General features: G+C 72.0%; 48 protein-coding genes (1 of these 48 running past the window's edge). 33 read left to right on the forward strand and 15 right to left on the reverse strand.

Features of this window, described 5'->3' with window-relative positions; all coding sequences use genetic code 11:
* Nucleotides 1-293 precede the first annotated feature (293 nt).
* The 4 genes from LQ326_RS38285 to LQ326_RS38300 form a co-directional block, all read right to left on the reverse strand.
* Nucleotides 294-1,154, reverse strand: coding sequence for an MBL fold metallo-hydrolase (locus LQ326_RS38285; RefSeq protein ID WP_234543685.1), 861 nt, complete (start codon nt 1,152-1,154; stop codon nt 294-296).
* A gap of 264 nt (nt 1,155-1,418) precedes the next feature.
* Complete coding sequence (locus LQ326_RS38290; RefSeq protein WP_234543686.1) at nt 1,419-2,255, reverse strand: alpha/beta hydrolase; 837 nt, start codon at nt 2,253-2,255, stop codon at nt 1,419-1,421.
* A 691-nt stretch (nt 2,256-2,946) separates the two neighbouring features.
* Nucleotides 2,947-3,204: an MDR/zinc-dependent alcohol dehydrogenase-like family protein gene (locus LQ326_RS38295; protein WP_234543687.1), complete on the reverse strand. Its 258-nt coding sequence runs from the start codon at nt 3,202-3,204 to the stop codon at nt 2,947-2,949.
* Nucleotides 3,205-3,496: 292 nt separating this feature from the next.
* Nucleotides 3,497-4,492 (reverse strand): LysR family transcriptional regulator, encoded by a 996-nt coding sequence (locus LQ326_RS38300; protein ID WP_234543688.1) that lies wholly within the window; start codon nt 4,490-4,492, stop codon nt 3,497-3,499.
* 178 nt (nt 4,493-4,670) lie between these two features.
* On the opposite strand from LQ326_RS38300, the gene LQ326_RS38305 reads away from it, so the two are divergent.
* Both LQ326_RS38305 and LQ326_RS48090 read left to right on the forward strand, forming a co-directional pair.
* Complete coding sequence (locus tag LQ326_RS38305) at nt 4,671-5,171, forward strand: cupin domain-containing protein (protein WP_234543689.1); 501 nt, start codon at nt 4,671-4,673, stop codon at nt 5,169-5,171.
* Between the two features lie 149 nt (nt 5,172-5,320).
* Nucleotides 5,321-5,446, forward strand: a complete 126-nt coding sequence (locus LQ326_RS48090) for a hypothetical protein (protein ID WP_268208107.1) — start codon at nt 5,321-5,323, stop codon at nt 5,444-5,446.
* 358 nt (nt 5,447-5,804) lie between these two features.
* Here LQ326_RS48090 and LQ326_RS38310 read toward each other — a convergent pair whose 3' ends face one another.
* A complete protein-coding gene (locus LQ326_RS38310; RefSeq protein ID WP_234543690.1) occupies nt 5,805-6,473 on the reverse strand; it encodes a TetR/AcrR family transcriptional regulator in 669 nt (222 codons plus the stop codon).
* A gap of 173 nt (nt 6,474-6,646) precedes the next feature.
* Between LQ326_RS38310 and LQ326_RS38315 the strand changes: the two genes are divergently transcribed.
* The 15 genes from LQ326_RS38315 (at nt 6,647) to LQ326_RS38385 (ending at nt 25,207) form a co-directional block, all read left to right on the forward strand.
* On the forward strand, nt 6,647-8,086 hold the full coding sequence (locus LQ326_RS38315) for an aldehyde dehydrogenase (protein ID WP_234543691.1): 1,440 nt from the start codon (nt 6,647-6,649) through the stop codon (nt 8,084-8,086).
* A 587-nt stretch (nt 8,087-8,673) separates the two neighbouring features.
* A complete protein-coding gene (locus tag LQ326_RS38320) occupies nt 8,674-10,899 on the forward strand; it encodes a glycoside hydrolase family 27 protein (protein WP_234543692.1) in 2,226 nt (741 codons plus the stop codon).
* 14 nt (nt 10,900-10,913) lie between these two features.
* The gene (locus LQ326_RS38325; RefSeq protein ID WP_234543693.1) at nt 10,914-12,203 is read left to right on the forward strand and encodes an ABC transporter substrate-binding protein; all 1,290 of its coding nucleotides are present in this window, start codon (nt 10,914-10,916) and stop codon (nt 12,201-12,203) included.
* Nucleotide 12,204: 1 nt separating this feature from the next.
* Nucleotides 12,205-13,140, forward strand: a complete 936-nt coding sequence (locus LQ326_RS38330) for a carbohydrate ABC transporter permease (protein ID WP_234543694.1) — start codon at nt 12,205-12,207, stop codon at nt 13,138-13,140.
* A complete protein-coding gene (locus tag LQ326_RS38335) occupies nt 13,140-14,000 on the forward strand; it encodes a carbohydrate ABC transporter permease (RefSeq protein ID WP_234543695.1) in 861 nt (286 codons plus the stop codon). The genes LQ326_RS38330 and LQ326_RS38335 overlap by 1 nt, the downstream gene beginning before the upstream one ends.
* A complete protein-coding gene (locus LQ326_RS38340; protein ID WP_234543696.1) occupies nt 13,997-16,060 on the forward strand; it encodes an alpha-galactosidase in 2,064 nt (687 codons plus the stop codon). Before LQ326_RS38335 ends, LQ326_RS38340 begins: the two co-directional genes overlap by 4 nt.
* Nucleotides 16,061-16,100: 40 nt before the next feature.
* Nucleotides 16,101-16,874, forward strand: a complete 774-nt coding sequence (locus LQ326_RS38345; RefSeq protein ID WP_234543697.1) for an SDR family NAD(P)-dependent oxidoreductase — start codon at nt 16,101-16,103, stop codon at nt 16,872-16,874.
* 40 nt (nt 16,875-16,914) lie between these two features.
* A complete protein-coding gene (locus LQ326_RS38350) occupies nt 16,915-17,685 on the forward strand; it encodes a FadR/GntR family transcriptional regulator (RefSeq protein ID WP_234543698.1) in 771 nt (256 codons plus the stop codon).
* Nucleotides 17,682-18,827, forward strand: coding sequence for a galactonate dehydratase (gene dgoD, locus LQ326_RS38355; RefSeq protein ID WP_234543699.1), 1,146 nt, complete (start codon nt 17,682-17,684; stop codon nt 18,825-18,827). The genes LQ326_RS38350 and dgoD overlap by 4 nt, the downstream gene beginning before the upstream one ends.
* A gap of 2 nt (nt 18,828-18,829) precedes the next feature.
* Nucleotides 18,830-19,648: an aldose epimerase family protein gene (locus tag LQ326_RS38360; protein WP_268208108.1), complete on the forward strand. Its 819-nt coding sequence runs from the start codon at nt 18,830-18,832 to the stop codon at nt 19,646-19,648.
* 57 nt (nt 19,649-19,705) lie between these two features.
* Nucleotides 19,706-20,341, forward strand: coding sequence for a bifunctional 4-hydroxy-2-oxoglutarate aldolase/2-dehydro-3-deoxy-phosphogluconate aldolase (locus LQ326_RS38365; protein WP_234543701.1), 636 nt, complete (start codon nt 19,706-19,708; stop codon nt 20,339-20,341).
* Nucleotides 20,338-21,345 carry a sugar kinase gene (locus LQ326_RS38370; RefSeq protein WP_234543702.1) on the forward strand — a complete coding sequence of 336 codons (1,008 nt, stop codon included), beginning with the start codon at nt 20,338-20,340 and terminating at the stop codon, nt 21,343-21,345. The genes LQ326_RS38365 and LQ326_RS38370 overlap by 4 nt, the downstream gene beginning before the upstream one ends.
* 136 nt (nt 21,346-21,481) lie before the next feature.
* A complete protein-coding gene (locus tag LQ326_RS38375; RefSeq protein WP_234543703.1) occupies nt 21,482-23,299 on the forward strand; it encodes an ABC transporter ATP-binding protein in 1,818 nt (605 codons plus the stop codon).
* Between the two features lie 177 nt (nt 23,300-23,476).
* Nucleotides 23,477-24,145: an NUDIX domain-containing protein gene (locus LQ326_RS38380; protein ID WP_234543742.1), complete on the forward strand. Its 669-nt coding sequence runs from the start codon at nt 23,477-23,479 to the stop codon at nt 24,143-24,145.
* 75 nt (nt 24,146-24,220) lie between these two features.
* Complete coding sequence (locus tag LQ326_RS38385) at nt 24,221-25,207, forward strand: aldo/keto reductase (RefSeq protein WP_234543704.1); 987 nt, start codon at nt 24,221-24,223, stop codon at nt 25,205-25,207.
* On the opposite strand, the gene LQ326_RS38390 is transcribed toward LQ326_RS38385, so the two are convergent.
* The 7 genes from LQ326_RS38390 to iolD all read right to left on the reverse strand — a co-directional run bounded on the left by LQ326_RS38390 (nt 25,201) and on the right by iolD (nt 34,755).
* Nucleotides 25,201-27,210, reverse strand: coding sequence for a beta-galactosidase (locus LQ326_RS38390; protein WP_234543705.1), 2,010 nt, complete (start codon nt 27,208-27,210; stop codon nt 25,201-25,203). The two genes, LQ326_RS38385 and LQ326_RS38390, sit on opposite strands and share 7 nt — an antisense overlap.
* Entirely contained in the window at nt 27,207-28,529 is a 1,323-nt protein-coding gene (locus tag LQ326_RS38395) for a glycoside hydrolase family 36 protein (protein ID WP_234543706.1), read from the reverse strand. The genes LQ326_RS38390 and LQ326_RS38395 overlap by 4 nt, the downstream gene beginning before the upstream one ends.
* A gap of 27 nt (nt 28,530-28,556) precedes the next feature.
* Nucleotides 28,557-29,444 (reverse strand): carbohydrate ABC transporter permease, encoded by an 888-nt coding sequence (locus LQ326_RS38400; protein WP_181805100.1) that lies wholly within the window; start codon nt 29,442-29,444, stop codon nt 28,557-28,559.
* A complete protein-coding gene (locus tag LQ326_RS38405) occupies nt 29,441-30,421 on the reverse strand; it encodes a carbohydrate ABC transporter permease (RefSeq protein WP_234543707.1) in 981 nt (326 codons plus the stop codon). Before LQ326_RS38405 ends, LQ326_RS38400 begins: the two co-directional genes overlap by 4 nt.
* A gap of 10 nt (nt 30,422-30,431) precedes the next feature.
* A complete protein-coding gene (locus tag LQ326_RS38410) occupies nt 30,432-31,745 on the reverse strand; it encodes an ABC transporter substrate-binding protein (RefSeq protein ID WP_234543708.1) in 1,314 nt (437 codons plus the stop codon).
* Nucleotides 31,746-32,065: 320 nt separating this feature from the next.
* Complete coding sequence (locus LQ326_RS38415; RefSeq protein WP_234543709.1) at nt 32,066-32,851, reverse strand: GntR family transcriptional regulator; 786 nt, start codon at nt 32,849-32,851, stop codon at nt 32,066-32,068.
* A 32-nt stretch (nt 32,852-32,883) separates the two neighbouring features.
* A complete protein-coding gene (iolD, locus tag LQ326_RS38420; protein WP_234543710.1) occupies nt 32,884-34,755 on the reverse strand; it encodes a 3D-(3,5/4)-trihydroxycyclohexane-1,2-dione acylhydrolase (decyclizing) in 1,872 nt (623 codons plus the stop codon).
* A 344-nt stretch (nt 34,756-35,099) separates the two neighbouring features.
* Here iolD and LQ326_RS38425 point away from each other — a divergent pair, with 344 nt between their 5' ends.
* From LQ326_RS38425 to LQ326_RS38445, 5 genes are all read left to right on the forward strand, one after another.
* Nucleotides 35,100-36,119 (forward strand): sugar ABC transporter substrate-binding protein, encoded by a 1,020-nt coding sequence (locus tag LQ326_RS38425; RefSeq protein WP_234543711.1) that lies wholly within the window; start codon nt 35,100-35,102, stop codon nt 36,117-36,119.
* A 5-nt stretch (nt 36,120-36,124) separates the two neighbouring features.
* The gene (locus LQ326_RS38430) at nt 36,125-37,195 is read left to right on the forward strand and encodes an ABC transporter permease (RefSeq protein WP_268208110.1); all 1,071 of its coding nucleotides are present in this window, start codon (nt 36,125-36,127) and stop codon (nt 37,193-37,195) included.
* A gap of 4 nt (nt 37,196-37,199) precedes the next feature.
* Complete coding sequence (locus tag LQ326_RS38435) at nt 37,200-38,111, forward strand: ATP-binding cassette domain-containing protein (RefSeq protein WP_234543712.1); 912 nt, start codon at nt 37,200-37,202, stop codon at nt 38,109-38,111.
* A 5-nt stretch (nt 38,112-38,116) separates the two neighbouring features.
* Nucleotides 38,117-39,019: a sugar phosphate isomerase/epimerase family protein gene (locus tag LQ326_RS38440; RefSeq protein ID WP_234543713.1), complete on the forward strand. Its 903-nt coding sequence runs from the start codon at nt 38,117-38,119 to the stop codon at nt 39,017-39,019.
* Nucleotides 39,020-39,151: 132 nt separating this feature from the next.
* A complete protein-coding gene (locus LQ326_RS38445) occupies nt 39,152-39,322 on the forward strand; it encodes a hypothetical protein (RefSeq protein WP_234543714.1) in 171 nt (56 codons plus the stop codon).
* 240 nt (nt 39,323-39,562) lie between these two features.
* Here the strand turns inward: LQ326_RS38445 and LQ326_RS38450 are convergent, their stop codons facing one another.
* Together LQ326_RS38450 and LQ326_RS38455 are read right to left on the reverse strand one after the other, a co-directional pair.
* Complete coding sequence (locus LQ326_RS38450) at nt 39,563-40,567, reverse strand: Gfo/Idh/MocA family protein (protein ID WP_234543715.1); 1,005 nt, start codon at nt 40,565-40,567, stop codon at nt 39,563-39,565.
* Between the two features lie 90 nt (nt 40,568-40,657).
* The gene (locus LQ326_RS38455; protein WP_234543744.1) at nt 40,658-41,824 is read right to left on the reverse strand and encodes a phytanoyl-CoA dioxygenase family protein; all 1,167 of its coding nucleotides are present in this window, start codon (nt 41,822-41,824) and stop codon (nt 40,658-40,660) included.
* Between the two features lie 122 nt (nt 41,825-41,946).
* On the opposite strand from LQ326_RS38455, the gene LQ326_RS38460 reads away from it, so the two are divergent.
* Entirely contained in the window at nt 41,947-42,978 is a 1,032-nt protein-coding gene (locus LQ326_RS38460) for a LacI family DNA-binding transcriptional regulator (protein ID WP_234543716.1), read from the forward strand.
* Between the two features lie 24 nt (nt 42,979-43,002).
* Here LQ326_RS38460 and LQ326_RS38465 read toward each other — a convergent pair whose 3' ends face one another.
* Nucleotides 43,003-43,350, reverse strand: a complete 348-nt coding sequence (locus LQ326_RS38465; RefSeq protein WP_234543717.1) for a cupin domain-containing protein — start codon at nt 43,348-43,350, stop codon at nt 43,003-43,005.
* Nucleotides 43,351-43,489: 139 nt separating this feature from the next.
* Between LQ326_RS38465 and LQ326_RS38470 the strand changes: the two genes are divergently transcribed.
* The 10 genes from LQ326_RS38470 to LQ326_RS38515 all read left to right on the forward strand — a co-directional run.
* A complete protein-coding gene (locus tag LQ326_RS38470; protein WP_234543745.1) occupies nt 43,490-44,011 on the forward strand; it encodes a hypothetical protein in 522 nt (173 codons plus the stop codon).
* A 132-nt stretch (nt 44,012-44,143) separates the two neighbouring features.
* Nucleotides 44,144-44,587: a dioxygenase gene (locus LQ326_RS38475; protein ID WP_234543718.1), complete on the forward strand. Its 444-nt coding sequence runs from the start codon at nt 44,144-44,146 to the stop codon at nt 44,585-44,587.
* On the forward strand, nt 44,584-45,654 hold the full coding sequence (locus tag LQ326_RS38480) for a maleylacetate reductase (RefSeq protein WP_234543719.1): 1,071 nt from the start codon (nt 44,584-44,586) through the stop codon (nt 45,652-45,654). Before LQ326_RS38475 ends, LQ326_RS38480 begins: the two co-directional genes overlap by 4 nt.
* An 835-nt stretch (nt 45,655-46,489) precedes the next feature.
* Nucleotides 46,490-47,968, forward strand: a complete 1,479-nt coding sequence (locus LQ326_RS38485) for a sugar transferase (RefSeq protein ID WP_234543720.1) — start codon at nt 46,490-46,492, stop codon at nt 47,966-47,968.
* 82 nt (nt 47,969-48,050) lie between these two features.
* The gene (locus LQ326_RS38490) at nt 48,051-49,367 is read left to right on the forward strand and encodes a nucleotide sugar dehydrogenase (RefSeq protein WP_234543721.1); all 1,317 of its coding nucleotides are present in this window, start codon (nt 48,051-48,053) and stop codon (nt 49,365-49,367) included.
* The gene (locus tag LQ326_RS38495; protein WP_234543722.1) at nt 49,357-50,622 is read left to right on the forward strand and encodes a glycosyltransferase family 4 protein; all 1,266 of its coding nucleotides are present in this window, start codon (nt 49,357-49,359) and stop codon (nt 50,620-50,622) included. The genes LQ326_RS38490 and LQ326_RS38495 overlap by 11 nt, the downstream gene beginning before the upstream one ends.
* Nucleotides 50,619-51,989 carry a YveK family protein gene (locus LQ326_RS38500; RefSeq protein WP_234543723.1) on the forward strand — a complete coding sequence of 457 codons (1,371 nt, stop codon included), beginning with the start codon at nt 50,619-50,621 and terminating at the stop codon, nt 51,987-51,989. Before LQ326_RS38495 ends, LQ326_RS38500 begins: the two co-directional genes overlap by 4 nt.
* Entirely contained in the window at nt 51,986-53,548 is a 1,563-nt protein-coding gene (locus LQ326_RS38505) for a Wzz/FepE/Etk N-terminal domain-containing protein (RefSeq protein WP_234543724.1), read from the forward strand. Before LQ326_RS38500 ends, LQ326_RS38505 begins: the two co-directional genes overlap by 4 nt.
* A gap of 3 nt (nt 53,549-53,551) precedes the next feature.
* Nucleotides 53,552-55,486 (forward strand): asparagine synthase (glutamine-hydrolyzing), encoded by a 1,935-nt coding sequence (gene asnB / locus LQ326_RS38510; RefSeq protein WP_234543725.1) that lies wholly within the window; start codon nt 53,552-53,554, stop codon nt 55,484-55,486.
* A gap of 17 nt (nt 55,487-55,503) precedes the next feature.
* A protein-coding gene (locus LQ326_RS38515; RefSeq protein ID WP_234543726.1) for a bi-domain-containing oxidoreductase crosses the window boundary here: on the forward strand, nt 55,504-57,671 show its 5' portion. It continues 34 nt past the right edge of the window; 2,168 of the gene's 2,202 nt are visible here — the first part of the coding sequence; the start codon lies at nt 55,504-55,506; its stop codon lies off the right edge, out of view.

Raw genomic sequence — 57,671 nt, forward strand, 5'->3', positions numbered from 1 at the left:
CTGGTGGGTGTGTGAGGCCATCGCTTCTCCCTGGCGGACAGTGTGCGATGCGCAGTGGGTGTGTGGGCGACGGGTCACAAACGTGTTTCGGGAAAACCGTCCCGGTGCTGTGAACGGCCCGGCCTGGCGGGCTGCTCGGCGCCACGTGACGAGCATGACCGGCGTATGTGGAAACTTTGTGGCCCACTTCTCGCACACGTCGTGTCCTGGCCACCTGCACGGCCGGGCCCAGGAGGGAACGGCCGTATGGTGGACGGACGCATGCTGGCTGCGGTCGGCGTCCAGGTCCGGCGTCAGTCGTCCGCAGCCTCCGCCGCGTACTGGGAGGTGGCCGACACGTACAGCGTGTACGGGTTGCCGCGCTCACCATGTGCCGCCGTCATCGTCCTGATCACGTCGGCGGCGTCTCGGCCGGCCTCCACCGCGGCGTCGAAGTCGGTGAGGTAGCGGCGGGAGGCGGCGATGATCCCGGCGGCGTCCGTCTCGTCGGCACCGGGGTGCTGGTGCCCGGCGACCAGCCGTCGCGGGCGCAGGTCCTCGACGATGTCCAGCGCGTCATGCCAGCGGCTGCGCGCCGCCCGGTCCGTCTGCGCGAGCCACATGTGGATGCCGTTGTAGGCGACGTCCCCGCCCACCACGGCGTCCAGGTCCGGGACGTGCACCACACTCGAGGGGTCGGTGTCGCTCTGGCCCACACGTACCGGCCTCAGCTCGTGCCCGTCGACGCCGATCACGTCGCCGGCCAGGGAGCGAGGAGCCACCCGCCGGTCCGGCAGCCCGCCCGGGAAGAGGGACTCCCAGTAGGCCAGGTAGGGGCCGCTGAGCTGTTCCTCGGCGAGCGGCACCACCTCGGGCAGCGCCACCGCCACCGCGTCGGGGAAGGCGTCGAGGACGACGGACAGTCCCAGGAAGTGGTCCGCGTGGCCATGGGTGACGTAGACCGTGGTCAGGACTTTGCCGGTGGCCCGGATCCAGTCGGTGAGATCGTGTGCCTCCTCGGCCGTGATGAGCGCGTCGACGAGCGCGGCCTCGCGGGGGCCGTGCACGAGTGTCGCCGTGCTGGCGGGCCAGGTGGCCCGCTGCCGCGTGTCCCAGCCCCGCACTGGGCCGGCGATGGGCTTGTAGTCGCTGGTGAAGACGTCGATCGACAGCATCCGTGCTGCTCCGTTCCCGTACTGACAGTGGTGGATTCTGCTACGCCCGGTGCCACCGTGGGCGCGGTCGGTGGAGTGTTTGTGCACTCGTCGGCGGTGTGCGGTCCACCGGCAGCGGCCCGTCGGCGTGATCTCGCCGACGCCTCGCCCGACTCGGGCGTGCGGTGGTCCTGCCACCCCCGGACTGCGACACGCATTTCTTGATGGCCGACCGGGAGGTGCCTTCTCTCCTGCCCGGCACCGGTGGCTCGGCGCCGGTCTCGCTCAGAGGGAGAGGAAGCGGTTGACCTCGTGGGCGAAGTCCTCGGGGTGCTGGAAGAGGAACCCGTGTCCGGCGTCGCTGTACAGGACGACCTTGGCGTCCGGCAGCCGCTGCGACATCGCGTAGGTGGCGTAGGCGTGGATCATCACGTCGTGGGCGCCGTTGGCGACCAGGACGGGCAGGGTGAGCTCCTCCTGCCGCTCCCAGTAGCCCTTGAAGCTGCCGATGGCGGCCAGCTGACCACGGAAGGCCTCGTCGCTCACCGCGGCGTTCGACTGCTTGAGCCGGTGGTCCAGCCGCCGCAGGGACGCCAGGCCGGCGGCCCGCGCCTTCTCGGTCTCCGGGTAGAAGAGGTAGAGGAAGTCCTCGTCGCCGTTGTCCGGCTTGCCGGTGGTCTGGGCGACACGCGCCGGCGGGGCGGGCAGGTCGGGAACACCACCGGGCGAACTGCCGGAGACCACCAGGCGGTGCACCAGTTGCGGCGCGGCCAGGGCGACGCCCTGGGCGACGATGCCGCCCATGGACCAGCCCAGCACGTCGATGTCGGTCAGGCCCAGGGCGCCGATGAAGGCCAGAGAGCCCTGCACGAGGCCGTCCATGGTCACCGGCGGTGTGCCGGTGGAGAAGTTGGTGCCGCGGTTGTCGAAGACGATGACCTCGCGCTGTGCCGCCAGCAGATCGAGGAAAGCCGGGTCCCAGTGATCGATGGTGCCGCGCAGACGCATGTGCATGACGAGCGGGCGGGTCCCCTCGCGTCCGAAACGACGGTAGGCGAAGCGCTCGCCTTCGGGGCCGTCGACGTAACGCGTCTCGGCCGAGTCGGCCAGGTAGCTGGTCATGGGTGACTCCTGTCATCGGATGGTGTGCGGTCGGAGTGGGTGCGCCCGGCGTCCGGGTGACGAGCGGTCGAGGCGTGTGTCCGTGCGGAGGCCGGACCCCGGCGGTTCCCGGCCACGGCCGGTGCCCGGTCGTCCGCGCCGGGCGTCGCGGCGGCGCTGTCCCAGCATCCTCCGGCGGTGTGGACGGTTTGTGGGTGTCGCGCGCACGGCCAAGCTCCTCTGGTGTGTCACCGACCCGGCACACGTGTGCCCTCCTGAGGGGTACGGCGACGAACCCGTCGTCCGGGTGGTGGGGCAGGCCGTGAACTGGTGCGGGTCGGCGGAGGCACGTGACGCAACCGGCGCACACTTTCCGTACCCGTTGCGGCCCGCGAAGCCGTTCGCCGAACGCCGTGTGTGCGGGCCCGCTCGTAGTGGATCGCTTCGGCCTCGGGCACCGAGAGCGCGAGGGCGAAGAGCCTCTCGGCCTCGGCCCCGTCGCTCAGGGTCGCCTGTGACCGGGTGACGGGTGTGCTGTCACTGCCTGAGGATGAGCGACGCCAGGAAGGATCCGGCGCTGCCGCCGCCCACGACGATGTGGTCGAACGTGTTGTCCATGCGAGTCATGCTTGCCCGGGTCTCCCTGCGGAAGGGTGGTTCGGCCGTCCCGCGACGGCGGGAGGCCCGTACCGGTGGATCTCGCGTTCTCCGGTCAGCACGGGGTCAGGACCATGCGGAAGCGGGCCGCGCCGCGGAGCATGCGGTCGTAGGCGTGCGCGGCGTCGGCGAGTTCCTCCTGTTCCGTGAGCGGAGCGATGTCATGCGCCTCGGCGAAGCGCAGATGGTGTCCGTTGCCGGCGGGTGTCCCGGTGAGGATCCGTACGTGGCCCGCGGCCGGCTGGACCAGCTCTCGCCCGGTGAGCCGCAGACCGCCGTCCGGCGCGACCTCGACAGCGCGGTACACAGGCATGCTTGGTCTCCCTCACGTGTGACGACGGCAGCCGGCATGGCCACATGTGACAGCCCGGCCCCGTCCCTGGTGCACGGCGCGGGCCCTCGACGGCGACGGTGACGCCGTCCCACACCCCGTGCCTTCCCCATCCTCGGCCATCGTTGTGGACACAATGTGGGTGTGCCTTCGCCACCGAATGTCACCCGCCGGCGTATTCCGAGGTGGGCGGTTCCGCACGCGACCAGCCGCCGGCGTCACACGCGCGGTAACAGGTGTCTCGTCCATGCCCACGACGGCGGGAAGGACGTGCTCAGGCTGGTGGTGTCGTGGCCGGCGTACGGCTGTCGGGCAGCCGCCACACGTCGGGGTGTGCGGCGGAGAGGCCACGGGCCGTCAACCGGCACATGGCGACGAAGCCGGCCACCGCACCCGAGTCGTCGTCGCCGCGCCACATGACGCTCATGCGGTTGTAGAGCCCGCGTATCGGCACGAAGGCCACTTCCGGACGCTCGGCGAACCGGAAGGAGGCAGGAACCGCCGACACCCCGAGCCCCGCCGCGACCAGGTCCGTCACCGCCGAGGGCGCTGTCGGCACCACGTTCAGACCGACCCGCGCGGCCTGCGCGGCGGCCTGCAACTGCGCCCAGCAGTGGCCGCGTTCACGCAAGGGGAAGAGCAGTGGGTCATCGGCCAGGTCGGAGACCGTGACCTCTTCCGCGCATGCCTTCGGGTGGCCCCGTGCCACGAGAGCACTGGTGTGTTCCTCGATCAGCGCCTCGCTCACACATCCGTCGGCCGGGTACTCGTTCCAGGTGAGCACCGCGTCGACCCGCCCACCGGCGAGCGCGGCCGTCTCGTCGTGGTCGTCCAGGCCGGTCACCGACACCTGCACATGGGGGTGTGCGGTGCGGAAGGACCGCAGCGTCTCGGCGAGGAGGCCGCCGGGTGGCCCTGGCAGTGGTGCCGACACCGTCAACATCACCGAATCGGCGCGGCCCTCGGCGACCGACCGGGCGGCGAGGACCAGCCGCCGGTTCTGTGCCAGTGCCCGCTCGGCGTGTGGCGCGATCAACCGGCCGGCCGCGGTGAGTTCGGCGCCCCGGGACGTCCGGTCGAAGAGCGCCACGCCGAGCAGCCGTTCCAACTGCTGCACCTGTCTGCTGAGCGCCGGCTGGGCGACGCCGATGCTGCTCGCGGCGTGCCGGAAGTGCCCCTCCCGTGCGACGGCGAGGAAGGCTCTCAGCAGCCGGGGCTCCACGTCCGGCTCGGACGGTGTCGTCCCGAAGGGCGGTTCTGACGTGTTCACAGAATAAGTCACCTTCGCGGTCGAGACGCCGGACGCGGCACACCTATGTCCGTGGCGGACAACCCACACGTCCAAGAGGGTATTCCGTCATGGCATCACCTGATGACGAAACGGTCTTGGACGGTCGTGGACGCCCTCCGCTGGGATGGACGCAACCCGCATCGGAAGCGAGGAACACGTGACGTCCCTGTCCGGCAACACAGCCGCCCCTGTCCTGACGGACCCCGGCACCCAGACCGCCGTCCATTTCCTGGGGGGCCTGGTCCGCATGCGGGCCAGGGCCACCGACACCGCGGGGGCGTACGCCCTCCTGGAGCACACCGGGGAACGCGGCTACATGTCCCCGCTGCACCTGCACGAGTCGGACGAGGAGACGTTCCTGGTCCTCGAAGGCACGCTGCGGGTCGAGGTCGGCAACGAGGTGCGCGGCGTGGGGGCGGGCGGCCTGGCCATGCTGCCCAGGGGACTCGCCCACGGCTTCGTCGTCACCTCACCGCAGGCACGGTTCCTGACCCTGTACACCCCCGGCGGCGGCTTCGACGAGTTCGTCGCCGAGATCGGCGTCCCCCTCGCCACCGGCCAGGACCCCTCGGCCGGTGAAGTCCCCGACCCGCAGGAACTGACCCGCATCGCGTCCTTCTACGGCATCCAGATCGTCGGCCCGCCGCTGCTCCCGTGAGCCCGGGGCCCGGTCCTCCGAGCGAGGCGGACCCGCACCCCGGCGGGTCCGTCCCCCTGGCCGCTCACGTGCGAAACCTCAGGGCCGCCGGCCGCCGTCACGCCCGTGGTGAGCCCTGAGAACACCACCGTAGGAGGGTGTGGGGCCGCATGCGGAAGGCTGCCACCGCACGGAAGGCGGCGGCGCTCGGCTACGGACCGTCGTTCCTGGTCGGCCGGCAGGTGGCCGTACAACTCGGCCTGACGCTGCACCGCTCCTCGGAGCACGCGGTCTGACCGCCCCGCACCCGGGCCGACGCCGTGCGCCGACCGCGCCGTGCTGCCCCTTTCGGGCGTGCGGCGTGCAACTGGCCGATCCGCTCAGGTGCGACGGTGAACGACTCGACTTCTTCCGTTGCGGGCACCGGTCACCCGAGAGGAGGGGCGCTGGGCCGACTCGGCCGCCGGGGCGATCCCTCGGCCCGGCCGCTCGCGCGCCCCAGGTTGTCCCACGAGTCCCAGGGGGTGCCCGGCGAAGGCGGCGGCCGGGCGGGGGGCGGCCGAGTCGGCCGGTCTGGGTGTTGTGCTGGTCGAAGCGGCGGCCGTCGGCGGCGTCCGGCTCGCCCTGCCGGTGGCCGTGCGTTTGGTGGACGGCTCATCCGGTGCGGGTGGCCAGACCGGCGGCGACGGTGCGGGCGGTGCTGGTCAGGCGGGGTGGGAAGTCGACGATCGCGTGGGCGAGGCGGGGTTCCTCCGCGTAGAGACGGGCCAGGGCTTCGGGTGGGGTGGAGATCTGCCACAGGGCGCCGGCGACCAGGCTGACCGTGCTGACGAGTTCCCGGGTGGCCGCTTCGTCCAGGGCCGGCTGGAAGCGGGCGCCGGTCCTCGCCATGTCGTCCAGGGCGGCGAGTGCCGCCAACTTGTACGTCAGGACGGCTTCGGCGGAGACGTGGCGCTCGAGGTGAAGCGCCGCGTGCGCGAGCAGGTCGCACAACAGCGGCTGGTCCACGAGGGTCCGGCTCAGTGCCCTGGCCAGTTCGTCGGCCGTGCCGTCCGTCCGCCCCTCCAGCGCCGCCCGCAGATCGTTTGCCCATCGTGTCCAGCACTCGGCGGTGAGCCGCAGGTAGATGTCCTCGCGGGTCTCGACGTAGCGCAGGACCGCCGACTTGTTGATGCCCGTCCGGGCGGCGATGTCGGTCAGGGTCACCGCGCGTACACCCTTCTCCAGGGCCAGGGAGCGCGCCGCGTCCATGATCGCGGCAAGTCGCAGTTCCTTGTGCTCCGGCCTGCGTGCACGTCGTACGTGGGGAGGCAACTCGTTCACTCCGCCAATTTAGCAAAACGCTGTTCACTTGTTTAGTGAACGCTGTTGCGTTAAGTTGGTCGAGCGGCAGGGAGTCCGGCTGTGCCGGGCGCACGCCATCCGTGCGAGCCGGTGCCCTCACTCGCCGTCCTCCTTCGCTTCCCGTGCCCACACCCTCGTGAAAGGGACTCTCAGTGATCACGTACGACAAGCTGTACATCGGCGGACGTTGGACCGAACCGGTCAAGAAGGAACTGCTGGAGGTCCGCTCCCCGCACGACCGATCCCTCGTCGGGCGGGCCGCCGAGGCCACGAAGCCCGATGTGGACCTGGCGGTCGCCATCGCACGCAAGGCCTTCGACGAGGGCCCCTGGCCGCGCATGACCCCGGCCGAGCGGCATGAGGTGGTCGTCCGTTTCAACGACCTCTACGCCAAGCGCGCCGAGGAGATCGCCGACCTCACCACGGCCGAGAACGGCAGCGCCCGCTGGTTCACCGGTTGGACGGCGGCCGCGCTGTCCCAGCAGACCGACGCCTTCCTGCGCGCCGCGGCCGCCCTGCCCTGGGAGGAGGAGATGCCCCGGACCGACGGCGCGGGCGGCCGCATCCTCGTGCGCCGGGAGCCGGTGGGAGTCGTCGCCGCCGTCATCCCCTGGAACGCGCCGCACCAGTCCGCACTCGTCAAGATCGTCCCCGCCCTGCTGGCGGGCTGCACCGTCGTCCTCAAGTCCTCGCCCGAGAACGCCCTCGTCACGCTGCTGCTGGGGGAGATCCTCACCGCCGCGGGTGTGCCGGAGGGGGTGGTCAGCATCCTGCCGGCAGACCGCGAGACCAGTGAACACCTCGTCTCCCACCCCGATGTCGACAAGATCGCCTTCACCGGTTCGACGGGCGCCGGACGCGCCATCGCGGCCATCGCCGGTCGGCAGCTGAAGCGGGTGAGTCTGGAACTCGGCGGCAAGTCCGCCGCCATCGTGCTGGAGGACGCCGACCTCGACGCCATGGTGGAGGGGCTGAAGTTCCTCTCCTTCGCCAACAACGGCGAGGCCTGCGTCGCCCACACCCGGATCCTGGTGCACCGCAGCCGCTACGACGAGGCCGTGCACAGGCTGAAGGACCTCGTCGAGTCGCTGACCGTCGGAGATCCCGGCGACCCCGGTACCTTCGTCGGTCCCATGGTCAGGGCCGATCAGCAGGCGCGCGTGCGCTCCTACATCGAGACGGGCATCCGGGAGGGTGCCCGGCTCGTCACGGGCGGCCCCGAGGTGCCGGCCGGCCTGGAAGGCGGCTACTACGTCACCCCCACCCTCTTCGCCGATGTCGACAACTCGATGACCATCGCGCGGGAGGAGATCTTCGGCCCGGTGCTCGTGGTCATACCGTTCGGGGACGACGACGAGGCGGTGCGCATCGCCAACGACTCCCCCTACGGTCTCGGCGGCGGTGTCTGGACGGCCGACGAGGGCCGCGCGCTGGAGATCGCGCGGCGCATCCGCACCGGCACCTTCTCCGTCAACGGCGCGCCGTTCTCCTTCGACGCCCCCTTCGGGGGATTCAAGAACAGCGGCATCGGCAGGGAGTTCGGCACGGTCGGGCTTGGCCAGTACGTCGAGTACAAGACGATAGCCTCCTGACGCACGGCACGGCGTGCCCAGCCCGCACGGGCGCGCCACGGCATGCCAACCGGCAGACCGCAGAACGTGGTTGACGGACGCGCACCTCACCCGTCCGCGACCGCGGTGACGCCGCAATGTGGTGCATGGCCGTCCCGTCGCCCCGTCGCCCCGTCGCCCTCTCGGCGGACCGGCACCGGTCGCCCGTCTACAGCGATCGGTGCCCGGGTGGCGCGGTGCGCATCCGCTCCTCTCGGTCAGCGGAAGGCGGGGGCCGTGAGGCGGCTGGCTCTCCGGCAGCTCTGACAGCCCCCCCGCCACGGCTGTCCGGAACTGGCCATGGCGATGGTGGCGAACGGTCCCGTGCCGAGCCCGGATCCGGCCGGCAGTGTGGTTTCGGCGGCCAGACGGCACGACGGGTCGGTGGAATTGAGTAGTCCCAGCTGAACGACGGCCCCGATCAGGGGAGTTCGAGTCGGGCGTCAGGGTGAAGACAACGTTGCCAGCGCCGTGGCGACGTTGCGGAACACTGCTCTCGCGGGTGAGGCCTGTCAAGACTCTGGGCTCACCCTGGCCCTACTTCTATTAAATTAGTAATTATTCTTGACATGATTTCGGCCGCGAGCCACAGTCGTCGCCGTGACGTCGAAGGCCCGCTCCGGCAGAGCGGCCCGCGTCCCGTTCTCCTGCTTCCCGACCCCTGGGAGACGCACGTGATCTCGCACCCGCCCGTACGCAGACCCCGGTTCCACCCGTTCGCCCGGCCCGCCCTCGCGGCCGCCGTCGCGGTGGTCCTGGCCGCCACCGTGCCCCCCCGCGCCGCCGCGCAGACGGCCGTCGACCAGGGCGCACCCGCCGCCTACGACAGCGGCCTCGCACCGACGCCCTACATGGGCTGGAACACCTACTACGGGCTCGGCGCGCCCACCGAGAGCGAGGTGCGCGCCGTCGCCGACAAGCTGGTCAGCAGCGGTCTGCGGGACAGCGGCTACGACATCGTGTGGCTGGACGGCGGCTGGCAGGCCGACAACCCCCGGGATGCCCAGGGCCGGTTGGCGGCCAACCCCGACCGCTTCCCCTCCGGCATCCCGGCCCTCGTCTCCTACCTGCACGAACGGGGGCTGCGGGCCGGTATCTACACCGACGCCGGCACCTACGACGGCGGCAGGAGCTGCGGTCTGGGCAGCCGCGGGTACTACGACCAGGACGCACGGCAGTTCGCGAGCTGGAAGATCGACGCGATCAAGGTCGACTTCCTCTGCGGGATCGGCGCGAAGCTCGACCCGGGGCCCGCCTACAAGGAGTTCAGTGACGCGGTCGCCAAGTCCGGCCGCAGGATGCTGCTGAACCTCTGCAACCCGCTCACCGACGACTGGGGCCTGCCGCACACCCCCGAGCAGGACGCCCACAACACCTACGTCTACGCCCCGGCGATCGCCGACTCCTGGCGCACCGGCACCGACATCGCCTGGGGCACCCCCAGCCCCGGCGAGTGGCCCGACATCCTGCGCAACATGGACGCCAACGCCTGGCACCCCGAGGCACAGGGCCCCGGCCACTACAACGACCCCGACTACCTCATCCCCATGCGGAAGATGACCGACGGGACGTACGAGCTCACCCAGGAGGAGTCCACCACCCAGTTCGTGATGTGGGCCGAGATGGGCTCACCGCTGATGCTGGGCTCCGACCCGCGCACGCTGCCCGACGCGATGATCAGGACCCTCCGCAATCCGGAGATCATCGCGGTGGACCAGGACCCCCTCGCGGTCCAGGGGGTGCGGGTGGCGACCGACTCGGTCGGCGACGTCTACAGCAAGGTGCTGCGGGGGGACGGGCAGCGTGCCGTCGTGCTGCTCAACCGTTCCGGCCAACCCGCGCTCCGCACCGTGCAGTTCGCCGACGCCGGCCTCGGCGGCCCGGTGCGCGTCCGTGACCTGCGGGCGCGCGCCGACCGGGGCACGCACACCGGGTCGTACACCGTCGAGGTCCCCGCGCACGGCACCGCGTTCCTCAGGCTGACCGGCGCCGACGCGCTGCCGGGGACGGACCTGGGCGTGACCGCGACCGCGAGCCCGGCCGTGGTGAGCGACGGTGCCACGTTCTTCCGGGGGCCGCACGGCTCGCTCGTCGAGCGGACCGACGGGAGCACGAAGGACCTCGGCGGTCCCGCGCAGGGCAGGATCCTGGGCCAGCCCGCCGCGTACGCCTCCGCCGGCGGCCGCGTCGACGTCTTCGTACGCGGCGCCGACTCGCGGGCCTACCGGCGGGTCCACGCCGACGGACGGTGGGGCCGATGGCAGTCGCTGGGCGGGGAGCTGACCGACGCGCCGTCCGTCGCCTTCACCGACCCGACCCACTGGACCCTGTTCGCGCGCGGCGCCGACGGCACGGTCGTGCAGCGCGGTCCGGACTCCGGCTGGTCCTCGCTCGGCACGCCCGGTGACCGGGGGGTCCAGGGCCGCCCGTCCGCCGTCGTCGACGCCCAGGGGCGCGTCCACGTCGCCGTACGCACCGCCGCGGACGACGTGTGGACGCGCACGCGGGACACCTCGGGGCAGTGGTCCGAGTGGACGTCCCTCGGCGGAACCGTCAGCGGCAGCCCGACCCTGGTCACCGCCGGGGACACGGTGCTGCTGTACGCGCGGGCCGCCGACTACACGCTCTGGCAGCAGCGCTACGCCGACGGCGCCTGGCAGGGCTGGAGCAAGCGGCAGGAGTTCCCGAGCGCGGCGTTCGACGGCGCGCTCGGCGCGGTCGCCGGCCCGGACGGAGCCGTGGACGCGGTGTTCCGCGGCGTCGACGGCCACGTGTACCAGATCCGATTCAAGTGAACGAGGAACCCGACATGGCCACTTCCCAGACCAGCAGACGGCGGTTCCTCACCGGAGTCGGTGCCGCCGGGACCGCGGCGCTGCTCGGCGGCTGCGTCACCTCCGCCTCCTCCGGCAAGGGCTCCTCGAAGGGCGCGGTGACCCTCCAGTCCAACCTGTCCGCCCCGCAGGCCAAGGCCGCGATGGAGGACCTGGTCGCGGCCTACGCCAAGAAGGGGTCCGGCAGGGCCGATCTCAACACGGTCGCCGCCGAGACCTTCCGCACCCAGCTGCCGACCTACCTCACCTCCGCCAACCCGCCGGACGTGTACACCTGGTACCCCGGCTCGGTCGCGGACGCCTACGCCAAGAAGAACCTGCTGCTCGGCCTCGACGAGGTGTGGAACTCCTCGCCCGACCTCAAGCGGTACACCAAGGCGCTGCACTCGCTGTGCACCGCGAGCTCCGGCAAGAAGGTCTTCGTGCCCAACACCTACTACTGGTGGGGCATGTTCTACCGGAAGTCCGACTTCGCCAAGTGGGGCGTGAGCGAGCCCACGAGCTGGGACGGCCTCCTCGACCTGTGCGACAAGCTCAAGAGCAGGGGCGTCACCCCGATCGGGCTCGGCGCCGGCGGCAACACCCCCTGGGTGGCGTCGGCCTGGTTCGACTACCTCGACATCAGGATCAACGGCGCCCAGTACCACCGCGAACTCCTCGCGGGCAAGCACCGGTTCGACGACCCCGAGGTGCGCAAGGTCTTCGACCGCTGGCGGGAGGTGCTGCCCTACTTCGACCCGAACGGCACCGCCGTCGCCTTCCAGGACGCGACGACCGCCCTGCTCAACGGCCGCAGCGGCATGATGCTCATCGGCACCTTCTTCGCCGACGCCGCGCCCAAGAGCGCCCTGGACGACATCGACTTCTTCCGCTTCCCGGTCATCGACTCCAAGGTCCCGCTCGCCGAGGAGGCGCCGGTCGACGGCTACTTCGCCAGCGCCCGCAGCGGCCGCCGCGACCAGGTCTTCCACCTGCTGAAGTACCTCGCCACGGCCGAGGCCCAGGAGATCTACATCAAGGGCTCCTCCGGGACCGTGCTGCCCTGCAACCCGGACGCCAAGGACGCCGGTACCGCGCTGGTGAAGAAGGGCCGCGCGCACGTCGCCGCGGCCGCCGAGATCACCCAGTTCTTCAACCGGGACTCCAGCGACGCCCTCCAGCCCACCGCGGACACCGCCCTGACCAGGTTCCTGGCCGAGCCGAAGTCGATCGGCGGCATCCTGACCGACTGGCAGCGGGACGCCGAGAAGATCTGGAACGCCTGACATGGCCGTCCTGACCGCGCCCGAAAGGAGGTCCCCGGCCCGCCCGCCCGTCAGCGGCAGGCGGGCCCGGGGACCCCGGCGCACCCCGCCGCTGGTCCTCGCCTTCGTCCTGGTACCGCTGCTCGCCGAGGCCCTGTGGGTGTTCTGGCCCGCCCTCCAGGGCTTCTACCTCGCCCTGACCAAGTGGGACGGCGTCTCCCCGCCGCAGTTCGTCGGCCTGGACAACTTCCGGGAGATGGCCCACGACGACGTCTTCCGCAGCGCCGCCGGCCACACCGTGCTGTGGCTGGTCCTCTTCGGCGGCCTGTCCGCCGTACTGGGGCTCGCCGCCGCGCTGCTGCTCCAGCAGGAGCGGCGCGGGGTCGGCTTCTACCGGGCCGCCCTGTTCCTGCCGGTCGTCTTCTCGCTGGTCGCCACCGCCCTGGTCTGGCAGGCGATCTACCAGCCCGACGGCGTCCTGAACCGCCTGCTGGACACCGTGGGCCTCGGCAGCCTCCGGCACGCCTGGCTCGCGGACCAGGACACCGCTCTGTACGCGGTGATCGTGCCCGCGCTGTGGCGCCAGATCGGCTACGTCATGGTCCTGTACCTCGCCGGTCTGAAGGGCATCGACCCCGTGCTCTACGAGGCCGCCAAGGTCGACGGCGCGAGCGCGCTGCAGCGCTTCCGGCATGTCACGCTGCCCCAACTGCGCGGTGTCAACGCGGTCGTCCTGTCCGTCATCGTCATCGACTCGCTGCGCTCCTTCGACGTCGTCTGGTCGCTCACCCGCGGCGGCCCCTACCACTCGTCCGAACTGCTGAGCACCTACATGTACTCGACCGCCTTCCAGTCCCTGCGACTCGGCTACGGCTCCGCCCTGGCCGTCGTCATCTTCGTCCTCGCCTTCGGGGTCATCGCCTCCTACCTCGTGCGCGCCTTCCGGGAGGCCGACTGATGTCCGCCGACGCCACGGCCAACTCGGCGGCGGTGCGCCGCAGCAGAGCGGCCACCGCCGGATTCCACCTCGGTGCCGGCGCCCTGTCCGTCCTGTGGCTGCTGCCCATCGCCCTGGTCCTGGTGACCAGCCTGCGCTCCTTCGACGACATCGCCGCCCACGGCCTGGGCAGCCGGCCGCACTCCTTCACCCTGTCCAACTTCGGCCAGGCCTGGACCGACGGCGGCCAGCAGCAGGCCCTGATCAACAGCCTGCTCGTCACCGTCCCCTGCGTCCTGGTCACCCTCGCCCTCGCCGCCATGGCCGCGTTCGCCCTCAGCCGCTACGAACTCCCCTTCCGGCGCTCTTTGCTGCTGCTCATGCTCGGCGGCAACCTGCTCCCGCCGCAGATCCTGCTCATCCCGGTGTCCAAGCTCAGCGAGGTGATGGGCGTCTACGACACACTGCCCGCGCTCATCGGTGTGCAGATCGGCTTCGGCGTCGGCTTCTACGTCTTCGTCCTGCACGGGTTCATGCGGTCGATCCCGGTGGAGATCCAGCAGGCGGCGGTCGTGGACGGCGCCGGGCCCTGGCAGATCTTCCGGCGGATCATCCTGCCGCTGACCCGCCCCGCCCTGGCCGCCCTCAGCGCGCTCTCCTTCACCTGGATCTTCAACGACCTGCTCTGGGCGATCACCGTGCTGCGCAGCGACAGCAAGATGCCGATCACCGCCGCCCTCATCGGACTCCAGGGCCAGTACGTGTCGATGTGGAACGTGATCGCGGCCGGGTCCGTGATCGCCGCCGCGCCCACGGTCGCCGTGTTCCTGCGCTTCCAGCGGCACTTCGTGGCCGGCCTCAACCTGGGGGCGGTCAAGTGACCTACCCGCGCTGGACCTTGCGGACGGAGCACACCAGCTACACCGTCCGCCTCTCCCCGGACGGCCCCTGGGCCGAGCTCGACGCCTGGGGCCCGCTCGGCGTCGAGGACGGGCCGTCCGCCCTGGACTGGTCCCACCGCACCCACTTCATCACGCCCGCCGACGCGGCTCCGGCCGAGTATCTGCCGTACGGGCTGCGGCCGTTCACCGGATCCGAGCTGGTGGTGTCGACTCCCGGCGGGGAGCGGGGCATGTGGTGGGAGTTCGACGGCGCCGAGGAGGCGCAGGGGGCTCTTCGGCTCGCCTTCACGGACGAGGTGACCGGCCTGCGGACGGTCCTGTGCTACGCGACCGTCCCCGGCACCGACGTGATCCTGCGCTGGGCCGAGTTCACCGCCACGGCCGAACTCCGCCTGGAGCGGCTCGACTCGGCCGCAGTCACCGTTCCCGTCAGGGGCGCGGCCCGGCTGACCTGCCTCGCCGGGCAGTGGTCCCAGGAGTTCCAGCACACCCGGCTCGACCTCGCCAGGGGCACGTTCAGCATCGGCAGCCTGCAGGGTGTGGCAGGGCACGCGTACGCGCCCTGGCTCGTCGTGCAGGACGGGGAGGCCGCGTACGGTGTCGCCCTCGAATGGGCGGGCAACTGGCACATCACGGCGGAAGCCGAACCGGGCGGGGCCGTTCGGGTCCGGGCCGGACGGGTCCCGCACGAGGGCGCCGTACGCATCGCCCCCGGGGAGACCCTCAAGGCGCCCCGCCTCGCCTGCGCCTTCAGCGCGGACGGACTCGACGGTCTGTCCCGGGTCTGGCACCGCTACGAGCGCCGCCTGGCCGGCGACCGGCTGCACCGCCCCCGCAAGGTGCTCTACAACTCCTGGGAGGCCACCGGCTTCGACGTCGACGCGGCCGGTCAGCTGGAACTGGCGAAGGCGGCCGCGGACCTCGGGGCCGAGCTGTTCGTCGTGGACGACGGCTGGTTCACCGGCCGCGGCGACGACACCGGGGGACTGGGCGACTGGTACCCCGACCCTCAGGCCTTCCCGCAGGGCTTCGACCGGTTCGTCGCCGACGTCCGCGGCCTCGGCCTGGACTTCGGCCTGTGGGTGGAACCGGAGGCGGTCAGCCCCGGCAGCCGGCTGCACGCCGAACACCCCGAGTGGGTCTACCGCGTCGACGGCCGGCCGGCCCGTCTCGTCCGCAACCAGCTGCTGCTCGACCTCGGCCGGAGCGACGTCCAGGACTTCGTGATCGCCACCCTCGACCGGCTGCTCGGCACCTACGCCATCGGCTATCTGAAGTGGGACATGAACCGCCCGCCCACCGAACGCGGCCGTCCCGGCGCCGGTCCCGCCGACCGGGTCGACCTGGACGCGGAGCACGTCGCCGGATACCTGCGGGTCCTCGACCACCTGCGCGCCGCCCACCCCGACGTCACCGTCGAGGGCTGCGCCGGCGGCGGCGGACGGGTCGAGCACGCCACCCTCGCCCGCACCGACGTCGTCTGGCCCAGCGACAACACCGCGCCCCTGGACCGGCTGCGCATCCAGTACGGCTTCCTGCACGCCCACGCGCCCCACGTCATGAGCTCCTGGGTCACCGACGCCCCCGGCGTCTTCGACCCGCGCCCGCGCAGCCTCGCCTTCCGCTTCGTCAACGCCATGTGCGGAGTCCTCGGGATCGGCGCCGACCTGCGCGCCTGGACCCCGGAGCAGCGATCCGAGGCCGCCCGGTGGATCGCCCGCTACAAGGAGGTGCGGGACGTCGTCCACCACGGGGAGGCCCGGCTGCTCGGGACACCGGACGACCCCACCTGCGGCGTGCAGTTCGACGCCGGCGACCGTACCGTCGTCGCCGCGCTCTCCACCGGCCGCCTCGACGGGGCACCGCTGCTGCCCGGCCGCCCCGACCGGCTGCGGCTGCGCGGCCTGGACCCGGCGGCACGCTACCGGGACACGGCGACCGGAGCGTCGTACAGCGGAGCCCATCTGCGCCACCACGGCCTGCCGTTCGCGTGGAGTGCCGGGCACGATGCCGACCTGGTGGTGCTCAGACGCCTGTAGGACGCATATGTTTCCAGCAGCTCACCCTCTAAGGAGCCCGATGGACCAGTCCGTACGACGGTACGGTGCCCGCTTCACCGGCCGTACCGCCGTGGTGACCGGCGCCGCCTCCGGCATCGGAGCCGCCACCGCCGCCCGCCTCGCCGGGGAGGGCGCCGCCGTCGTGCTCGCCGACATCGCGGACGAGCGTGGCCGGGCCGTGGTGGACGGAATCGAGAAGGACGGCGGCCGGGCCAGGTACGTGCACGCGGACGTCGCCGCCGAGGACGACTGGGCACGGATCGTGACCGCCGCGCACGCCTTCGGCCCGGTCGACGTGCTCGTCAGCAACGCCTACACCGTCGAGGTCGTACCGGCCCACGAGCTGACCCTGCCGTCCTGGCAGCGGCAGCTCGCCGTCAACCTCACCGGCGGCTTCCTCGGCGTCCGGGCGGTCCTGCCCGACCTGCGCGCCCGCCGCGGCGCGGTGGTCCTCACCTCGTCGGTGCACGCCCACGCCGGCATCCCCGGCCACCCCGCCTACGCCGCGGCCAAGGGCGGCCTGCTCTCCCTGTGCGGACAGCTCGCCGTCGAGTACGGGCCCGAGGTGCGCGTCAACGCGGTGGTTCCCGGGCCCGTCCTGACCGCGGCCTGGGACCGGGTGCCGCCCGAGGAACGCGAACGCAGCATCGCCCAGACCGCCGCCCGCCGCTTCGGCACGCCCGAGGAGGTGGCCGCCGCGATCGCGTTCCTCTGCGCCGACGAGGCCTCCTACATCACCGGGTCCAGTCTCGTCGTGGACGGCGGCTGGAGCGTCGTGAAGGCTTCCGCATGAGCCCCGCCGAACCGGCCGTTGAACAGAAAGGCTGTACGACATGACGCCCTACGCCCGCCGCGGTGTGCACGGCCAGACCGTGGAGGCGCTGGCGCGCCGCATCCTGGGGGGCGAGATCCCGGAAGGGGCCACGCTCGACCTGGTGGCGCTGCAGAGCGAACTCGACGTCAGCCTCACCGCCCTGCGCGAGTCCCTCAAGGTGCTCGCCGCCAAGGGCATGGTCGACGCCCGGCAGAAACGCGGCACCTTCGTGCGGTCCCGCGCGGACTGGAACCTGCTCGACGCCGACGTGCTGCGCTGGCAGTTCGAGGGCGGCCGCGCGAGCGGCACGGGATCGTCGCTGCTGCGCAACCTGGCCGAGGTCCGCGCCATCATCGAACCGGCGGCCGTCCGGCTCGCCGCCGAGCGCCGCACCGAGGCCGACCTGCTGTCCCTGGAGACGGCCGTGGCGGCGATGGGGCGGCACGAGGCGGACCCCGGCCACGCCGTCGACGCCGACCTCGCCTTCCACCGCGCCCTGCTCACCGCCACCCACAACGAACTGCTCGAACGCATGGAGATGGTGATCGAGTCGGGCCTTGCCCACCGGGACCGCATCGTGCACAGCTCCCCGCACAGCGAGGATCCCGTCCCCGCCCACCGCGCCGTCCTGGACGCCGTACGCGACCGTGACCCGCAGGCGGCCGAGGCCGCCATGCGGGCCCTGCTCGACCAGGCGGGCCGCGACCTGGCACGGCTCGACGGCCCGGAAGAGGGGGCGGAGCCCGACGACGCGGCAGGGCCCGACGACACGAAAGGCGGCGGCCGGTGAAGATCGACCGGATAGAGACCTTCCTCGTCCCGCCGCGCTGGCTGTTCTGCCGGGTCGAGACCGACGACGGCGTGGTCGGCTGGGGCGAGCCCGTCGTCGAGGGGCGCGCCGAGGTCGTCCGCTCGGCCGTCGACGTCCTCGCCGAATACCTCCTGGGCCAGGACCCGTTGCGCATCCAGGACCACTGGCAGGTGCTCACCAAGGGCGGCTTCTACCGGGGCGGCCCGGTGCTGTCGAGCGCCGTCGCGGGCCTCGACCAGGCCCTGTGGGACATCGCCGGCAAGACCTACGGCGCGCCCGTGCACGCCCTGCTGGGCGGTCCGGTGCGCGACCGGGTGCGGGTCTACGCCTGGGTCGGCGGCGACGAACCGGGCCGGCTGACCGAGCAGATAGCGGCCCAGGTCGAGGCGGGCTTCACCGCGGTGAAGATGAACGCCGCCGGGGCCACCTCGCCGTTGGCCACGGTGGCGGAGACGGCGGCCGTGGTCGCCCGGGTGAGCGCCGCCCGGGACGCCCTCGGCCCGGACCGCGACGTCGCCGTCGACTTCCACGGCCGGTTCACCGCGGCCGGCGCCCGCCGCGTCCTCGCCGAACTCGCCCCGCTGCACCCGCTGTTCGTGGAGGAGCCGGTGGTCCCCGAACAGGGCCACCTGCTGCCCGGCCTGGTCACCACGAGCCCGGTGCCGCTCGCGACCGGCGAACGCCTGTACTCGCGCGCCGAGTTCCTGCCCGTCCTCGCCGCCGGCGTTGCGGTCGCCCAGCCGGACCTCTCGCACGCCGGCGGCATCTCCGAGGTGCACCGCATCGCCTCGCTCGCCGAGACCTACGGCGCCCAGCTGGCCCCGCACTGCCCGCTCGGCCCCATCGCGCTCGCCGCCAGCCTCCAGGTCGCCTTCGCCACACCCAACTTCCTCATCCAGGAGCAGAGCCGCGGCATCCACTACAACCGGGACGCCGACCTGCTCTCCTACCTCGTCGACCCCGAGCCCTTCCGCTTCGTGGCCGGGCACGCGCACCGCGGTGACGCCCCCGGTCTCGGCATCACCCTCGACGAGGCGGCCGTCCGCGCGGCCGACCGCGCGGGACACCGGTGGCGCAACCCGGTGTGGCGGCACGCCGACGGCTCCTTCGCGGAGTGGTGACCATGCCGCTCGACGTCGTGACCGACCTGGCGCACGGCGGCCGCTGGACCTCGCTGCGGCACGGCGGCCGCGAATGGCTGTGGCGGCGCGAGAGCCCCGGACGCCACGGCGTGGCACCCGGCGACGCGTTCGTGGACGCCGGGGGAGTGGAGGAGTGCGTCCCCACCGTCCGCGGCACCCCCGACCACGGGGACGCCTGGTCCCGGCCCTGGACGCGGGACGCGGACGGTGCCGGGGAGACCGTCCGCTGCGACCGCTTCACCCTGACGCGCACGCTGCGCGCTGCGGCCGACGGCGTCGAGGCCGCCTATGTGCTCAGGGCCGACCCCGGATTCCGCTTCCTCTGGGCCGCCCACGCGCTGCTGGACCTCTCCGAGGAGGCCGTCGTGCGGGCCCGTCGGGGAGCGCCCACCCGGCTGTTCCCGGAGGCGGCGCCGCTGCTGGACCGTCCCTGGCCGGACGGCGCCCCCTGGGTGGCCGGCACCTGGCCCGCGCCCCTGGGGCTGCGGCTCGACCGGTTCGGGCCGGACGACGGTACGGCCGTCGGGGCCGTGGTGGACGGCGGCCGGTGCTGCGTGCACGACGGTGCCGACCGGCTCGCCCTGGCCGTCGAGGCGGAGGGGCAGCCGCTCGCCGTCGCCCTGTGGCGCAACCTCGGCGGCTTCCCCGCCGGCCGCCCCTATCGCAGTACGGGTGTCGAGCCGATGCTCGGCCGCGTCTTCGACCTCGCCGACGCGGGCCCGGACGACGCCGCCCGGGTCCCCGCCTCGGGCGAGGTCCGCTGGCTGCTCACCGTGACCGCCGACTGCCGCTGCCCCTGAGATCCAAGGGAATCCAAGGGAACCGCGGAAATCCAAGAAAAGGGAAGGAGCCCGTTCGTGGACCTGCGAACCGCCCTCGCCGGCCGCCGCCTGCTCGCCATCGTGCGCGGCGGCGACCCGGACGCCGCCCTGCGCACCGTGCTGACCCTCGTCGAGGAGGGCATCGAGCTGATCGAGGTGTCGCTCAGCGGCGCGGACGCCCTCACCGTCATCGCCCGCGCCCGCAAGGAACTCGGTCCCGGCCGGCCGCTGGGCGCCGGCACGGTGCTGACCGCCGCCGACGCGCACGCCGCCCACCGCGCGGGCGCCGGCTTCGCGGTCACCCCGGGGCTCGGCGCCGGTGCCGACACCGCACGGGAGCTCGGCATGCCGGTCCTGGCCGGCGTGCTCACCCCCACCGACGTGATCGCGGCGCAGGCCCGCGGCGCGGCCGCCCTGAAGCTCTTCCCGGCCGCGGAGGCCGGCGGAGCGGCATACCTGAAGGCGCTGCGCGGACCGTTCCCCGACGCGGCGTTCGTCCCGGTCGGCGGCGTCGACGTGCCGGCCGCGCGGGCCTACCTGGCCGCCGGAGCGATCGCCGTCGGCGTCGGCTCCCCGCTCGTCGGCGACGCGGCGGACGGCGGCAGCCTGACCGCCCTGCGTGACCGGGCCCGCGCGTTCCGGGCCGCCCTGGCGGAGGAGGGAGCCGCATGACGGCGCCCTGGCGTCCGGCCCCGGGACCGGTCGTCTGCCTCGGCGAGACGATGGCCGCCCTCGCCCCCGACCCGCCGCGGCCGCTGGCGGACGCCGGGCACCTGCGGCTGTCCGTCGCGGGCGCGGAGTCCAACGTGGCCATGTACCTCGCCGACCACGGCGTCCAGGCCCACTGGCTCTCGGCCCTCGGCGACGATCCGGTGGGCCGCCGGGTGCGTGCCGCGGTCGCCGCCGCCGGGGTCGACGTGACGCATGTGCGCACCGACCCGCACCGCCCCACCGGCCTTCTCCTCAAGGACCCGGGCCCCGCCGGCACGAGCGTCCACTACTACCGCACCGGATCGGCGGCCTCGGCCCTCGGACCCGGCCTGCTCGACGGCGAACCCCTGCGCTCGGCCGCCCTCCTGCACCTCACCGGCATCACCCCCGCCCTCTCCGCGTCCTGCCACGCCCTGGTGACCCGGGCCCTGGACCCGCCCGCCGCCGAACGGCCGTACGCCGTCAGCTTCGACGTCAACCACCGGGCCGCGCTGTGGCCCCACGGCACCGCGCCGGCGGTGCTGCGCGCCCTCGCCGACCGCGCCGACATCGTCTTCGTGGGCCTCGACGAGGCCCAGGAGCTGTGGGGCGGCGACCTGAGCGTCACCGGCCTGCGGGACCTGCTGCCCGGCCCGCGGATCCTCGTCGTCAAGGACGGCGCCCGGGCCGCGACCGCCGTGACCGCGAACGGCGTGTGCACGGTGCCCGCGCTGCGGACGGCCGTGGTGGAACCGGTCGGCGCCGGCGACGCGTTCGCGGCGGGCTTCCTGGCCGGGCTGCTGCGTGCCGAGACGCTGACCCGTGCCCTGCGGCTCGGCCACCTCACCGCGGTCTCCGCGCTCAAGGTGACGGGGGATCACGGTCCGCTGCCCGGCCGGGCCGACGTGGACCGGCTCCTCGGACTCACGGACCCGGACTGGCGCCGGGCCCGGCCCCTCTCGGTCGACCGCGTGTTCGCTCCGTAGTCACCGACGAAAAAACACGTGGACCGACAGACCGGCGCCGCGGGACACTTCTCTTTCCTGACCTGCCGATTCCAGGCCGCCGCGGACCATGCGGCGGTCGACTCGGCATGCCGTGCGACGACTACACAGGGTTGAGATGACATCCTCTGTCGATTTACCAGCGACGGGACCGCGCAAGGGCGCGGTGCTGCTCGCACTGCGTTACTACGGACGGGAGCTGGCCCGGCTCAAGCGGCTCACCGCGCCCGCGCTGCTGCTGCCGGCACTCGGCAACATCGGAATCAACTACCTGGCCCCGCTGGTCGTGGCCAAGCTGGTCGGCCGGATCGCCGACGGCCACGGCCTGGACCTGCGCACCGCACTGCCGTACGTCCTCGGCTTCGCCGGTGTCCTGCTGCTGGCGGAGACGCTCTGGCGGATCGGTCTGCACTGCCTGAACCGCCTGGACGCCCTCGGCATCGAGCACTTGTACGTCATCGGCATGGACGAACTGTTCGCGAAGGACGCCGCGTTCTTCCACGACAACTTCGCGGGCTCCCTCACCAAGCGGGTGCTGAGCTTCGCCACCCGCTTCGAGGAGTTCGGCGACACGCTGACCTTCAACATCGTCGGCAGCTTCGTGCCGCTGGTGTTCGGCTCGGTGGTGCTGTGGCGCTACCAGCCGCTGCTCGTCGTCGCGCTCCTCGCGATGATCGCGACGACCGCGGTGTGCGTGTTCCCGCTGATCCGCCGCCGGCAGCGGCTGGTCGACCAGCGGGAGGAGGCGATCGCCCGGGTGTCGGGGCATGTCGCCGACAGCCTGATGAACATGGACACGGTCCGGGCGTTCGCCGCCGAGGAGCGGGAGGCCGCCGAACACCGGTCGCGGGTCGCCGAGTCGCGGCGGCGCACCCTGCGTTCCTGGGACTACGGCAACCTGCGCATCGACACGTTCGTCGCGCCGATGTCCGTGGCCACCAACGCGGTGGGCCTGCTGCTCGCGGTGGCGCTGGCGGGCGGCGGGCACGGCGTGGAGGCGGTCGTGGTCGCCTTCACCTACTACACCAACGCGACCCGGATCATGTTCGAGTTCAACCAGATCTACCGGCGCATGGAGAGCTCCATGACGGAGGCGGCCCAGTTCACCGAACTGCTCCTCGAACCGCCGACCGTGATCGACCCGCCGGCCCCCGAGCCGCTCGCGCCCCGGGCCGCCGACGTCCGCTTCGAGAAGGTCTCCTTCACCCACGCGGGCGCCAAACCGCTGTTCGAAGGGCTTGACCTGGAGGTGCCCAGCGGGTCGAAGTTCGGGTTCGTCGGCCGGTCGGGCGGCGGCAAGACCACCCTGACCCGGCTGCTGCTGCGGATGACCGACATCGACGCCGGCCGGATCATGATCGGCGGCCAGGACATCAGCCGGCTGCGCCAGGCCGACCTGCGCAGCCAGATCGCCTACGTCCCGCAGGACCCGGCGATGTTCCACCGCACCCTGCGGGAGAACATCGCCTTCGCCCGGCCGGACGCCACCGACGCCGAGATCCGGCTGGCCGCCGGGGCCGCGCACGTCACGGAGTTCGCGGACGCGCTGCCGGACGGGTTCGAGACGATGGTGGGGGAGCGCGGCGTCAAGCTCTCCGGCGGCCAGCGCCAGCGGGTCGCCCTGGCCCGGGCGATCCTGCGGGACGCCCCGATCCTGCTTCTGGACGAGGCGACCAGCGCGCTGGACTCCGAGAGCGAGATCCTCGTCCAGGAGGCGCTGTGGCGGCTCATGGAAGGGCGCACGGCGCTGGTGGTGGCGCACAGGCTCAGCACGGTCGCCTCCATGGACCGGCTCGTGGTCCTCGACCGCGGCCGGATCGTCGAGCAGGGCACGCACCACGAACTGCTCGCCGCGGACGGCGCCTACGCCAAGCTGTGGCAGCACCAGTCGGGCGGCTTCCTCGACGAGGGGGCGGCGCGGGCCGAAGTGCGCTAGGCGCTCCGCTGGAGGGGCCGGGGGGCGTCGTGGTTGTCTGCGGCGCCGTCGTGGCTGGTCGCGCAGTTCCCCGCGCCCCTTCGGGGCGCTCCCACGCCCCCGAAGGATGCCCGCCGGACATGGGCGGGTGGTAGACAGGTGATCATGACTGACCTGAACACCCCCGGCGAGCCTGCGATGACCGCCGGGATCGACACACCCGACCGCCGGGGCCGTACCGGCCTGGACCGCGCCGGCCTGGACCTGACCGGCAACCCGCGCGTGAAGGTCCGGGAGGTGCGACTCCTGTCCAGCCACTGGTACGTCGAGCGGGCCACCACCTTCGACCTCCAGCATGCCGACGGCACCTGGCACACCGAGGAACGCGAGACCCACGACCGGGGCAACGGCGCCACCCTCCTCCTCTACGACGCCGACCGCGAAACCGTCCTGCTCACCCGGCAGTTCCGCTTCCCGGCGTACGTCAACGGCCACCCCGACGGCATGCTGATCGAGACGCCGGCCGGCCTCCTGGACGACGAGGCCGAGCATCCGGAGCACGCGGTCCGCCGCGAGGTCGTCGAGGAGACCGGCCACACCGTCGGCGAGGTCGAGCACGTCTTCGACGTCTACATGAGCCCGGGTTCCGTCACGGAACGGATCTCGTTCTACGCGGCCGCCTACGGCCCCTCGACCCGCACGCACGAGGGGGGCGGCCTGGACGAGGAGGGCGAGGACATCGAGATCCTCGAACTCCCCTTCCGGCGCGCCCTGGAGATGATCCGCACCGGTGAGATCGCCGACGCCAAGACGATCATGCTGCTGCAGTGGGCGGCCCTGGACGGCCCGTTCGCACCACGCCCTTGACTTCTAGCGCACTCCAAGCCGAAGACTCACCCCCGTGCACCCGGAACCCCCGGGTGCGCGAACGGAGGAGACGGCATGAAGTACCGCACCATCGGCACCGACCCGGGGACCCGCCGCGAGGTGAGCGTCCTCGCGCTCGGCGCCATGCTGTTCGGGTCCCGCACCGACGAGAGGACCTCCTTCGCCGTCCTCGACCGCTATGTCGAGGCCGGCGGGAACTTCGTCGACACGTCCGACAACTACGCCTTCTGGGAGGACGGCGGCCAGGGCGGCCAGAGCGAGGAACTGCTCGGCCGCTGGCGGCGCAGCCGCGGTATCGGCGGCGAGGTCGTCATCGCCACCAAGCTCGGCGCCCGCCCCCTCGCTCCCGGCAGCAGCTACACCGACAACCCCGAGGGCCTGTCCGTGAAGGTGATCCGGGAGTCGGCCGAGCGCAGCCGCGAGCGCCTCGGCGTCGACAAGCTGGACCTGCTGTACGCCCACATAGAGGACCCCGCCGTCCCGCTCCGCGAGACCGTCGAGGGGTTCGCCGCGCTCGTCGCGGAGGGCACCGTCGGCCTGCTCGGGGCGAGCAACCACGCCGTCTGGCGGCTGGAACGCGCCCGCGCCCTCGCCGCCGCGGCCGGCCTGCCCGGCTATGAGGTGCTCCAGTACCAGCACAGCTACCTGCGCCCCCGCACCGACATCCCCGACGACCTGTTCCCGGACGGCAGCCTCGGCTCCGCCGACGCCCAGCTGCGCAGCTATCTGCGTGCGGAGCCGGACCTCACCCTGGTCGCCTACTCACCACTGCTGAAGGGCGCCTACACCCAGCCGGGCAAGACGCTCCCCGCCGACTGCGACCACCCCGGCACCCCGGCCCGCCTCGCCGCGCTCGGCGAGGTGGCCCGGGAGACCGGGGCGACCCTGAACCAGGTGGTGCTGGCCTGGCTGCTGGGCGGGCCGCTGCCGGTCGTGCCGCTGGCCGGGGTGTCGTCCGTGGCCCAGCTGGAGGAGAACCTCGCCGCCGTGGACCTGGAACTGACCCCTGACCAGCGGGCCCGCCTGGACGCGGCTCACTGACCGCGCGGCTCCCGGACGACGGCGACCTCGCCCGGCGCCACGGTGACCGTGCCGTCGGCCGGCTTGCCGGACAGCAGCTCCACCGAGCCGGCCGCGACCGGGAGTTCGGCGCCCTGGCCGGTGTGGTCGATCACGAACACGTAGTCCGCGTCCGCACCGCGCCGCACGGCGACCTCCACGCCCGCCGGGGCGGTGCGGCCCGCGGCCACGCCCGCCTCGGCGCGGATCCGGCCGAGCAGCCCCGCCAGGGTGTCCGCGTCGGGCAGCGTCGCCACGTACCAGGCGGTGCCCGCGCCGTACCCGTGCCGGGTCACCGCCGGTACCCCGGCCAGCGGCCCGTCGGCGTACGACGTCACCGCCTGCGCGCCCGCCGGCCGTACCCGCTCCGACCAGAGCGAGCCCTGGCCGCCCTCGCTCAGGGTCACGCGCTCGCCGGGCAGCAGCGGGAACAGCTCGTCCGTGGACACGCCCAGCAGTTCCCGGAAGGCCCCCGGATAACCGCCCAGCCGCACATGGCAGTTCTCGTCCACCGCGCCGCTGTGGAAGCCGATGGCGAGGGTGCCGCCGGCCTCGGCGAAGGCCGTCAGGTTCGCCGCGCCCGTGTCGTCCACCAGGTACAGGCTCGGGGCCAGCACCACCTTGTAGGCCGACAGATCCCCGTCCGGGCGGACGAAGTCCACCGCCACGCCGGCCCGCCACAGCGGCTCGTACCAGGCGCGGACGAGGTCCAGGTAGCGCAGCTCCCCGCTGGGCTGCGAGGGCAGCTCCACGGCCCAGCGGGCGTCCCAGTCCCAGACGACGGCCACCTCGGCGGTGCCGGTGCTGCCGCGCACCTCGGCGAGGGCCCGCAGATCGGCGCCCAGCCGCACGACGTCCCGCCAGATCTGGCTGTCGGTCCCGGCGTGCGGCAGCATCGCCGAGTGCCACTGCTCGGCACCCGCCTTCGCCGCCCGCCACTGGAAGTAGCAGATGCCGTCCGCGCCGCGCGCCACATGGGCGAGCGCGTTGCGGCGCAGCTCGCCGGCGGTCTTCGCCCGGTTGACGGGCTGCCAGTTGACCGCGCCCGTCGAGTGTTCCATCAGCAGCCACGGCCCGCCCGCCAGCGACCGCATCACATCGCCGCTGAGCGCGATGTCGATCTGCGACTCGGGGTCGGCGGACATCAGGTAGTGGTCGTTGGCCACCACGTCCAGCTCCGGTGCCCACCGCCAGTAGTCGAGGGCGTCGAAGTTGTGCATCACCATGAAGTTGGTGGTGGCGGGGATGGCGGGGGCCGCCTGACGCAGGACGTCCCGCTCCGCCTTGTACAGCGACAGGAGTTCGTCCGAGCAGAACCGCCGCCAGTCCAGCTGGTGCGTCGGGTTGGGTACGGCGCCGGTCGCGCGGGGCGGCAGGATCTCGTCCCAGTCGTAGTACCACTGGCTCCAGAAGGTGGTGCCCCAGGCGTGGTTGAGGGCGGCCAGGTCGTCGGCGTACTTCGCCCGCAGCCAGCGGCGGAAGGACTCCGCGCTGGTGTCGCAGTAGCAGGCCGCGTTGTGGCAGCCGTACTCGTTGTGGACGTGCCACATCCTGACGGCCGGGTGGCTCGCGTACCGGTCGGCGATCGCGCCCGCGATGCGCAGCGCGGCCTCGCGGTAGGCGGGGCTGCTCGGGCAGAACGTCTGGCGGCTGCCGTACGACAGCGCACGGCCGTCGTGGTCCACCGGGAGCGCCTCGGGGTGGGCGCGGAAGAACCAGGCCGGCGGGGCGGCCGTCGGGGTGGCGAGGTCGGCGGCGATGCCGTTCTCGTGCAGCAGGCCGAGGATCCGGTCCATCCGGGAGAAGTCGTAGACGCCCTCGGACGGCTCCAGCAGCGCCCACGAGAAGATGCCGACGCTGACCATGTTCACCCCCGCCTCGCGCATCAGGCGGACGTCCTCGGCCCACACCTCCTCGGGCCACTGTTCGGGGTTGTAGTCGCCGCCGTAGGCGATGCCGGGGACGGAGAGGGTGCGGTCGTTCATCGGGTGGCTCCGGTAGCTTCGGTGAGAAGGCGGCGGGTCGTCTCCACGCCCCACTGGTCGAGGGAGAGCAGCCGGTCGCTGGAGGCGACCAGGCCGCCGACGGCCGCCACGTGCGCCGCCCAGCGCGCACGGGTCTCCACGGCCGGGCGGGCCATCAGGCAGTCCGGGTCGTTGACCCAGAGGCGGCCGTGCTGCCACTGGCGCGCGGCGCCGGTGAACTCGGCCGCGGCCTGGCCGGGCTGGCTGAAGTCACCGGCCTCGGGCCGGCGGTGCGGAGCCGTGTCCGGGCTGACCCGCATCGCGTCGAACAGGCCGGCGGAGGGCAGGACCGGCGCGCCGCAGCCCAGCAGGTAGGCGTCCGCGCCGATCGCCTCCCGGATCAGGCCGATGCCCTGCCGGTACGCCGTGAGCGCGTCCGCGCCGGAGTGCCGTACGCCGTCCATGGCGCCCGCGTAGAGGAAGTCGGTCTTGAAGTAGTCGTAGCCCTCGGCGCGCAGCGTCGTGAAGACGTCGGTGAGGTGGGCCGCGGCGGCCGGGTGGGTGGTGTCCAGGACGTACAGGCCGTGACCCCAGTTGCGGCCCGCGTGCAGCGGGTTGCCGTCGGCGTCGCGGACCAGCCAGTCCGGGTAGGTCTCGGCGAGCGCGCTCGCCGGGGCCACCAGGAACGGCGCCGTCCAGATGCCCGCCCGGCGGCCGTGGGCGCGGATGGCGTCCGCGGTGCCCCGCCGGGAGCGGAAACGGCCGGAGAGGGTCAGCCAGTCGCCCAGCGCGCTCTGGTAGCCGTCGTCGATCTGCACCACGTCGACCGGCAGGTCGAGGGTGTCCATCGCCCGCAGGTTCTCGTGGATGTCGTCCTCGGTGACGGCCGTGAAGTACTCGTACCAGGAGCACCAGACCGTCGGCGCCGGGCGGGGTGCCGGCAGCGCCAGGGCGCCGGCCCAGCCGGCCAGCACGGACTGGATGCCCGTGCCGGTCCACTCCTTGACCGGGCCGTCGGCCTCGACCTCCGCGACCCCGCCCGCGACGGTCAGCCGGATCGACGGCACCTCGTGCAGCGGGTCGGCCGCCGCCCAGAGCCGGACCGCGGAGCCGTCCCCCGGGTCGAGCGCCAGCAGGCCCTCGCCCTGGAAGGCACCGGCGGGCACCCGTCGGCCGGGGCGGTGACACACGGTCGCCCAGTTGTCGTTCGTCGGGCGGTACGGGGCCGCGCCGAGGGCGTAGGTGCCACTGGGCGACCAGGACTGCCAGCCCTCCTCGTGGACACGGGCGGTGCGCGTGTCCACGGCCACGGAGGCGACCGGGGTGAACGGGTTGTGCACGAGGTTCTCTTTCAAGGGGGGGCCGGATCAGCCCTTTGCGGAGCCCAGGGTCAGACCGCTGACGAACTGCTTCTGGAGCGCGAAGTACACGAGCAGCGTCGGGATCGCGGTGAGCAGGGAACCGGCGGCGACCAGGTTCGGGTCGGTGAAGTACTGCCCGGAGAGGTTGTTCAGCGCCGAGGTGATCGGCATGTTCTCACCGGTCGAGATCAGCACCAGGGCCCAGAAGAAGTCGTTGTAGATCCAGATCGACAACAGGGTCGCCAGGGCCGCCATCGCCGGCTTGCACAGCGGCAGGGTGATCTGCCAGTACAGCCGCCACACCGAGGCGCCGTCCACCAGCGCGGCCTCGGTCAGTTCGTGCGGCAGCGAACGCATGTAGTTCGCCAGCACGAACGCGCAGAACCCGGACTGGAACGCCACATGGATCAGCACCAGGCCGAGCGCCGAGTCGTACAGCTTGCCGCTCGCGGTGATGCCCGGCAGGTTCGTCAGCAGGTACATCCGGTACAGCGGGGTGATGATGACCTGCTGCGGCAGCAGGTTGCCGGCCGTGAAGACCAGCAGCAGGAAGAGGTTGACCCGGAAGTCGAAACGGCTGACGTAGAACGCGACCATCGACGACAGGAACAGCGTGAGCAGCACGGCCGGGACCGCGATGACCAGCGTGTTCATGAAGTAGTGGGTCATGTCCGACTGCTCGAACGCGTTCGTGAAGTTGTCGAGGTTCAGCGTGTGCGGCCAGGACACGTAGCCGCGGTTGCTGGTCTCGCTGTACGGGCGCAGCGCCGAGAAGATCGCCCACAGCAGCGGGGCGAGCCACGCCAGGGCCGTGCCGGCCAGGAACACGTGCAGCAGGACACGGGCCGGGCGGATCGGGGTGCGCTGCTCGGGCAGCGCGCTCACGGTGCTCATGCGCTCCGCTCCTTCCGGAAGGTCGCGATCAGGTACGGGATGATCACGATCAGGGAGATGAACAGCAGCACCACCGCGATCGCCGAGCCGTAACCGATACGGCTGGACTCGCCGATGATGTTGTTGGTCACCAGGATGGAGAGCAACTCGGTGCCCTGGGCGCCCTTGTTGAAGACGAAGACCAGGTCGAAGGCGCGCAGCGCCTCGATGATGGTCACGACCAGGACGATGGTGTTGGTCGGCCGCAGCGTCGGGAAGATGACGTTCTTGAACGTCTGCCACTCGTTGGCGCCGTCGAGGGCCGAGGCCTCCCGCAGTGACGGGTCCACGCTCTTCAGGCCGGCCAGGTACAGGATCATCATGTAGCCGGTGTGCCGCCAGGACGCGGCGACCAGGACCGCCCACAGGTTGAGGTTCGGATCACCGATCCAGTCGATGTAGTGGCCCGGCTTGTTGGCACCGATGAGGCTGTTGATCAGGCCCGTGTCCGGGTTGTAGATCAGCTGCCAGACGAACCCGATGCACGCCAGGGAGATGACGACCGGGAGGAAGAACGCCGTCTGGTAGACCCGGCTGAACCTGATCTTCTTGTCCAGCTGCACGGCCAGGAACAGGCCGAACGGGGTCGGGATCAGGATGAGCACCACGAACCAGATGACGTTGTGCTCGACCGCCGGCCAGAACTGCGGGTTGTCGGTGAAGAGTTGCTTGAAGTTGTCCAGCCCGACCCACTTGATGGAGTCGAAGCCGATGCCGTCCCAGGAGGTGAAGGCGAGGAGGATCGAGGCCAGGGCGGTCACCCAGACCAGGAGTACGTGCAAGACCGTGGGCACGCCCGCCATGAAGGCGAGCGTGATCCGGTCACGGCGGGTCAGCAGGCGCCGGTGGCCCCGCTGGATCCGCTTCTTCTCGGACGCGCGCCCAGGAGGCGGCACGGCGGCCGCCTCCTGGGACTTCGTGGTCGTGTCAGTCGTCACTTCAGCAGGCTCACTCGGACGCGAAGATCGTCTTCTTCTGGCGCTCGATGGACGAGAGCTGGCTGTCGATCCCCTTCGGGTTCTGCAGGAACTTCTGCAGACCGGGCTGCATCACCGTGGAGGTGAAGTCGGGCCGGGAGTCGCGGTCCATGAACTGGGTGAGGCTCTTGGCGCCGCCGATCATGTCGAACGCCTTCTTCTGCAGCGCCGAGTAGGCCGAGGTGGAGGCCTGGCTGGAGGCGGCCACCACGCTCGGGTCGCCCTTGAGGTAGAGCTCCTCGGCCGCCGGGCTGCCCAGGTACTCGAGGAGCTTGACGACACCGGCGTGGTTCTTCGGGGACTTGGAGACCATGAAGCCGTCGGTGGGCGCCTCCACGGTGTCCTGGCCGTACGCGGAGTTGATCTCCGGGAAGGCGAAGAAGTCCAGGTCGTCCAGGTCGGCCTTGTTGGTGAACTGCTGGGCCACGAAGGTGCCCAGCAGGTACATGCCGGCCTTCTTCGACACCAGCGTCTGGGCGGCGTCCTGCCAGGTGCGGCCCATGAAGCCGTCCTGGTGGTAGGGGAGCAGCTCGGCCCAGTGGTCGAAGACGGCCTTGACCTTGGCGTCGGTCCAGGCGGCCTTGCCCGCCATCAGCTCGACGTGGAAGTCGTAACCGTTGAGGCGGAAGTTGATCTGGTCGAAGGTGCCCATGGCCGGCCAGGCGTCCTTGTCACCGAAGGCGATCGGGACCAGGCCGTCCTTCTTCATCTGCTTGCACAGGGCGACCAGCTGGTCCCAGGTGGTGGGGACCGTGTAGCCGTGCTGCTGGAAGACGCTCTTGCGGTAGAAGATCGCCCAGGGGTACGTGGTCATCGGCACGAAGTAGTACTTGCCGTCCGCGCCCTTGCTGAGCTTCTTCATCGCGTCGGGGAAGTTCGCCCCGATCTTCTCCCACACGTCGTCGATCGGGGAGGCCAGGCCCTTCTGCGCGAAGAACTGCATCCGGTAGCCGGCGAACCACTTGAACGCGTCGTCCGGGGTGCCCTGCAGATACGAGTTGATCTGCTCCTGGAAGGTGTTGTGGTCCTTCGTGTTCACCTTGGCGGTGATGCCGGACTGCTTCTGGAAGGCCGCGTACACAGCCGCGTACGCCTTCTTCGGCACGGCGTCCGAGTCGTTGGAGCCGACACTGACGGTCTTGGGGTCCGACGAGCTGCCGCTGCCGCCGCAGGCGGACAGCAGGGGTATGCCGGCGCCCGCGAGGAGGGCGGCCGAACCGGCACCGCGCAGAACGTTACGGCGGCTCGGACCCGGCAGGTGAAGACCGGACGGGGAGATGCGCATGGCGGCTCCTGAGGAACAGGGTTCGGCAAGGGGAAGAGTTGATCTTCGAAAGGTCCCGAAACCGATCAGAAACCAACTCGGCCGAACATCGTGGGCGCAATAACAGCCGGTTGTCCTCTCATGAGTCAATAGCCTGCGTCTCTCTCGCCCGTCTCTTGCCCGAAACGTAATCGACATGGTTGCCTGCCGGTTTGTTGAACAAACCGGTACGACGGAGCCCCCACCGGACAAACTCTGTGGGGGCTCGTGTGCGGGCGTGTTGGTTTCGGGAGCCGGGACCAGCGGTCAAACCCGCTGCGGCCTGCCCGGCACGGCATGCGCTACGGCCGTACGAGCAGCTGGAAGTCGAACGCGTACCGGGACGCCCGGTAGACGTGGCTGCCGTACTCCACCGCCCGTCCGGTGTCGTCGTAGGCCGTGCGCTGCATGGTGAGCAGGGCGGCGCCCTCCTGCTCGTCGAGCCGGCCGGCCTCCTCGGCGCCGGCGCTGCGGGCGCCCACCGTCTGCCGGGCACTGTGCAGGGTGATGCCGGCCGTGCGCAGCATCCGGTACAGGCCGGTCGACTCCAACCGCTCGGTGTCGAGTTCGAGCAGGGCCGCCGGCAGGTAGTTGCACAGGAACGCCACCGGCTGGCCGTGCGTGCAGCGCAGCCGCTCCAGGACGGCCACCTCCGCGCCCTCCGCGATCCCGAGCGCGGCGGCCACCTCGGCGGTCGCCGGGATCCGCTCGTTGCGCAGCACCCGGGTGGTCGGGCCCTGCCCGGCCGACTCCAGGTCGTCGTAGAGACTGCTCAGCTCCAGCGGCCGCTTGACCTGGCTGTGCACCACCTGGGTGCCCACGCCCCGGCGGCGGACCAGGAGTCCCTTGTCGACAAGGGACTGGATGGCCTGGCGGACCGTGGGCCTGGACAGGCCGAGCCGCACCGACAGGTCGATCTCGTTGCCCAGGAGGTTGCCCGGGGCAAGGACACCGTGCTCTATGGCCTCTTCCAGCTGCCGGGCGAGCTGGTAGTAGAGCGGAACCGGACTGCCGCGGTCCAGGGCGAAGTCCAGGGCGTCGAGTGCCGAGGCGGTCGTGGTGCGGGCGGAACCACCGGTACGGGCCACCGGGACACCTCCTTCCGTGGGGGGCGGGGGAATCACAGATGCCGGCGGCGGTCGGCGACCTGCCGGTCGTACTCCGCACGGGCCTGTACGGCGGCCTCGCGGCCGGCGGTCTCGGCGACCGGCACGTCCCACCAGGCCTCGGCCCCGGGCGCGGTCGGCGCCGGGTCCGTCTCCACGTACACACACGTCGGCCGGTCGCTCGCGCGGGCCGCGGTGAGCGCCTCCCGCAGCTCCCGCACGGTCTTGGCGCGCAGTACCTCCATGCCCAGGCTGGCCGCGTTGGCGGCGAGGTCCACCGGCAGCGGGGCGCCGCCGAAGGTGCCGTCGGCACGGCGGAAGCGGTAGGCGGTGCCGAACCGCTCGCCGCCCACCGTCTCGGAGAGGCCGCCGATGGAGGCGTACCCGTGGTTCTGGATGAGCACCAGGTTGACGGGCAGGCCCTCCTGGACGGCGGTGACGATCTCGGTCGGCATCATCAGGTAGGTGCCGTCACCGACCAGCGACCAGACCACCGTGTCCGGCGCCGCCTGCTGCGCGCCGATGCCGGCCGGGATCTCGTAGCCCATGCAGGAGTAGCCGTACTCCAGGTGGTACTGGCGCGGCGAGCGGGCCCGCCACAGCTTGTGCAGGTCGCCCGGGAGCGAGCCGGCCGCGTTGATGACAACGTCGTCATCGCCGACGACCGCGTCCAGGGCGCCGAGCACCTGGGTCTGCGTGGGGGCGGCGTCCTCGTCGTCCGCGCGGTAGGCCGCCTCGACGACGGCGTCCCAGCGCTCCTTGCCCGCCCGGTACTCGGCCTCGTAGGCCGCGCCCACCCGGTGCCCGGACAGAGCCTCGGTGAGGGCCGTGAGCCCGGCCCGCGCGTCGCAGACGACTGTCCCCGCGGCCAGCTTGTGGGCGTCGAAGGCGGTGATGTTCAGGTTCAGGAAGCGGACGTCCGGGTTCTGGAAGAGGGTGCCGGAGGCCGTGGTGAAGTCGGTGTACCGGGTGCCGACGCCGATCACCAGGTCGGCGGTGCGGGCCAGGTCGTCGGCGACGGCGGTCCCGGTGTGCCCGATCCCGCCCAGATCGGCCGGGTGGTCGTGGCGCAGTGAGCCCTTGCCCGCCTGGGTCGAGGCGACGGGGATGCCCGTGGCGTCCGCAAGGGCCCTCAGGGCGTCTTCCGCGCGACTGTGGTGGACTCCGCCGCCCGCCACGATCAACGGCCGCTGTGCGGCCCTCACGGCCCGTACCGCGTCCGTCAGCTCGGCCGGGTCGGGGGCCGGCCGCCGAACCCGCCAGACGCGCTCGGCGAAGAACTCCCCGGGCCAGTCGTACGCCTCCGCCTGGACGTCCTGGGGGAGGGCGAGGGTGACCGCGCCGGTCTCGGCCGGGTCGGCGAGCACCCGCATGGCGTTCAGCGCGGAGGGGATCAGTGCCTCGGGGCGGGTGATCCGGTCGAAGTAGCGGGAGACCGGGCGCAGGGTGTCGTTCACCGACACGTCGAACTCGGCCGGGTGCTCCAGCTGCTGCAGCAGCGGGTCGGGCGCGTGGCTCGCGAAGTAGTCGCCGGGGAGCAGCAGGACGGGCAGCCGGTTGATGGTGGCGAGGGCGGCGCCGGTCACCAGGTTGGTGGCGCCCGGGCCGATGGACGTGGTCACCGCCTGTGCCGAGAGCCGGTCCAGCTGGCGGGCGTGGCCGACCGCCGCGTGCACCATCGCCTGCTCGTTGCGGCCCTGGTGATAAGGCATGACGTCGCCGTACTCGAGGAGCGCCTGGCCGATCCCCGCCACGTTGCCGTGACCGAAGATGCCCCAGGTGCCGGCGATCAGCCGGTGCCGGACGCCGTCACGCTCGGTGTACTGGGCGGACAGGAACCGCACCAGCGCCTGGGCGACGGTCAGGCGGATGGTCGGCTGGCTCATGGGAGACCTCATTCGGACGGGACTGGACGGGGCGGGACGGTGCCGGTGGGGAGGGACGGGCGGGCGTCGACGGGCGGGGCCAGGGGTACGTCCGGTGGGAGCGGGTAGGACGTGGGCGGACGCCCCTCAGGTGTAGATCGGGGCAGGTCATGCTGTCAATGGTTTGTACTTACATTCGGACCTGTGAGTGAAATGATGTCTTAACAAAGTATTGACAGCGGGCCGTACAGGGACTTGTATCCCGTCCCAGCGCACAGCAGTGACCCGGACCACTCTGCCGGTCCGGGTCCGCGGATCGTCCTGATCCGTTCCTTTCGCCCGCAGCACAGTGAGGTGCAGGAAAGATGGACCGTTCTTCCCACTCCCGTTCGCGCCGGCTGGCCCCGATCGTGGCCGTCGCCGCGGCGGCAGCCCTGACCCTCGCCGGCTGCTCCAGCAGCTCCGGGGGGAAGAAGTCCGAAGAGGGAGGAGCGGCAGCCTCGGCGGGCAAGGCGTCCACCCCCCGCATGACGGTCGCGCTGGTCACCCACCAGTCGCCGGGCGACACCTTCTGGGACATCGTCCGCAAGGGCGCCCAGGCCGCCGCCGACAAGGACAACATCAAGCTCGTCTACTCCGCCGACCCGAACGCGGGCAACCAGGCCAACCTGGTGCAGAACGCGATCGACCAGAAGGTCGACGGGATCGCCGTCACCCTCGCCAAGCCGGACGCCATGAAGGACGTCGTCGGCAAGGCCGACGCCGCGAAGATCCCGATCGTCGGCCTCAACTCCGGTCTGAGCGACTGGAAGAAGCTCGGTCTGCTGGAGTTCTTCGGCCAGGACGAGACGGTCGCGGGCGAGGCGCTCGGCAACCGGCTGAACTCCGAGGGCGCGAAGAAGGTCGTCTGTGTCATCCAGGAGCAGGGCAACGTCGGTCTCACCCAGCGCTGCGACGGAGTGAAGAAGACGTTCTCGGGGACGACGGAGACCCTGTACGTCGACGGCACGTCCCCGACCGCGGTCAAGTCGACGATCACCGCCAAGCTCACGCAGGACAAGGCCATCGACCACGTGGTCACGCTCGGCGCCCCGATCGCGCTGATCGCCGGCCAGTCGGTGTCCGACGCGGGCAGCAAGGCGAAGGTCGCCACCTTCGACCTCAACAAGGACCTGACCACCGCGATCAGCAAGGGGACCATCGAGTTCGCCGTGGACCAGCAGCCCTACCTCCAGGGCTACCTGGCGATCGACTCGCTGTGGCTCTACAAGAACAACGGCAACTACATGGGCGGAGGCGAGCAGCCGGTCCTGACCGGCCCGGCCTTCGTCGACAAGTCCAACGTCGACAAGGTCGCCGCGTTCGCCGCGAAGGGCACCCGGTGATCGGTATGAGTCAGCAGGCACAGCCGGCGGTGGCGACACCGCCGGCCCCTGGCCCGAAGGAGAAGGACGGCCGGACCGCACAGCGCCCCCTGGCGCTGCGGATCCTGGCCCGTCCGGACGTCGGCGTCTTCCTGGGCGCCGTCGCGGTCTACGTCTTCTTCCTGGTCGCCGCGCCGCCGGTGCGCGAGGCCGGCTCGATGGCGAACATCCTCTACCAGTCGTCGACCATCGGCATCATGGCCCTGCCGGTCGCGCTGCTGATGATCGGCGGGGAGTTCGACCTCTCCGCCGGTGTCGCGGTCATCACCTCGGCGCTCACCGCGGCCATGCTCAGCTACCAGCTGACCCTCAACGTGTGGGCGGGCGTGATCGTCGCGCTCGTCGTGTCGCTGGCCATCGGATTCCTCAACGGCTGGCTGGTGGTCAGGACCGGACTGCCCAGCTTCCTCATCACCCTGGGCAGCTTCCTGATCCTCCAGGGCGTGAACCTCGCCGTGACCAAGCTGGTCACCGGCAACGTCGCCACCGACGACATCAGCAACATGGACGGCTTCGACCAGGCCAAGGCCGTCTTCGCCTCCTCCTTCGACATCGGGGGCGTCCAGGTCAAGATCACCATCTTCTGGTGGCTGTTCTTCGCCGCCATCGCCACCTGGGTGCTGCTGCGCACCAGGTACGGCAACTGGACCTTCGCGGTCGGCGGCAACAAGGACAGTGCCCGCGCGGTCGGCGTCCCGGTGAACTTCACCAAGATCTCGCTGTTCATGCTGGTCGGCTTCGGCGCCTGGTTCGTCGGCATGCACCAGCTGTTCTCCTTCAACACCGTGCAGTCCGGCGAGGGCGTGGGCCAGGAGCTGATCTACATCTCCGCCGCGGTCATCGGCGGCTGCCTCCTGACCGGTGGCGCCGGCAGCGCGATCGGGCCGGTCTTCGGCGCCTTCATGTTCGGCATGGTCCAGCAGGGCATCGTCTACGCGGGCTGGAACCCCGACTGGTTCAAGGCCTTCCTCGGCGTCATGCTCCTCGGCGCCGTGATGATCAACCTGTGGGTCCAGCGGACCGCGACCAGGAGGTGACCCGATGACAGACAACCGAACCGGAACCCACGGCGCCGTCCTCCAGGACGACGCGTCCACCGACGGCGCCCCGATCGTCGAACTGCGCGGCGCGGGCAAGTCGTACGGCAACATCCGCGCCCTGCACGGGGTCGACCTCAAGGTCTTCCCCGACCAGGTGACCTGCGTGCTCGGCGACAACGGCGCCGGCAAGTCCACCCTCATCAAGATCATCTCGGGGTTGCACCAGCACACCGAGGGCGACTTCCTCGTCGACGGCGCCCCGGTGCGGTTCAGCACTCCGCGTGAGGCGTTGGACAAGGGCATCGCGACCGTCTACCAGGACCTGGCGACCGTCCCGCTGATGCCGGTGTGGCGGAACTTCTTCCTCGGCTCCGAGATGACCAAGGGTCCCTGGCCCGTGCGCCGGCTCGACATCGCGAGGATGAAGGAGACCGCCGACCGCGAACTGCGCAACATGGGCATCGTCCTGGACGACCTGGACCAGCCCATCGGCACCCTCTCCGGCGGGCAGCGCCAGTGCGTGGCCATCGCCCGCGCCGTCTACTTCGGCGCCCGCGTGCTCATCCTGGACGAGCCGACCGCCGCCCTCGGCGTCAAGCAGTCCGGAGTGGTCCTGAAGTACATCGCCGCCGCCCGCGAACGCGGCCTCGGCGTCATCTTCATCACCCACAACCCCCACCACGCGTACATGGTCGGCGACCACTTCAGCGTCCTGCGCCTCGGCACCCTGGAGCTCTCCGCCGAACGCAGCGACATCACCCTGGAGGAACTCACCAACCACATGGCCGGCGGCGCCGAACTCGCGGCCCTCAAGCACGAGCTGTCCCAGGTCCGTGGTGTCGACACCGAGGAGCTTCCCGGGGAGGAAGACCTCACCGCACCCGTCGCGACCGGCCCGGAAGGGAAGTCCTGACACCCATGACCCGCGCCCTCGACCGCATCCGGGTGGGCTCGGCCCCCGACTCCTGGGGCGTCTGGTTCCCGGACGACCCCCGGCAGGTCCCCTGGGAACGCTTCCTCGACGAGGTCGCCGAGGCCGGCTACTCCTGGATCGAACTCGGCCCCTACGGCTACCTCCCCACCGACCCGGCCCGCCTCGCCGACGAGATCGCGAGGCGGCACCTGTCGGTCTCGGCGGGCACGGTCTTCACGGGTCTGCACCGCGGCCCCGCCGTCTGGGAGCCGACCTGGGAGCACGTCAGCCAGGTCGCCGCGCTCACCCAGGCGACGGGCGCTCGGCACCTGGTGGTCATCCCCTCCTTCTGGCGGGACGACAGGACCGCCGAGATCCTGGAGCCGCCGGAGCTGACCGGCGAGCAGTGGGCCCACCTGACCAAGGGCATGGAACGGCTCGGCCACGAGGTGAAGGAGGCGTACGGCCTGGACCTCGTCGTCCATCCGCACGCCGACACCCACATCGACACCGAGGAGCACGTCGAGCACTTCCTCGACTCGACCGACACGGACCTGGTCAACCTCTGCCTGGACACCGGTCACTACGCCTACTGCGGCGGCGACAGCGTCAAGCTGATCGAGACCTACGGCGAGCGGATCGGCTACCTCCACCTCAAACAGGTGGACCCGGCGGTCCTGGCCGACGTCCAGGCCAAGGGCACCCCGTTCGGACCGGCCGTGGCCCAGGGCGTGATGTGCGAACCGCCGGCGGGCGTACCGGAGCTGGAGCCGGTGCTGGCGGCGGCGCAGAGGCTGGGCGTGGACCTGTTCGCGATCGTCGAGCAGGACATGTATCCCTGCGAGCCGGACAAGCCGCTGCCCATCGCGGTGCGCACCCGGAAGTTCCTGCGGTCCTGCGGCGCCTGACAGCCGCATCCCGGGTACCGGGCGGAGAGATCCGCGCGGTACCGCGCGCCCCGGCGGGTTCGGGAACACCCGCCGGGGCGCGCGCGTTCTGCGGGTGACGAGGTGTGTGCCCGCTGGACGGGGAGGACGAGCATGAGCCACGACGTGACCACGGCCGAGGCCGTGACGCGCAAGGAGCGCTTCGGCGCGCTGCCCGAGCGGATACGCCTGGAGGACATGGTGGAGACCAGGCAGGCGATACCGCACGACCCGGACCGGGACGCCTACGACCCGGACGAGGTCGCGGTGCGTTACGGCCTCTGAGCCGCCACCGGGAGGCGGACCGAGCCGGACGAGCGGGTGCTCGTCCGGCTCGGCGCCCGCGGCGGACGGACCGGGCCCGGCGTCCGGTGGCGGACCGGCCGGGTCCGCCGCGCGCCGGGGCGAGGGCGCGCTCCCGGGAGGATCGTGGACGGACCGCGGGGCGCCTCCCGGACATGGCGGCGGGGCGGGCCGGGGGCCGCGTGCCCGGCCCCTGTGCCCGCCCCGCCGCCGTGCGCGGTGTCAGGCTCCGCGCACCTCTGCGATCGTCACCGGACGGTGCTCGTGCAGAGACAGGGTGCAGGCATCGGCGATCCAGCCGGCCTCCAGGGCGTCCTCGATCGTGCAGGGGGAGGGCCGGGTACCGGCCACGACCTCGGTGAACGCGGTGAGTTCGGCGCGGTAGGCCGCCGTGAACCGGTCCATGAAGAAGTCGTGCGGGGGGCCCGCCGGGAAGGTCACGCCGGGCTCGACCGAGCGCAGCGGAAGCTTGTCCTCCAGGCCGACGGCGATGGAGTCCGCGAAGCCGTGCAGCTCCATCCGGACGTCGTAACCCCGGGCGTTGTGCCGGGAGTTGGAGACCACCGCGAGGGTGCCGTCGTCCAGGGTGAGGATCGCGCCGGTGGTGTCGGCGTCGCCGGCCTCCCGGATGTAGTCGGCGCCCCGGTTGCCGCCGGCCGCGTACACCTCGGTGACCTCACGGCCGGTCACCCAGCGGATGATGTCGAAGTCGTGCACCGAGCAGTCCCGGAAGATCCCGCCGGACGCGGCGATGTACGCGGCCGGCGGCGGGGCCGGGTCCAGCGTGGTGGAGCGCACCGTGTGCAGCTTGCCCAGCTCGCCCGACCGGACGGCGGCCCGGGCGGCGACGAAGCCCGCGTCGAAGCGGCGGTTGTAGCCGATCTGGATCGGCACGCCGCTGTCCCGCACGGCCTTGAGGACCTCGACGCCCTCGGTCATCGTCCTGGCGACCGGCTTCTCGCAGAAGACCGGGACACCGGCCTCGACACCGGCCAGGATCAGCGCCGGGTGGGCGTCGGTGGCGGCGGCCACCACGATGCCGTCCACGCCTGCGGCCAGCAGCGCCTGGGGCGAGTCCACGACCTCGGCACCGAACTTCTCGGCGGCGGACTTGGCCGCGTCCGCGAACGGATCGGTGAAGACGAGCGACTCGACGGCATCGAGCCCGAAGAGGGTCTCGGCGTGAAAGGCGCCGATACGGCCGAGGCCGAGGATTCCGATACGCATGGGTGTAACTCCTTGATGTGTAACGCGCCCCGAAGGGCGCGAGGAACTGCGCGAGCAGCCACGACGAAGCCGCGGACGGCCTACGGCCCGTCAGCTCTCCCGCCGCGCCGCGGCCCCCCGCAGCCCGTCCCGCAGGACCCGCGGCACCCACCCCTCGCGCAGCGCCCGCCGCACGAGATCCGCCTGCGAGGGCGGCGCCATGCCGTCGACCGGCGGATCGCGGTCGAGGTTGGTGGGGAACGGGTAACCCTCGGCGCTCGCGGCGATGACGTTCTCCAGCCACGCCTCGCCCGCCCCCTCCGACCGCCGCCGGCGCAGCACCGGGTAGACCGCGTTGGTCACCGCCTCCCGGTCCACGGTCTCCATGGCCCGCCCGAACGCCGAGGACACCTGGAGCAGGTTGGCCATCCGGCGCACGTCGAAGGTCCGGTTGGTGCCCGCCGCGTGGAACACGGCCGGGTTGAAGAACACCGCGTCACCCTTGGCGAGGGGCAGCTGCACATGACGGGCCTTGAAGTACTCCTGGAACTCCGGCCGCCGCCAGGCCAGATAGCCGGGCTCGTAGGTCTGCGAGTACGGCAGGTACATCGTCGGCCCCGACTCCACCGGCATGTCGCAGTGCGCGACCGCGCCCTGGAGGGTGAGCACGGGGGAGAGCCGGTGCACATGGGCCGGGTAGGCCTCGGCCTGTTCGTCGGAGAGGAAACCGAGGTGGTAGTCGCGGTGCGCGGTCTGCGCCGCGCCGCCCGGACTGACCACGTTGATCTGCGAGGTGACCTGGTAGCCGGGGCCCAGCCAGGCCCGCGAGACCAGGGCCACGATGTCGTTGGCGTAGTAGTCGGCGAACGCCTCCGGGTCGTACAGGGCGGCCTTCTCCAGGGCGTTCCACACCCGTTCGTTGGCGCCGGGCGCGGCGAAGTGGTCGCCGGCTCCCGCGCCGGACTCGTGCTGCTCCGAGATGAGCGCCTCGAACACCGCGGTGGCCCGGTCGACCACCTGCGGGTCGGGGAAGGCGCCCTTGAGGACGACGACGCCGGGACCGTCGGCCAGGGCCCGGACCAGTTCGGTCCGCACGCCGTGGGCCGCGTCCGCGGCGCGCAGCCGCGCACTGTCGTAGACGAGGACGTTGTCCTCGACGGCCGAGGCGTGGGGGTAGCCGGCCGGGTCAGTGGTCCGCTCGACCAGGGCACGGAAGGTGTCGAGGTCGCAGTCCTGCTGCGAGAACCAGGCGCGGCCCTGTTCGGCGGCGAGGGACATCGGTGTCCTGCTTTCGGTCACGGCCGTGGTCACGGCCACGGCGGGGCTCTGCCATTCTTGTCAGCACAAACCCCTCGAACAACCAGCAGAGACCCATCAAAAACCCCTCAAGGAGGCAGCCCGTGGGCCACCCCTTCCCCATCCGTGAGATCGCCCGTCAGGCAGGGCTCAGCGAGGCCACCGTGGACCGGGTGCTGAACGGCAGGGGCGGCGTCCGGGAGAGCACCGCCCGCGAGGTGGAGCGGGCCATCGCCGATCTGGACCGGCAGCGCACCCAGGTCCGGCTGGTGGGCCGTACGTTCATGGTCGACATCGTGATGCAGGCGCCCGAGCGGTTCACCACGGCGGTGCGCGGCGCGCTGGAGGCCGAGCTGCCGGCACTGCACCCCGCGGTGGTGCGCTCCCGGTTCCACTTCCGGGAGACCGGGCCGGTGGAGGAGCTGGTGCGGACCCTGGACCGGATAGCCCGCCGCGGCTCGCAGGGCGTGATCCTGAAGGCGCCGGACGTCCCCGAGGTCACCGCCACCGTCGGGCGCCTCAGGTCGGCGGACATCCCGGTCGTCACCCTCGTCACCGACCTGCCCGCCAGCGGCCGGCTGGCCTACGTCGGCAGCGACAACCGGGCCGCCGGCGCCACCGCCGCCTACCTGATGGGCCAGTGGCTCGGCGACCGGCCCGGCAATGTCCTCACGAGCCTCAGCAGCGGGTTCTTCCGCAACGAGGAGGAGCGCGAGATGGGTTTCCGCAGCGCCATGCGGGCCAGGCATCCCGCGCGCACCCTGGTGGAGATCGCCGAGGGGCAGGGACTGGACGCCACCCAGTACGACCTGGTCCGCGCCGCCCTGGAACGGGACCCGGAGATCCGCGCCGTCTACTCCATCGGCGGCGGCAACATCGCGACCCTGCGCGCCTTCGCCGACCTCGGCCGGACATGCGCCGTGTTCATCGCCCACGACCTCGACCACGACAACACCCGGCTGCTGCGCGAGCACCGCCTGTCCGCCGTCCTCCACCACGATCTGCGCCAGGACATGCGCGAGGCCTGCCACCTGGTGATGCGGGCCCAGGGCGCGCTGCCCCCGGCGGGCCCGACCCTGCCGTCGGCGATCCAGGTGGTCACGCCGTACAACATGCCCGCGCCCCCGGCCCGCTGAGCGTGTCCACGCCGCGCCGGGCACTCACAGACTGATCGCGTACGCCTTGCGCAGCGTCTCGTGCACCGTCCAGGTCGTACGGTCGCCCGCGCGCAGTACGGCCATGTCCCCGGGGCCCACGGTGAACGTCGGGCCGCCCTCGACCTCGATCGTCGCGGAGCCGCTGACCACCACGAACAGCTCGTCGGCCTCGGTGTCGGTGACCACGCCCGGGGTGATCTGCCAGATCCCGCGGAGCTGCTTCCCGTCGGCCGACTCCCAGACCACCTTCCCGGTGACCTCGGGCGTGCCGGAGAGGACCTGCGCCGGATCGAGGGGGTCGGGTTCGAGCTCGGCGTCGGGGATGTGCAGGGCGAAGCTGTGCGTCGTCATGCGGCGACCCTAGCGAGCCGGCCGGTGCCCCGGCCGTGGACAGGGTGTGGGGCATCCGGCCGGCCGGGAGGACACTTCGTCGGGCCGGGTCCGGTGGCGGCCGGGCCCGGCCCGGGTGATCATGGCGGACATGGCGGACATGGCGGACATGGCTGACTCCACGACGGCCGGGTCGCAGCCGCGCGCGCACGACACCCGCGAGGCCATTCTGTTCGGCGGGGTCTACGGTGCCGTCCTGGCCTGCTCGATGGTGGCCGCGCTCAGCCAGTACGGCCACACCTCCCAGGCCAGCCGCCGCTACGACGCCCTCTGGCTCCTGGTCACCGCCTGCGCCTCCGCCCTGGCGCACGGCTACGCCCACTACATCGCCGAGCGGGCCCCGCACCGGCGCTGGGACGCGCTGCACACCCTGGCCCACGAATGGCCGCTGGTCACGGCCGTCCTGCCCACGGTCTTCCTGCTCGCGGGCGCCGGCTGGGGCTGGTGGCCGCCCAAGGGCGTCGAATACCCGGCCTTCACCCTGAACATGATGATCCTCTTCGGCCTCGGCCTCGTCACCGCCCGCCGGTCGCGGCGGAGTTGGCCGGCCGCCGTACTGATCGGCATCGTCGACGCGCTGCTCGGGGTGATCGTGGTGGTGGCCAACGCACTCATCAAGTAGCGGTGCTGCGCGGACGCGGTGTGTCGCCGAGGTGCGGGCTGCGGTGCGGCCGCGGTGCGTGGCTGCGGTTCATTGAACGGTGAACGGTTTACGATCATTCAAGGGCACTGTTCCCGCGCGCGAGGAGCCGGCATGACCACCGAGGACGCAGTCACCGCAGCGGCCGTCGACAGCCTGCGGGGGACCGGCGGTCCCCGGCTGCGCGACCCGCTCGCCGCGCTGATCCGTCATCGGCGCGTCGTCCCCCGCGAGACCCGGCCTTCCCGGCGCGAGCGGGCGGCGGCGGTCGCCCTCCGCACCCGGACCGGGCAGACCCGCACCGACACCCGGCAGGAGTTCGTCCTGCTCTCCGGCGGCTCGGTGGGCGCCCCGCTGAAGGGCACCGGACGGCACGCCTGCCGCCCCGGCGGCGCCCGCCCGGACTCCGGCGCGGTGTTCGCGGTCAGGGCGAGCCTGGTCAAGGAGAGCCCGGTCAAGGACTTCACCCCGACCGACGACCCGGCCCCGGCCGGGGAGCACGGCGTGCCGGAACCGTTCCCGCACGCCCGCTTCGACCTGGTCCTGGAGCGCTCATGAACCCCTTCGACTTCGTGTACGAGACCAGGCCCGCCCGGGTGGTCTTCCGGCCCGGCGCCGCGCTCACCGCACCCGCCGAGGAGGCCCGGCACCTCGGGCTGCGGCGGCTGCTGGTGGTCAGCGGCGAGCGGGGCGCGGACACCGCGCGGGCGGTCGCCGACTCGCTCGGCCCGGCCTGCGCCGGCCTGCACACCGGGGCCCGGATGCACGTCCCCGTGGAAGTGGCCGACCGGGGCGTCCAGGCGGCCCGGGCCGCGGGCGCCGACGGCTGCGTGGCCGTCGGCGGCGGCTCGGCCATCGGCCTCGGCAAGGCCATCGCCCTGCGCACCGGCCTCTCGCTGATCGCCGTGCCCTCGACCTACGCCGGCTCCGAGATGACCCCGGTGTGGGGCCTGACCGAACACGGCGTCAAACGCACCGGCCGTGACCCCGTCGTCCTGCCGCGCAGCGTCGTCTACGACCCCGAACTCACCCTCTCCCTGCCCGTCCCGCTCTCGGTGACCAGCGGGATCAACGCCCTCGCCCACGCCGTCGAGGCGCTGTACGCCCCCGACGGCTCGCCGCTGGTCGCGCTGATGGCCGAGGAGGGCGTGCGGGCGCTGGCGGGCGCGCTGCCGGAGATCGCCGTCGCTCCGGAGGCCCTACCGGCCCGCTCCCGCGCCCTGTACGGCGCCTGGCTGTGCGGGGCCTGCCTGGGCGCCACCACCATGGGCCTGCACCACAAGCTGTGCCATGTCCTCGGCGGCACCTTCGGTCTCCCGCACGCCGAGACCCACACGGTCGTCCTGCCGTACGCCCTCGCCTTCAACGCGCCTGCCGCCCCGGAGGCGGCCGCCGCCGTGGCCCGGGCCCTGGACGCGGACGACGCCCCGGCCGCCCTCCAGGAACTGGCGGGCCGCCTGGGCGCACCCCGCTCCCTCGCCGAACTCGGCCTGAAACAAACAGACTTGGCGGCCGCCGCCGGCCAGATCGCAGGTCAGCCGTACGCCAACCCACGCCCGGTCACGACCGACGACGCACTGACCGTACTGCGGGCGGCGTACGAGGGCAGCCCCGTCCGAACCTGACCGGCGGCGGGCGGTGACCACCAGCCCTTTCGCCACGTCGCCCGAGGCCTGCTCGGCCACCCTGCGCGAGGTGCGTTCACCTGGCTCGCGGGGGACACGCGCCGCCGGAAGGGCCGCATCGCCCGGGCCAGGGCGAGAGGGCCGCCGCGGCGGGCTGGTGAACGCGCACCGACGTGGAGCCGGCACCGGCGACGGCCCGGCCCGCGACCGCCGCCGGTGCTCAACGGCGGAAATGCGCCGAACCGGCCCGGAATGCGGCCCAGTTGGCAGTGCCGAAGACACCCCGGGGCTGCCGGTGCCGACTGCCCGGAGCGGCACGTCGGTACAGGTCACACGGCATGTCCTGGATCACCGAGACGCCCGCGGGCGGTCTCGTGTCCCTGGACCCGGCTTCAGCCGCCGAGCACAAATTCCACACATCCTCTCTTCAGGCGGGCTTCGATGGTCTAGATTGACCTTGCTTCGCATGCTGGGACACGGAGCGACAAATGATGATCTATGAGTCCGGCGGCAAGGGCGGCCAGCAGCCGCTTCTCTGACGCAGGACGTGGGGGCGGTGATCGACTCCGGGGCCCGAGAGGGGCCTTGGGTGCGGGGAGCACCCGAGGTTCGGCGGGTACCCGCAATCTCGTGTCCCTTGCAGGGCACGCAAGTCCGCTGCGACAAGGGCGGATTGATCAGGTAGCGCTGAAGGGTCGCCATCCGCGGGGGCGGGGGCCGCCCGCGGGAGGAACAGCGCGGCGCGGGGAGCCGGGGGGCTTTCCGGGAGACGGCGTCTCCTGGGGGAGGAACGGCGTAAAGCACCACGTCGAACCACTGAGACCGGGGGGTTTCTGTGCGGCAGGGGGGACTAGTCGGCCCTTTTCCGCCGGCGCGCGGGCGTCTGGCGGACGAGGAGGTCAGCAGGCCGGCGATCGAGTGGGAACAGCGGTACCGCCGTACCGTGATCATCGGAGACACCGCGGCCACCGCCTTCGTGGTGGCGGGGATAGGCGAGTTCTTCGGGGCCCGGGACGCGGCCAACTGGCATGAGAAATGGGGGATTCTCGCGTTCGGCACCGAGTTGCTGGTGCTGTCGGCGCTTGCGGTGGGCCGGTCGTGGAGCCCGGCCGTGCTCGGCCAGGGCGCCGAGGAATTCCGCCGGCTCGGACGCTCACTGTTCGCCGCGACCGTCGTACTGGCGCTCGGCGGGATCGCCCTCACCTCGCGCAACATCAAGCTCTGGATCTTCGTGGCGATCCCCGCGATCGGGCTCGTCATCATGTTCGCGCGGTATCTGCTCCGCCTCTCTTTGCACAGCCGGCGGAAGGAAGGGCGGTGCCTGAGACCGGTGCTCGCCGCCGGAAGCCCCGCCACCGTGCGCGACCTGATCACCCGGACCCGCAAGTTCCCGCACATCGGCTGGCGGGTGGAGGCGGTGTGCACGCCGGACGGTCGCGGGCTCGACGGTGACGAACTGGACGGGGTGCCGGTCGTCGGCCGCCTGACGGACGTCGCCAAGCACGTCCGCCACGACGGCTACCGGGTCGTCGCGGTCACACCGGACCCGTACTGGACGCCGGACCGGCTCCAGCGGCTGGCCTGGAACCTTGAGGGCAGCGACGCCGAGATGGTCGTGGCCCCGGTCCTGATGGAGGTGGCCGGCCCCCGGCTGCACGTCGACGCGGTGCTCGGGATCCCGCTGCTGCGGGTCAGCCTGCCGACCTTCACCGGGGGCCGCCGGGCGATCAAGGCGGTCGTCGACCGGGTGGGCGCGGCGGTCCTGCTGATGCTGTTCGCGCCGCTGATGGCGGGTGTCGCGCTGCTCGTGCTGGCGGACAGCCCCGGCGGGGCCTTCTACCGGCAGCGCAGGGTCGGCAAGGACGGCCGGGAGTTCACGATTCTCAAGTTCCGCACCATGGTCGTCGGGGCCCACCGGGCGCGTGCCGAACTCGCCGACCGCGACGAGGGCGCGGGGCTGCTGTTCAAGGTCCGCAGGGATCCGCGGGTGACCCGGGTCGGAGCGGTGCTGCGCCGGTACTCGATCGACGAACTCCCGCAGCTCTTCAACGTGCTCACCGGAGCGATGTCGCTCGTCGGCCCGCGGCCCCCGCTGCCGGAGGAGTGCGCCGCGTACGACCCGGACATCCGGCGGCGGCTGCTGGTCAAGCCCGGGCTCACCGGCCTGTGGCAGATCAGCGGACGCAGCGACCTGCCGTGGGAGGAGGCGGTCCGCCTCGACCTGCGGTACGTGGAGGACTGGTCGCTCGCCCTCGACACAGTGATCTTGTGGAAGACGATGCGCGCGGTACTCCACGGGCAGGGGGCCTACTGATGCGCGGGGGGCTGCGACCCAACGGTCCCGTCGACGCGCGGAGCGCAGGCCACAAGGGCCTGCCTGGGGGGAGGGACGGGTCATGAGAGTCAGCGTTTTCGGGCTCGGCTACGTGGGCTGCGTATCAGCCGCGTGCCTGGCCAGCATGGGCCACGAGGTCATCGGGGTGGACGTGAACCAGGTGAAGGTGGACCTGGTCAACGACGGCAAGGCCCCGGTGGTGGAGGAACGGATCGGCGGGCTCCTCGCCGAGGTCGTGCGGACCGGAGCCCTGCGGGCCACCGGCGACGTCCGCGAAGCGATCACGGGCAGCGAGGTGTCGCTGGTCTGCGTCGGCACGCCGTCGGAGCCCAACGGCAGCCTGTGCACCACGTACTTGGAGCGGGTCACCGAGCAGATCGGCGCCGCGCTGGCCGAGCGGGGCGGGCGGCAGACCATCGTGTTCCGCAGCACCATGCTCCCGGGCACCTGCCTGAACCTGCTGGTACCGATCCTGGAGAAGCACGTCGGTGGCACGGCCGGGGTGGACTTCGGGGTCGCGGTCAACCCGGAGTTCCTGCGCGAGGGCACGAGCGTGCGGGACTTCTTCGACCCGCCCAAGACCGTCATCGGCGAGCTCGACCCGGCCAGCGGTGACGCGGTGGCGGCGCTGTACGAGGGCCTGTCCGGCGAGGTGTTCCGGGTGCCGGTCCCGACGGCCGAGGCGATCAAGTACGCGGACAACGCGTTCCACGGGCTCAAGATCGGCTTCGCGAACGAGCTGGGCGCGGTGTGCCAGGCGCTCGGGGTGGACTCGCACCAGGTGATGGACGTGTTCCTGGCCGACCGCAAGCTGAACATCAGCCCCGCCTACCTGCGCCCCGGCTTCGCCTTCGGCGGCTCCTGCCTGCCCAAGGACCTGCGCAGCCTGGTCCACGCGGCACAGCGGGCCGACGTCTCGGTACCCATCCTCGCCCACGTGCTGACCTCCAACTCCGACCATCTGCAGCGCGCGGTGGACCTGGTCGAGCGCACCGGCAAGCGCCGGGTGGGGTTGTTCGGGCTGTCCTTCAAACCCGGCACCGACGACCTCCGCGAGAGCCCGCTGGTCGAGCTGGCGGAGAGGCTTTTCGGCAAGGGGTACGACCTGCGGATCTACGACGCCAACGTGAGCCTCTCCCGGCTGATCGGCGCGAACCGCGAGTACATCGAGACCCGGCTGCCGCACCTCGCGCAGCTGCTCGCGGACTCCGTCGACGAGGTGCTCGACCACTCCGAGGTGTGCCTGGTCGGGACCAGGGACGCGGCGGTGCTGTCGGCGCTGCCGCACGGCGGAGCACCGGTGATCGTCGACCTCGTCCGCCTTCCCGACGCCGAGACGCGCCGGACCGAACCGGGGTACATGGGCCTTGCTTGGTGACGCAACCAGCCGCGACGGGTCGAACCGGCGCGCGCTGATCATGGTGGAGAACCTGTCGGTGCCGTTCGACCGGCGGGTGTGGCAGGAGTGCACGACGTTGCGCGACGCGGGCTGGACGGTGCACGTCATCTGTCCGCAGGGGACCAAGCGCGACACCGAGCCGGAGGCGGAGATCGACGGGGTGCGGATCCACCGCTACCCGTTGCGCGCGGCCACCGGAGGCCCGGCGGGCTACCTCAAGGAGTACGGAGCGGCGCTGTGGCACACGGCCCGGCTGGCCCGCAGGGTCGGCCCGGTCGACGTGGTGCACGCGTGCAACCCGCCCGACCTGCTGTTCCTGCCGGCCCTGTGGCTCAAGCGCCGCGGCGCACGGTTCGTCTTCGACCAGCACGACCTGGTACCCGAGCTGTACCTCTCCCGGTTCGGCCGCGGTGAGGACCTGCTCTACCGCGCCGTGTGCGCACTGGAACGGCGGACCTACCGGGCCGCGGACGTCGTCCTCGCCACGAACGAGAGCTACCGGGACGTCGCGGTGCGCCGTGGCGGCCGGCGGCCGGAGGACGTCTTCGTGGTGCGCAGCGCGCCCGCGATCGACCGCTTCCAACCGGTCCCGCCCGAGCCGGAGTTGAAGCGCGGCAAGCCTCATCTGCTGTGCTACCTGGGCGTCATGGGCCCGCAGGACGGCGTCGACTACGCGTTGCGGGCCCTCGCGAAGCTCCGCGACGACGTCGGGCGGACCGACTGGCACGCGGTGTTCGTCGGCTCCGGCGACGCCTTCGACGCCATGGTGGAGCTGGCCGGGCGGCTCGGTCTCTCCGATCAGGTGCAGTTCACCGGGCGTATTCCGGACGCCGACCTGGTGCGCTACCTGTCCACCGCGGACGTCTGCCTTTCCCCCGACCCGCGCAATCCGCTCAACGACGTGTCGACCATGAACAAGGTCCTCGAGTACATGGCGATGGGGCGGCCGATCGTCTCCTTCGACCTGAAGGAGGCGCGCGTCTCCGCCGGCGAGGCCGCCGTCTACGCGCCCGCCAACGACGAGGCCGAGTTCGCCGGACTCGTCGCGCTGCTCCTCGACGATCCGGACCAGCGGGCCAGGATGGGCAAGATCGGCCAGGAGCGGGTCAGCGGGCCGCTCTCCTGGCGGAACTCGCAGGCATCGCTGCTCGCCGCCTACGCCGCCGCCTGCCGTGACCACACACCGGTGCCGGCGGCCGATCCGGTACGGACAGGGAAGAGGCAGCGCAGTTGAGCGAGGACACGATACGTCTGGTCACCATCGGGCGGATATTCCGTCGGCGCTGGCGGTTTCTCGCCGTCCTCGCCGTCGTGGGCGCGCTCGTCGGCTACGGCGCCTCGGTGGTGTTTCCGCCGCGGTACACGACGTCGGCGTCGGTCCTGCTGCCGGGGCAGTGGGAAGAGCGCGAGCTGCTGACCCAGGTCGACATAGCGACCAGCTCGACCGTGGTCGACCGCGCGGCGGCCACGCTCGGCTGGCGGGACGTCAGCGCAGCCGACCTGCGGGATCAGGTGACCGCCTCGGCCGCCGACGGGAACATCATCAAGATCTCCGGTACCGCCGACACCCCGAAGCGGGCGCAGCAGCTCTCCGACCAGGTGGCCGCGCAGTTCGTCAGGTTCGCCGCGCGGGTCGTGGGCGGCGCCACCGACTCCACGGCGGCCACGGAGGCCCAGGCGCTGCGCAAGCAGGTCGAGGAGACCAACCGCCGCATCACCGATCTGGCCGACGCGGCCGATCCGGGGCAGACCGTGGAGGGCGTGCAGGCCCGGACCGAGCTGGAGAAGCTCAGCACCTCGCTGGAGGAGGCCATGACGAAGCTGGACGAGGCCAATCCGGCGACCAACAAGGCCGGCATGGTCGTCATGGGACCGGCGGCCCGGCCGACCGGAGAGGCGCCGCCGACGCGGACGCAGTTCATCGGCGCGGGAGCGCTGCTGTTCTTCCTGCTCGCGGTCATCGGCCACCTCGCCGCCGCCCGGATGAACCGCCGGCTGCGCACCGAACCGGAGATCGCCGCGGCGCTGGGCTCGGCGCTGCTGGGCACCGTCGACGTGCCGGCCGGACGGCGCGGCGCGCACCAGCCGGAGGACGGCGGCCCACGGGGATGGATCCGCCGGCTCCTCGGCCTCCACCCCCGGTGGGACCTGCCGGCCCCGCGGCGGTCCGACGACGAGGCCGGCCGGCGGATCCGCTGCCGGCGGGTGTGCGCTCGGCTCCGCGACCAACTCGCCGCCCCCGCACGGCTGCTGGTGGTCGTACCGGACGGCGACCGGATCGCCCGCCGGGCCGCCGGACAGCTCGCCGCCGAGGCCGGGAACGATCCGCAGCTGCGGGTGGTGGAGGTCTCGGCGGACCGGCCGACCGTGCCCGACCGCGACACCGAAGCCGGCGCCCTGGTCGTCCTCAGCGCGGGCAGCTGGACCGCGGAGGAACTCGCCGGCATCGCCGAGGCGTGCGCGGACGCCCGGCACAAGGTTCTCGGCGTCGTCCTCGCCGATCCGGTCCGCGCCCGTGAGACGCGCTCCGCCGGCCACCCGCCGGACGACGCCACTCTCGCACTCGCGGTTCGCGGCCATGCCACGGGAGGTCCGGCGTGACGACAAGCACGACCGCGGAGTCGTCGGCGTCGTCGGCCGCCGCTCCGCTTCTCGACCTGCAGGCCCTGGTGGTGGCGGTGCGCAGGCGCCGCCGCCTCTGGGGTGCCCTGGCGCTCCTCGGCCTGCTGGCCGGCGCCGCGCTGGCGGTCCTGATGCCGCCGTCGCCGACCGCCGTGACCGAAGTACTGGTCGCGCACGAAGCGGACCAGCCGAACGACACCGGAACGCTGATCCGCACCGACGTCCAGCTGCTGCAGACCACGCAGATCGCCGACAAGGCCCTGCGGGCCCTGAGGTCCACGGACAAACCCGAGGACTTCATGCAGGACTACCGGGGAACCGGCCTGACCAACAACCTGCTGCAGATCACGGTGACGGGCGACACCGACGCCCAGGCGGTGGCCCGCGCCAGGGCGCTGGCCGACGCGTTCGTCGCGGACCATGTGCAGCGGATGCAGAAGACCGCGCAGGCCGAGGCCCAGGCCCTGCTCGACCAGCGCGACCGCATGCGGGACGAACTCGCCCAGGTCAACAAGGAGATCGGAAACCAGTCGGCGGACAGCAACCCGAAGGCGTCCGCGTCCCTCGAGTCGCTCTTCGCCCGCCGCGCCGAACTCAACTCCCGCATCTCCGACTTCGACCAGCGCGCCGCGGACGCGCGGACCGGCGCACCCCAGGTCGTCGCCGGCACGCAGATCGTGGACACCCCGCACGCGCTGCGGCACTCCCTGCCCAAGGCCGTCGCCACCGACGCCGCGATCGGCCTCGTCCTCGGCCTCGTCCTCGGGCTCGCGCTGGCCGCGGTCGGCACGGTGGTGGCGGACCGCCCCGTGCTGCGCCGTGACATCGCGGCGAACCTGGGCGCCTCGGTCGTCGCGGAGCTGCCCCGCCGGACCGGCAGGCCGTGGCAGCGCCGACGCACCCGGCTGACCCGGGAACGGCTCACCGCGACCCTGGCCCGCACCACGCGCGACTCCGCGGAACCGGTGTCGCTGCTGGAACTGGGCTGTGCGCGCAGCACCAGCGTGATCGCCCTGGACCTGGCCAGGGCCATGGCGGCGGAGGGGCCGGTGACCGTCGTCGACGGCCTGCCCGGCACGCAGTCGGCGAGCCGTCGCCGGAGACCGGGAGACCCGGCCGTGGTCGGTGCCGAGCGTGCCGCGACCGTGCCGCCCCAGGATCGGCGGATCGGCGTCGGCTCGGTGGCGCCCGGAACAGCGTGGACCGACCTCCCGTACCTCGGCACCCGGACCGTGCTGGTGGTGCGTGCCGGACACGGCAGCGCCGCGTGGCTGCACACCGTGGCACGGCAGCTCGCGGACCAGCGCATCGCGGTGATCGGCGTGGTGCTGATCGACCCCGATCCGCGTGACCGGACCGACGGCACCCTGTGGGACGGGGCGCACACCGCGCCGCGCGGCCTGAGCGAGCGGCCGGCCCGGCAGCCGGGTGGGGGTACCTCCCACGCCGTTCAGGCAGTGGGGGAGGGCCGGCGGCGGCCGGAGCGAAAGCCGGTGTGGGCTGCCCGGGGCCCGGAAAACGACCAGGAGGCGCGGTAGGACATGTGTGGCATCACAGGCACTTACCGATGGCCGGACGGCAAGGTCGTCACCGACCGGCTCACCGACACCCTCGCCCACCGCGGTCCGGACGGGGCGGGCCGGTACAGCCACCCCGTGGGTGACGGCGAAGTGCACCTCGGGCACCGCCGGCTGGCCATCATCGACCTGTCCGACACCGGCGCCCAGCCGATGGTCTCCGGCGGCCTCGTCCTGACGTACAACGGCGAGCTGTACAACGCGCCCGAGCTGCGTGCCGAGCTGTCGGCCGCCGGGGTGCGCTTTCGCGGTACCTCCGACACCGAGGTGCTGCTGGAGGCCTGGCGGCGCTGGGGCACGGACTGCCTGCCCCGGCTGCGTGGCATGTTCGCGTTCGGCGTCTTCGACGAACGCACCGGTGACCTGGTGCTCGCCCGCGACCAGCTCGGCATCAAGCCGCTGTTCCTGCTCCGGCGCGGCGGCGGCCTGGTGTTCGCCTCCGAGCTCAAGGCGCTCGCCGTCGCGACCGGCCGGTCGCTGCAGGTGGACGACGCGGCGCTGGTGGCCTCGCTGCTGTACTACTGGGTGCCGGACTCACGGTGCGCGTTCCGCGAGGCGGAGAAGCTGCCACCGGGCAGCTGGCTGAGATGCCGGCCCGACGGCCGGGTGGAGCGCGGCCGGTTCTGGAACCTGAAGGACGTCGCCGCCGAGGGCCGGGAGCGGGCCCGGGCCGGCGAACGGCCGGACCTGGCCGCCGTCGTCGAGGAGTCGACCCGGCGCCACCTGCTCTCCGACGTGCCCGTGGCGACCTTCCTCTCCGGCGGCCTCGACTCCAGCTACCTGACCGCGCTGGCGGCCCGCCACCAACCAGGCATCTCCGCCTACACGATCGGGTTCCGCGCCGAGGACGCCAGGTTCGAGGCGATGCCGGACGACCTGCGCTACGCCCGGCAGGTGGCCGGGCGGTTCGGCGTCGACCTGCACGAGATCGAGATCGCGCCGAACGTGCTCGACCTGCTGCCGCGGATGACCTACCACCTGGACGAGCCGATCGGCGACCCCGCCGCGATCAACACGTACCTGATCTGCTCGGCCGCGAGAGAGGCCGGGGTGAAGGTGATGCTGTCGGGGATGGGCGCGGACGAACTGTTCGCCGGTTACCGCAAACACCTGGCCAACCTGATCGCGCTGCGCTACCAGCGCGTCCCGCGGCCCCTGCGGCGCGGGGTGTCCTGGGCCGTGGACCGGCTGCCGGTCGCGACGAGCCGCCGGGGCTACCGGTCGGTGCGCTTCGCGAAGCGGTTCCTCTCCTTCGCCGACCTGCCGGAGGAGACCGCCTTCCGGCGCAGCTACACCATGTACGGCCAGGACGAGTTGCTCGCCCTTGTGAACCCGGACCTGGCCGGGACCGTCGAGGACGTGCTGACCGAGCACGCGGACGTCTACCGGGACAACGACCTCGACGACTTCGTCAACCGCATGTGCCTCACCGACGCCCGGATGTTCCTGCCGGGACTGAACCTCGCGTACACGGACCGCTCCAGCATGGCCGCCTCGACCGAGGTGCGGGTGCCGTACGTGGACGTCGAGGTGGTCAAGGCGGCGTTCGCCGTGCCCGGCGAACGCAAGATCGTCGGACGGCAGGGAAAGGCCGTCCTCAAGGAGGCGGCCGCCTCGGTCCTGCCCCGCGAGATCGTGTACCGGCCCAAGGGCCTGTTCAGCGCCCCGCTGCGCGCCTGGATGAGCCGGGACCTGGCACCGCTGGTGCGCGAGGTGGTCGACGACGGCCTGCTCGTCCGCTCCGGGTTCCTGCGCCGCGACGCGCTGGCGCGGCTCGTCGCCGAGGACGCCGCCGGGCAGCGGGACTACTCCAAGCATCTGTGGCACGTGCTGACCCTTGAGTACTGGTATCGCGAGGCGACCTCTGGGGCGGGCCAGAGCACTCGGTTGACGGCTTAGGAATCAGAGGAGTTCGGGTGAAACAGGTTGTGCAGAACTACAAGAGCGGGGAGCTGGCGGTACTCGACGTGCCGGTGCCGGGCTGCAAGCCGGGCGGCGTGCTGGTCCGCAGTGCCTACTCGCTGATCTCCACCGGGACCGAGCTCATGAAGGTGTCCGAGGCCGGCATGTCGATGCTGGGCAAGGCCCGCTCACGGCCGGACCAGGTGGCCAAGGTCATGCAGAGCGTGGCCACCAACGGGGTGCCCGCCACCTACCGCAAGGTGATGGGCAAGCTGGACTCCTACACGCCGCTGGGCTACTCGCTGTGCGGGGTGGTCGAGCAGGTCGGCGCGGGGATCGACGACGTGAAGGCCGGCGACCTGGTGGCCTGCGCCGGCAACGAGCACGCGTTGCACGCCGAGCTGAACTGGGTCCCGAAGAACCTCTGCGTCCCGGTCCCCGACGGCCTCGCGCCGCGGCACGCCGCCTTCGGCACCGTCGGGTCCATCGCGCTGCAGGGCGTCCGGCAGGGCGAGCCGCAGCTCGGCGAGGTGGCCCTGGTCATCGGCCTCGGCCTGATCGGGCAGCTCGTGGTGCAGCTCCTCACGGCCTCGGGAGTCCGCGTCGTCGGCGTCGACCCCGATCCGGCGCGCTGCGAGCTCGCCGAGCGGGTGGGCGCCGCGGCCTGCGGCGACCCGGCGTCCGCGGCCGTGGAGGCCGCCGTCGCCGGCCTCACCGGCGGTCATGGCGTGGACCAGGTGTACCTGGCCGCCGGCGGCGGCAGCAACCAGCCCGTCGAGCTGGCCGCCCGGCTGAGCCGGGACCGCGGCCGGGTCGTCGACATCGGCAAGTGCCGCCTGGACCTGCCGTGGAACGCGTACTACGAGAAGGAACTCGACGTCCGGTTCTCCCGCAGTTACGGCCCCGGGCGCTACGACCCGGAGTACGAGCTGGAGGGACGCGACTACCCGATCGGCTACGTGCGCTGGACCGAGCGCCGCAACCTGGCCTGTTTCCTCGACCTCGTGGCCCGCGGCAGCGTCGACGTGGAGCCCCTGGTCTCCCACGTCGCCGACTTCGAGGACGCGGTCGAGACGTACCGGCGTCTGAAGGACGGCGAGCTGAAGGCCGTGGCCGTGCTGTTCCGGTACCCCGGACACGCGCAGGAAGCGCGGGAAACGCGAGAAGCCGGCGCCCCGGCGGTGGCCGTGCCCGAGGTGAGACGGCCCGGCGGCACGGCGTCCACGCCGGCCCGCCCGGCGACGGGACCGGTGCGCCTCGCGTTCGTGGGCGCGGGAAACTACGCGACGTCGATGCTGCTGCCGCACCTGGCACGGCGCGACGGCGTCGAGCTGTCGACCGTGGTCACCACGACGGCGCTCTCCGCGGCCAACGCGCAGCGGAAGTTCGGCTTCGCCCAGGCGACCACCGACCTGGACGCCGTGCTCGGCGACAAGTCGATCGACGCGGTGTTCGTGGTCACCCGGCACAGCTCGCACGCCGAACTGACCCGGCAGGCACTGCTGGCCGGCAAGACGGTGTTCGTGGAGAAGCCCCTGGCCCTCACCGAGGACGAACTGGCCGGCGTACTCGCGGCGGTGGAGGAGTCCGGCAACGACCGGCTCCAGGTCGGCTTCAACCGCCGGTTCGCGCCGCTGCTGCAGGAGGCCAGGGAGCGGTTCGGCGGTCGCACCGGCCCGGCGAGCCTGCGCTACCTGGTCAACGCGGGCCGGCTGCAACACGGCAGCTGGTACCTCCAGCAGGGCACCGAGGGTTCGCGGTTCGCCGGCGAGGGCGGTCACTTCGTCGACACGGCGAGCTGGCTGCTGGACGCCGACCCGGTCTCGGTCTACGCGGCCGCCACGCCCGGCAACGACGACCTGCAGGTCGTGCTGCGCTACCCGGACGGGTCCACGGCCACCATCAGCTACGTCACCACCGGGGCGCCCGGCTTCCCCAAGGAGACGCTGGACCTGGTCGCGGACGGCAAGGTGCTGCGGCTCGACGACTTCGTCCGTGCCTCGGTCCACGGCCGCAAGCGGTGGGTCAGTTCGCGCCTGCCCAAGGCCCGGGACAAGGGCCAGAACGCCGAGCTGGCCGCGTTCGTCAAGGCCGTGCGGACCGGCGGGCCGATGCCGGTGCCGCTCCAGTCACTGGTCGCGACCACGGCGGCCACCCTCGCCGTACAGGCCGGCCTGGCCGC

It is taken from the genome of Streptomyces shenzhenensis (genome assembly GCF_021462265.1).
Taxonomy (GTDB): Bacteria; Actinomycetota; Actinomycetes; order Streptomycetales; family Streptomycetaceae; genus Streptomyces; species Streptomyces shenzhenensis.

What these genes read in the sequence shown, in the direction of transcription:
- LQ326_RS38285 (WP_234543685.1), bottom strand. Translation starts at nt 1,154, where the DNA reads ATGCTGTCGATCGACGTCTTCACCAGCGACTACAAGCCCATCGCCGGC.
- LQ326_RS38290 (WP_234543686.1), bottom strand. Translation starts at nt 2,255, where the DNA reads ATGACCAGCTACCTGGCCGACTCGGCCGAGACGCGTTACGTCGACGGC.
- LQ326_RS38295 (WP_234543687.1), bottom strand. Translation starts at nt 3,204, where the DNA reads ATGCCTGTGTACCGCGCTGTCGAGGTCGCGCCGGACGGCGGTCTGCGG.
- LQ326_RS48090 (WP_268208107.1), top strand. Translation starts at nt 5,321, where the DNA reads ATGCGGAAGGCTGCCACCGCACGGAAGGCGGCGGCGCTCGGCTACGGA.
- LQ326_RS38320 (WP_234543692.1), top strand. Translation starts at nt 8,674, where the DNA reads ATGATTTCGGCCGCGAGCCACAGTCGTCGCCGTGACGTCGAAGGCCCG.
- LQ326_RS38325 (WP_234543693.1), top strand. Translation starts at nt 10,914, where the DNA reads ATGGCCACTTCCCAGACCAGCAGACGGCGGTTCCTCACCGGAGTCGGT.
- LQ326_RS38330 (WP_234543694.1), top strand. Translation starts at nt 12,205, where the DNA reads ATGGCCGTCCTGACCGCGCCCGAAAGGAGGTCCCCGGCCCGCCCGCCC.
- LQ326_RS38335 (WP_234543695.1), top strand. Translation starts at nt 13,140, where the DNA reads ATGTCCGCCGACGCCACGGCCAACTCGGCGGCGGTGCGCCGCAGCAGA.
- LQ326_RS38345 (WP_234543697.1), top strand. Translation starts at nt 16,101, where the DNA reads ATGGACCAGTCCGTACGACGGTACGGTGCCCGCTTCACCGGCCGTACC.
- LQ326_RS38350 (WP_234543698.1), top strand. Translation starts at nt 16,915, where the DNA reads ATGACGCCCTACGCCCGCCGCGGTGTGCACGGCCAGACCGTGGAGGCG.
- LQ326_RS38360 (WP_268208108.1), top strand. Translation starts at nt 18,830, where the DNA reads ATGCCGCTCGACGTCGTGACCGACCTGGCGCACGGCGGCCGCTGGACC.
- LQ326_RS38370 (WP_234543702.1), top strand. Translation starts at nt 20,338, where the DNA reads ATGACGGCGCCCTGGCGTCCGGCCCCGGGACCGGTCGTCTGCCTCGGC.
- LQ326_RS38375 (WP_234543703.1), top strand. Translation starts at nt 21,482, where the DNA reads ATGACATCCTCTGTCGATTTACCAGCGACGGGACCGCGCAAGGGCGCG.
- LQ326_RS38380 (WP_234543742.1), top strand. Translation starts at nt 23,477, where the DNA reads ATGACCGCCGGGATCGACACACCCGACCGCCGGGGCCGTACCGGCCTG.
- LQ326_RS38385 (WP_234543704.1), top strand. Translation starts at nt 24,221, where the DNA reads ATGAAGTACCGCACCATCGGCACCGACCCGGGGACCCGCCGCGAGGTG.
- LQ326_RS38390 (WP_234543705.1), bottom strand. Translation starts at nt 27,210, where the DNA reads ATGAACGACCGCACCCTCTCCGTCCCCGGCATCGCCTACGGCGGCGAC.
- LQ326_RS38400 (WP_181805100.1), bottom strand. Translation starts at nt 29,444, where the DNA reads ATGAGCACCGTGAGCGCGCTGCCCGAGCAGCGCACCCCGATCCGCCCG.
- LQ326_RS38410 (WP_234543708.1), bottom strand. Translation starts at nt 31,745, where the DNA reads ATGCGCATCTCCCCGTCCGGTCTTCACCTGCCGGGTCCGAGCCGCCGT.
- iolD (WP_234543710.1), bottom strand. Translation starts at nt 34,755, where the DNA reads ATGAGCCAGCCGACCATCCGCCTGACCGTCGCCCAGGCGCTGGTGCGG.
- LQ326_RS38425 (WP_234543711.1), top strand. Translation starts at nt 35,100, where the DNA reads ATGGACCGTTCTTCCCACTCCCGTTCGCGCCGGCTGGCCCCGATCGTG.
- LQ326_RS38430 (WP_268208110.1), top strand. Translation starts at nt 36,125, where the DNA reads ATGAGTCAGCAGGCACAGCCGGCGGTGGCGACACCGCCGGCCCCTGGC.
- LQ326_RS38435 (WP_234543712.1), top strand. Translation starts at nt 37,200, where the DNA reads ATGACAGACAACCGAACCGGAACCCACGGCGCCGTCCTCCAGGACGAC.
- LQ326_RS38440 (WP_234543713.1), top strand. Translation starts at nt 38,117, where the DNA reads ATGACCCGCGCCCTCGACCGCATCCGGGTGGGCTCGGCCCCCGACTCC.
- LQ326_RS38445 (WP_234543714.1), top strand. Translation starts at nt 39,152, where the DNA reads ATGAGCCACGACGTGACCACGGCCGAGGCCGTGACGCGCAAGGAGCGC.
- LQ326_RS38450 (WP_234543715.1), bottom strand. Translation starts at nt 40,567, where the DNA reads ATGCGTATCGGAATCCTCGGCCTCGGCCGTATCGGCGCCTTTCACGCC.
- LQ326_RS38455 (WP_234543744.1), bottom strand. Translation starts at nt 41,824, where the DNA reads ATGTCCCTCGCCGCCGAACAGGGCCGCGCCTGGTTCTCGCAGCAGGAC.
- LQ326_RS38465 (WP_234543717.1), bottom strand. Translation starts at nt 43,350, where the DNA reads ATGACGACGCACAGCTTCGCCCTGCACATCCCCGACGCCGAGCTCGAA.
- LQ326_RS38470 (WP_234543745.1), top strand. Translation starts at nt 43,490, where the DNA reads ATGGCGGACATGGCTGACTCCACGACGGCCGGGTCGCAGCCGCGCGCG.
- LQ326_RS38475 (WP_234543718.1), top strand. Translation starts at nt 44,144, where the DNA reads ATGACCACCGAGGACGCAGTCACCGCAGCGGCCGTCGACAGCCTGCGG.
- LQ326_RS38480 (WP_234543719.1), top strand. Translation starts at nt 44,584, where the DNA reads ATGAACCCCTTCGACTTCGTGTACGAGACCAGGCCCGCCCGGGTGGTC.
- LQ326_RS38490 (WP_234543721.1), top strand. Translation starts at nt 48,051, where the DNA reads ATGAGAGTCAGCGTTTTCGGGCTCGGCTACGTGGGCTGCGTATCAGCC.
- asnB (WP_234543725.1), top strand. Translation starts at nt 53,552, where the DNA reads ATGTGTGGCATCACAGGCACTTACCGATGGCCGGACGGCAAGGTCGTC.